This window comes from Candidatus Amarolinea dominans (assembly GCA_016719785.1).
Classification (GTDB): Bacteria; Chloroflexota; Anaerolineae; order SSC4; family Amarolineaceae; genus Amarolinea; species Amarolinea dominans.
Map to the genome: position 1 here is coordinate 57,207 of JADJYJ010000032.1, position 56,559 is coordinate 113,765.

The window sequence follows — 56,559 nt, forward strand, 5'->3', positions numbered from 1 at the left end:
GCGCGGCGCGCCGGGTCACATCAGCCCAATCGTACATGGAATGATCGGTGGCAATCACCACGCAATCGGCTGTCTCCAGCGCCAACGCCAGGTCGGTCACCGATGTCAGGGCATGGCCGTTATGTCGAAACGAGGGGACATGGGGATCGTGGTAGCTCACGGCCGCGCCCTTCAGGCTCAGCAGTTCGACGATGTCCAGCGCCGGTGACTCGCGCACATCGTCAATGTCCTTCTTGTACGCCACGCCCAACACCAAGACCTTGCTGCCACGCACAGGCTTGCCCACATCATTCAGGGCATCCTGCACCTTGTTGACCCAATAGCGCGGCATTTCGCTGTTGATCTCGCCGGCCAATTGAATGAAGCGCGCATTGTAGTTGAGAGTCTTCAATTTCCATGACAAATAGTGCGGGTCAAGCGGGATACAGTGCCCGCCAACGCCCGGGCCAGGCGTGAATTTCATAAAGCCATAGGGCTTGGTGTTGGCGGCATCAATCACCTCCCACACATCAATGCCCAGCTTGTCGCACATGATGGCCGTTTCGTTGACCAGGGCGATGTTGACCGCGCGGAAGGTGTTTTCCAGTAGTTTGACCATCTCCGCGGTCTGTGTCGAAGAGACCGGCACAATCGTCTGGATGGCCTGGCGATACATCGCCACAGCCACTTCCAGGCAGCCAGCGGTCAGGCCGCCCACCACCTTGGGTGTGTTCTCGACCGTGTAGTCCTTGCGTCCGGGGTCAATGCGTTCTGGCGAAAAGGCGAGGAAGAAATCGGCGCCCGCACGCAGTCCGCCGGCCTCCAGCATAGGGCGCAGCAGTTCTTCGGTCGTACCCGGATAGGTGGTTGACTCCAGTGATACCAACATACCGGGATGAACATAGCGGGCCACCGATTCACCGGCCGCGATCAGGTAGCGCACATCCGGGTCGCGCGTCTTGCTCAGCGGCGTCGGCACGCAGATAATGGCCGCGTCGCAGGTGGACAGCGCACTGAAATCGGTTGTGGCTGACAGGGCGCCGCGTGCAACCGCCGCGGCCAGGCGGGTCGTAGCCACATCTTCCACATAGGACTCGCCGCCATTGATGGCCTTGACCTTGTTCTGGTCAACGTCAATGCCGATCACGGTGAAACCGGCCTCAACAAAGGCGACGGCCAACGGCAAACCGACATAGCCGAGGCCGATGATCGCAATGCTGGCGGATCGTGCATTGAATTTGGTCAGCAGGTGGGATTTGATCTCTGACATCATGCCCTTACTCTTTCGGAAATAGGCGCCTGGCGTCCCAGTGTGTCAGCCACGCGCCGGATCGTTTCAGGCAGAGGGATAGCGGGCGCCCAACCAGTCAGGGCGCGCAATTTACTCGTGTCGGGCACGCGGCGGCGCATGTCTTCAAAACCAGGGGCGTAGGCATCCGCGTAGGCGACAAATTGGATGCGCGGATCAGCGTCGGCGGGTGGAGCCTGCGGGAAAAGAACCTGCAGAATGAGGCGAGCCAGGTCGAGGATCGAAATCTCCTCGCTGCCGCCAATGTTGAAGACCTCCCCCGCGGTGTCAGGCCGGGCGGCCAGGGCCAGGGCGGCGCGCACCACGTCAGCCACATCGCAGAAGCAGCGGCTCTGTTGGCCGTCGCCATAGACAGTCAAAGGCTGCCCCGCCAGCGCCTGTGCGACCAGGCGCGGGATGACCATACCGTAGCGGCCAGTTTGCCGGGGGCCGATCGTGTTGAAAAAGCGCATGATCGTGACTGGCAACCCTTGCTCCTGGTAATAGGCCAGCCCCAGGAATTCATCCACCATCTTGCTGGCGGCATAGGCCCAGCGGCTCTTGTTGGTAGGGCCGAGGAGGACATCGTCGGCTTCGTTGAAGGGCACGCGGCTGCCTTTGCCATACACCTCCGAGGTCGAGGCGATCAACACGCGGGCACGATAGCGCGCGGCCGTGCGCAGAACCGCCTCGGTGCCCATGACATTGGTTTCGATGGTATGCACGGGCTGGCGCACAATCAGTTCCACGCCCACGGCCGCAGCCAGGTGAAAGACCAGGTCGCACTCGCTGGTCAGCCGATCGAGCACGATGTCGTTGGTGATCGAGTCAATGGCGAAATGGAAGGCCGGATGGCCGACAAGATGAGCGATATTCTCGAATCGGCCGGTTGACAGGTTATCCATGATCGTGACGCGATGGTCGGCAGCCAGCAGCGCCTCGGCCAGGTGACTGCCAATAAAACCGGCGCCACCGGTAATCAATACACGCACACAGCACCTCGTTTGTTGCAGAAGCCTGGGTTACGGTGCAGCACAGCCGACAGGTTGCGACTAGCCCTGACCAGCCCGGCTCAGCTCTTCATCATGATAGTGAATCTGGCGCCCTTTGCCACGCGTGCCTCGGCGCAGGCGTGTCTCTTCATGTTCGCGCGCGATCTCGATCAGATCGAGCGGGTCAATGTCATCGGGCGCCGCCAACTCCAACTCCTGCACCGGCACCTCAGCCGGCCGCGCCCAGCCCAAGAAGTTCAGCAGAATGTGAACCCGTTTCGCAGGCGTGGTGGGGCCTTCGAAGATGCCCATGAGACCTTGCAGCGCGCCCGAACGGATACGCACGCGATCACCCGGCTGGAAGGGATGCGTGGGCAACCCGCCCTCGGCCCAGATGAGGTCCACCCGCTCACGGATGGCCTCGATCACCTCGTCCCCCACGATAGCTGGACGCCGTTCCACGGTGACAATGCCGCGAATCCCTGGCGTCCAGGCAATGGTGCGGTAGCCGGTGACGTCAAAATCAATACGGGCAAACAAATAGCTCGGAAAATAGGGCTGAGTGGTGCGCCCCGGGCGAGGGTGCAGCGACTTGAGGGTCGGCAGATAGGTCTCGACAGGGTGTCGGGCGAGAATCTCGGCAACCAGGTATTCAGCGTTCGGCTTGACATGCAGCGCGTACCAGTTTAACAAAGGAACGCCCTCACCTAAGATGTGCAATCAAATTGCAGCATTAGTTTAACACAAACGGCCCTGCTTTCAAAAATGAACGTAGGGCCGTTGCTCATTTGGCGCTTTGTTGACCATTCGCTAGAATCAGCGCAGCGGGTCAGGCCAGGTGGCGACGTAGCCAGGCGACCGCGTAACTCAGCAGGGGACGGCTATCCTGGGGCGGGTCCGCCTCCTGTACGACGTCATCGTCAGGCAGAAATGTCCAGGCTAACAAAATAATAACAGCACTCAGAATCAGCCACGGCATGTTGTGTTTCCTCCTGGTATGATCAGTATCTCGTTGTCGCATGCAGAGGTGAAACGAGTATGAATTTCATGCGTCAGTTGCCTGACAGTTCTTTCATCTATGATGCTAAAGTATGAGGCCAAAGTTTTTCATGCTTTGGGCTTTTCGGGGACCGATTGTACTGCAAGCGGGCACGAATTGCGCCTGTTTCCTCAGGCGGAAAAGCGAAGTCTATTCCCGCTTGCAGTATATCACAACGAATAGCCGTGCGGGCTGGTTCCCTGCCTGGCGCCATGAACAGACGTAATTGGATTAAGGTTGAGTGAGTAACCGTTATGGAGATCAACATCAAACTGGGCGAACCCCTGTGGCGGGCTGTCGGTCAGCGCCGCGTGCAGATTGCGTGGTCGGACGATAGCCCGCCGACTATTGCCGACCTCCTGGCCTATCTGCAAGGCAACTATGCCGGTTTTGCACAGGCGCTGGCGACGGTGGATGGCATCACGCATGTCAACCCCTATCAGTTCTTCATTGACTCGCGTATTGTGACTGCGCAGGCTATCGGCTCGCGGCGCTTGCGAGCCGGGGAGACCGTGTATATTTTCCTGCCGGCGGCCGGCGGCTGGGACTGCGCACCGCTGCCGCGCAGCTTTTTGCTCATTCCACCCCTGTCCATTCCGGGATAAGCTTTCCGAACCGGGCTTTTCAAGGTAGGTTTTCTTGGCAAACACGGTACCCTTCGCATATTGAGCCGGAAACGGGTTGAGGTCATACTAGCGCCAGTGTCACTCGCGAGGTCGGCCTGTCTTGGGCAGACACGCCACACATGGGGTACACACGCAGGGCATCGGACGTATGATCATCTTCCTACGTTTACTATTGGGTCATCTGGTTGGCGATTTTGCGCTTCAGACCGGCAAAGTTGCCCGTGGCAAGTTGGGCGGCTGGCGCGGACTTCTGATCCACGCCGGGCTGGTGACGTTTTCCATGCTCTGCTTTGGCGCCGGCGCGTTTGCCGGATGGCTTCCGTGCATACTGGCACTCGGCGTCGCCCATCTTTTGATTGACAGCGTGCGCACGTTCCTCGTTCGCGGCTTGCCCCCGCAGCGAGGGCTGCTCTATCTCGCCGCCGACCAAACAGCGCACATCCTGACCCTGCTGGCTACCACTGTCTGGGGCGCGCAGGTGCCGTGGCACGACTTGTGGCGACCGCCGCAGTTTGCGCTCAATGTTTCGGAAGGTCAACTGCTGGGGCTGTCTTGCCTGATCTTGCTGGTGTGGGTCGAGCCGGTCGTGGAGATGGAAATCCTGCGCGCCATGACGGTCGGCATACCAGCCGTCAGGCCAACCATTCACCCTGTGGATCGCATCCTCGGCGCGCTCGAACGTCTGCTTTTGCTGAATCTGCTGCTGATTGGTTTCGTTGGCCTGGCGCCCCTGGTGCTCGTCCCGCGCCTGGTCATTTATCGAACGCTGGGCAACCTGCGCCAGGAGCCATTGTTCAGTTTAGCCCTCATTCGCGCCAGCACCAGCGCCCTCTTCGTTGTTGCCATGACGTTCTGCCTCTATCTGCTCTAACACGCCAAAGCATCAATCGTCACGCCTGTCGGTTGCGCAGCGCCTTGTCATACAGATTTTCGTAGGCGTGGGCGCTCTTCTCCCAGGAATAGTCCTGCGCCATCGCCTGTTGGATCATCTGGTTGAGGTGATGCTTGCGATCGTAATAGGTGCTGACGGCCCAACCGACCGTGTCGAAAATGGCGCGTGGGGTTGGCTGCCAGAATTTGAAGCCGGTGCCCGTGCCGGTGGCTTCGTTGTACTGCTCGACGGTGTCGTCGAGGCCGCCGGTGGCGCGCACGATGGGCAGCGTGCCATACTTCAGCGAATAGATTTGATTCAGGCCGCACGGCTCGAACAGCGATGGCATGATGAAAAAGTCGGCGCCGGCCTCGATCAAGTGGGCGGCGGGGTTGCTGTAGCCGATGTAGGCGCCGATGCGGCCAGGATGGCGCGCCGCGGCCGAGCGGAAAAAGGCTTCCAGGCCAGGGTCGCCCGAACCGAGAATGGCGAACTGAACTTGCATCGAGGAGACGATGTCCTCGATGGCCTGCGCCAACAAATCAAGCCCCTTCTGCGCCGCCAGACGACTGACGACACCCACAATCGGCACGTACGAGTTGACTTCCAGGCCCATCTGACGCTGCAGCTCAGCCTTGCACGCGGCTTTGCCCGACAGGTCGTGCGGCCAGAAGTGCGCGGGAATCAGCGTGTCCACGGCCGGGTTCCATTCGGTGTAGTCCACGCCGTTGAGGATGCCCACATAGTTGTCGCCGCGGCCGTTGAGGTAGAGCGCCATGCCATGCGAGAGCGCGGGCGTGCGCGTCTCCCGCGCATAGGTGGGGCTGACCGTGTTGACCACGTCTGCGTATTGAATGCCGCCCTTGAGGAAGTTGACGCGGCCATGGTCTTCGAGCTTGTCGGCGGTGAAATTGCCCCGCTGCAAGCCCAGGTAGTCATAACAACTGGCGTCATAGTTGCCCTGGTAGGCGACATTGTGAATCGTCAGGACACTGGCCGCGCCGCTCAAGATGGGATCGTTCCAGTGCCAGATCTTGAGAAAGGCCGGGGCCAGGGCCGTGTGCCAGTCGTGACAATGCACGATGTCCGGCTTGAAGTCGAGTTCAACGCACAACTGCAAAGCGGCCCGCGTGAGGAAGCCAAAACGGAAGGGATTGTCCAGGTAATCGTTGTAGTTAGCATCGTGATAGAGGCCAGGACGATCAAAGTAGCGCGTGAAATCCACAAAAAAGGTCGGTACACCGTCATTACTGGCGGTATAAATGCTGCACCACTCCTGCGTGTTGCCCATCCAGACCCCCATTGGGCTGAGGAAGGGGCGCAGGCCAAATTTTTGCTCGTCAATGCTGCTGTATTTGGGCATCACCACGATGACCTCGTGCCCCAACGCACGTAACGCCTTCGGCAAGGCGCCGGCGACATCCGCCAGGCCGCCCGTCTTGGCGTAGGGAACACATTCAGCGGCGATCATCACAATTTTCAGTTGAGACGGCATGAAAAAAAGTCCTTTCACGAACAGGGTTGTTGGCCGGAGGAAGCCAAAATTGTAGCACGGCCAAGAGAGGCGAGCAATTCGCCCAATCAGGAAATTCCGTAGCGCCGAACGAGTTCGGCGCCGGCAGGTCAGCCGCCGCCGCTCGCGCGCTCACGATTGAGCACCGCCAGCGTGAGCCGCGCAATGCAAACCGGTTGATCCTGCTCATTGCTGATGCGAATATCCCAGATGTGCGTCGTGACCCCGATGTGCAGCGGACGCGCAACCCCAATCACAAAGCCGCTGCGCGTGGGGCGGACGTGGTTGGCGTTGATCTCCAAACCCACGACCATCTTCTGGCGCGGGTCAATGCACAGGGTGCCCGCCACGCTGCCCAGCGTCTCAGCCAGCGTCACGTTAGCGCCGCCGTGCAAGATGCCGGCCGGCTGCACAGTGCGCTCATCCACCGGCATACGTGCCTTGAGATAGTCGTCACCCACTTCCAGGAACTCGATACCGATGTGCTGTGACATCGTGCGCGTGGATAGCGCGTTGAGGGCGTCCGGCGTGGCCGGTGTAAGCCAGATGGGCATCATTGTACTCCTCGGTCGGTCAGGCTGGCGGGCGTTGCTTTCCGTTGTACCTACGCATGCGCCAAGCATACCGCAGATGACGCCGCCGGGCAAATGCTGGCGGAACGCTGGCGCTTGGTGCGCCCGCCAGGTGTCTTGACATTCCACCGGTTCGCCCATACAATTCATGTGTCAACCTGCTGCTCCGCACCACGACCCTCGTGCCTCAAACGACGGGTACCCACGCAGGTTGTCAAGGAGCATCCTATGTCACATCGGTTTCGCACGCACCCTGTTATGCCTGCACCTCGACCGTTGAGTAGCCGGCACACGCACCTGTCATTGATCTGGCTGACACTCTGCCTCCTGATGGCCCTGCTGCTCAGCATGACCCCCACCGCCACACAAGCCGATCAGGCGCCGGCCAACCGTGCGCCCTCACCCGGTGCGCCGCCGCCGGAAATCGCCCTCTCGGTCAAGAATGACACCTCAGCCCCATTGCGTCAACTGGCGTCGGTGTCGCAGACCGAGCACAAGATCGTCGCCCAACCCTTACTCCCCCTCCCCAAGGGCCAGGCTGGCGCCAAGACCCGTGTGTTCACGACCGATGCCGCCCTCCAAATCGCCCCGGTCGGCGCCGAGCGGCTGCCAGGCCCCCTGCGCAGTTTCGAGGGCATTGGCAATGTGGACAGGCTGCTGCCGCCTGACACCAACGGCGATGTCGGCCCCAACCACTACGTGCAGTTCGTCAACATTTCGTTTGCCGTCTTCAGCAAGAACGGCGACCTGCTCTTTGGCCCCGTCAATGAGGCCACCCTCTTCGCGGGCTTTGGCACCGGCTGCGAACAGTACGACAGCGGCGATCCGATTGCCCTCTACGATCATCTGGCCGACCGCTGGCTGCTCAGTTACATGGCTTGGCCCAATGCCCTGCCGGGCGATGTCTACCAGTGTATTGCCATTTCTCAGAGCGGCGATCCCCTGGGCGCCTGGCACCGCTATGCCTTTCTCGTCAAACGTGACAAGTTCAACGACTACCCCAAGCTCGGCGTCTGGCCGGATGCCTACTACATGACGGCCAATCTTTTCACCAACATCAGCTTTGCCGGCGCCGGCGTCTGGGCGTTCGAGCGCCTGCAAATGCTGCAAGGGCTGCCCGCGCGCCTGGTACACTTCGATCTCGCCAGCGTCAACCCCGACTTTGGCGGCATCCTGCCGGCGGACCTGGACGGCCCGCCGCCGCCCGCAGGCGCCCCTGGCTATTTCGCCGAAGTGGACGACGCAGGCTGGATCGGTCCGCAGGATGCCCTGCGCCTGTGGGAGTTTCATGTGGATTGGACCGCACCCAGCAGTTCCACCTTTGGCCAGGCCGGCCAGCCGAATCTGATTCTGCCGACCGCGGCCTGGACGCCCCTGCCGTGCGTCGGCGTCACGCGTAACTGCATTCCGCAGCCAGGCGCGGGGGACGACGCCTACCTGGATGCCATTGGCGACCGCTTGATGCACCGCCTGGTCTACCGCAATTTCGGCGATCATGCCACGCTGCTCGCCAATCATACCGTGGACGCCGGCAATGGCCGCGCCGGCATCCGCTGGTACGAACTGCGCCGCACGGCAAGCGCCTGGGAAATCTATCAACAGGGCACTTATGCTGGCGATTGGTCGGGCAGCACAGCCCACCGCTGGATGGCGAGCATGGCCATGGACGGCCAGGGCAACCTGGCCATCGGCTACACCGCGTCCAGCCCCACGGTCTATCCGTCCGTGCGCTACATTGGTCGCCGCGCCGAAGATCCGCTGAACACGCTGCCGCGCTTGGAAACCTCCTTCATGGAAGGCGGCGGGTCTCAGGCCTCCGAATCCTCACGCTGGGGCGATTACAGCATGATGTCCGTGGACCCGACCGATGATTGCACCCTCTGGTACACCAGTGAATACTACCCGGCAACCACCGGCTATGAGTGGCACACGCGCATCGGCGCCTTCCAGTTTGCCGACTGTCCCAGCGCGCCGCATGGCAGCCTGTCCGGCGTTGTGACCGATGCCGAAACCGCGCAGCCACTCAGCGGCGCCCTGGTCAACCTCAGTGGGTATATCGCTTTCAGTGATGCCGCTGGTCAATATCAGTTTGTCGCCCTGCCGGCTGGCAGCTACACCTTGCAGGCTTCGGCCTACGGCCACGCCAACGGCACAGCACCAGTGACGATTAGCGATGGCGCCACCACCACGCAGGACATTGCCCTCACCCCGCTGCCCGCGACCATCGTCTCCGGCCATGTCACCGATGCGTCCCTGCGCGAGGGTCAGCCGCTCTACGCGCGCCTGCAGTTCTCGACGCCTGGCTACACCCGCACCGTCTACAGCAATCCGCAAACCGGCGCGTACCAGGTCAACCTGCTGCGCGGGGCCGCTTACCAGGTGGTGGTCACCGCCGTCGGCAACGGCTATCAAACGGCCACGCGCACCATCACCCCCACCGTGGCCAGCGTCACGCAGGACTTTGCCTTGCCGGTGGACGCCACGTGCAGCGCATTGGGCTACGGTCGCAGCCTTGTCTATTCCGAGGATTTCGAAGACGACGACGGCGGTTACACCACCCAGGGCGCCACCTCTTGGGCCTGGGGTCAACCCAACAGCGGCCCCGGCCGCGCGCATTCAGGGCTTAAGGTGTGGGCCACCAATCCGAACGGCGCCTATCTCAACGGCGAAGATGGCTACGTCGTCTCGCCAGACATTGACCTGAGCGCATACGCCGGCTCAGCCCTCTTCATTTCCTGGTGGCAATACCTGCAGTCCGAACGCGGCTATGACTTTGCCCGCGTCGCGGTCAGTAACGACGGCGGCATCACGTGGAGCAAGGTGTACGGCGAGGTGTCTGGCAACGTGGATCTGGCCTGGGCCGAACATTTTGTGAGCCTGGGCGCCGACTATGCCGTGCGCAACTTCCGCATCCGTTTCATCTTCCGCACGGATTACTCGGTTGTCGGTCCTGGCTGGTACATGGATGATGTGGGCATCGAAGTTGTCCCACTGCCCCCAACGACCACCGTCTACACCCAGAACTTCGAGACCAATGATGGCGGTTTTATCAAGACCTCCGTGCGTGGCGCCAGCAGTTGGGCCTGGGGTACGCCGACCAACGGCCCAGGTCGGGCGCACTCCGGCAGCAAGGTCTGGGCTACCAGCCTGGCCGGCAACTACACCGATCGCGAGGATGGCTTCATCGTCTCGCCGCCGCTTGATCTCTCCAGCCTGGCCGGTCGTTCCGCGCGGATCACCTGGTGGCAATGGCTGTTGACCGAACCCTCTTCTGACTTCGCAGCCCTGGGCGTCAGCAAGGACAACGGGGTCACCTGGACGCGCGCCTATGGGCCGGTCAGCGGCAGCATTGACGTGATAGAATGGGGCAAGGTCTCGGTGGATCTCGATCCCTCCTTCGACGTGTCCAATTTCCGTTTCCGCTTCCGCCTTTGGACTGATAGTTCCGCTATCCTGCCTGGCTGGTACGTGGACGATGTCTCGATCCAAAATGCCCCGCTCGCGCCGTCGCGGCCGTGTTTGTCCCTGCCCGGCAGCCCCATGACCGGCATCGCGCGTGACGCCAACACCAACGCCGGCATCATCGGCGCCACCGTACGCAATGAAACCACCGGCGTGGCCGTCAGCACACTATCAACACCCGATGATCCTCTGCTGGAGGATGGCTTCTACACCCTGTTTGCTGCGCCCGGACAGACCTGTTTCCTGGCGACAGCCACCGACGCCTATGGCAGCGACCGCGTCTGCCTGGACATCCCCGATGGCGCGGTGCTGGCGCAAGACTTCCACCTGCCTGCGGGCATGCTGCAGGTTGTGCCCCCGGCGGTCAACGTTGGGGTCGCGGCCGGCGCACCGCTTTCGTTCACCCTGACCCTGAGCAACACCGGCGCCCTGAGCCTGACGTTCGAACTGCTGCCCATCAACCTCCCGCCGCCGACGGCGCCTGCAGCCGAGAATGCGCGCCCGACCGTGCGCCCCGCGGCTCCTGTCAACACGCGGCCTAACAACGACCCCACCCGCGCCGCGCTGGCGTCCGGGCCACCGCCAGACGTGCCCATCCTGGCCGGAGGCCGTATCATCAGCAGTTGGCCGACGCAGCTCCCCTACGCGTGGGGTGTTGGCTTCGACACCACAGCCAACGACCTTTGGCTGAGCAACATCGGCAGTGTGGGGGGAGATGATCGCGATTACCGTTTCCTGCCCGCAGGCACTCCCACAACCGACAGCATTGACGTCTCGAGTTGGGTCGGGTCGTTTGCCGCCGACATGGCATTCGACGTGCTGACGAACCGCCTGTGGCAGGTCAATGTGGGCGGCGACAACTGCCTGCACGAGCTTGATCCCGCAACCAAGATCAGCACGGGCCGCCGCATCTGCCCCGCGTTTGCGGCCTCGCAGCGCGGGCTTGCCTACGACCCCATCGCCGACGCCTATTACGTGGGTAGCTGGAACGATCGCAGCCTGTATGTGGTGGCGCCCGATGGTCGGATTCTACGTTCGATCTACACCGAGCTTGACACATCGGGCCTGGCCTTCAATCCACTCACGGGGCACCTCTTTGTCATGACCAACGCCGACAGCGGGCTGGACGTCTATGTGATGGATGTGGCCGCCGACTTCGCCGTGATCGGTGGTTTCAACGTATCCAGCTTCGCTCAGTTCACCCAGGCCGGCCTGGACATGGATTGCAGCGGGCATCTGTGGGCCGTCAACCAGAGTACGCAGCGTGTCTACGAAATCGAATCGGGCGAAACCGATGCCTGCAGTTGGATGCAAATCCCCTGGCTGACCACGTCGGTGCTGAGCGGAACCCTGGCCGCGGCCAGCAGCCAGGCAGTCGTACTGACCTTCGACACCAACCTGGCGCCGGGCACGTACCAGGCTCAACTGCGCGTGCGCACCAACACCCCGTACGACGCCAACACCGTCCCGATCACCCTGACCATTTTGGAAGCGGCCTCACGCGAGTGAGCACTCCCCTCCCCTTGCGCAGGCTGGCTGCCCCCCACAGCGCCGGGCAAGCCGACAACGCCCGCCGCGGCGCAAGCTCCTTACCCGGCGGGCCTGCGCAAGGTTGGGCGATTCTTCGGCCGCCCCGTGAATGAATTCACGGTCTGATACACCGAAACCTGCTAAAGCAGGTTGGTGTTGGGTGCGACGACTCAATTCGTGTAATTCGTGGCAGCAGCCTGGCGCGGATGCCGTGCGCCTCTGAGGTCGTCATCTCGGCGCAGCCCTGCGAGGGGGACGTGGAATCCCCTTGCGCAGGCTGGCTGCCGCTCGAATCGCCGGGCAAGCCGACAACGCCCGCCGCGGCGCAAGCCCCTTACCCGGCGAGCCTGCGCAAGGTTGGGCGATTCTTCGGCCGCCCCGTGAATGAATTCACGGTCTGATACACCGAAACCTGCTCAAGCAGGTTGGTGTTGGGTGCGACGACTCAATTCGTGTAATTCGTGGCAGCAGCCTGGCGCGGATGCCGTGCGCCTCTGAGGTCGTCATCTCGTCGCGGCCCTGCGAGGGGGACGTGGAATCCCCTTGCGCAGGCTGGCTGCCCCCCACAGCGCCGGGCAAGCCGACAACGCCCGCCGCGGCGCAAGCTCCTTACCCGGCGGGCCTGCGCAAGGTTGGGCGATTCTTCGGCAGCCCCGTGAATGAATTCACGGTCTGATACACCGAAACCTGCTAAAGCAGGTTGGTGTTGGGTGCGACGACTCAATTCGTGTAATTCGTGGCAGCAGCCTGTCACAGCGTTGCGTGCCTCTGAGGTCGTCATCTCGTCGCGGTCACGGTCATGTCATGTTCCGTTCCAGATCCACCAGGCGAATGGATTGTGATCGAGACAGACAAAATCCCGGATCAGATGACAATCCATTTCCGATGGTGTATAATAGCTGCATCAAATACCATAGACCATGAATGCCAAATTGAGAGGTGAAGTCTGATGACAATGCGCACCATGGAATTGACTCTGAATGAGGTCTTGTTTCAACGATTGGAACGAGCCGCACGTCCTGCCGGGCTTTCGGTCTCTGAGTTGGTCCTGCAACTATTGAAACGATGGTTCGGCGAAATAACGGTTGCCGAATTGGAGCAACAAGAAATCACAGCATACCAGCGGATGCCGGTGGTCGCCGATGAATTTGATGTCTGGGAAAGTGAACAAAGAAGAAAATCGGTCGGCTCTTGATAACGCTTTCCGAAGAGAAGATGCGAAAAGTTGGCCCTGCGCTCTGCTTTGCTCTCGGTGTTGATCTAGACGCGTTATTTGGCGATTACATTGTTGGGCGATAGCAATTACTCGCAGATCATTGCGTACAGATAAAGTGAAGCCAAGAAAATGGGGGATCAGACCTTTGACAGAGAGATGGGGCTTTTCGGCAAATTGAAAACGCTCATATCGTAAGCAATGCCCAACAAGCCCCCGCTCAAACCTTCGGCACATTATCAACTAAAAGAAATATCGCCAACACGATGACAAAGCCGCCAAAGAGGCGGCGCAGATGCGTTGCGGGCAGGCGGCCGGCCAGGCGTGCGCCGGTGAATGCGCCCACCAATCCCGCCGCAGCGAAGATGGTCGTGAGCGACAGCAGCGCGGTCAAGTCAGAAGCGCCGCCGCTGATGTGTCCCAAGAAGCCGGCCAGGCTGTTCATAGCAATGACGAGCAGCGAGGTGCCGACCGCCTGCGCCATCGGCAGCCCAACCAGGATCACCAATGCGGGCACGATCAAGAAGCCGCCGCCGACGCCCAGGATGCCGGTCAACACGCCCACGCCCGCGCCGCCGGCGATAACCGTCAGCCAGCCGCGCGGCGCCGCGGCGTCTGCCCGTTGTGCCGGCGGCGCCAACATCAACCCGCCGATGATCAGCATCAGCAGGGCAAACGCCACGAGCAGGAGCGCAGGGCTGAAACGTTTCGAGAGGCCCGCGGCCAGGAAGGACGCGGCCATGCCGGCGCCGCCGAAGAGCAGGGCCACGCGCCAGTTGAGCGTGCCCTGCGCGCGATGAAACAGCGCGGCCAGCGCGCTGGTCGCCCCCACAATCGCCAACGATGTGGTGATCGCGACCTGCGGCGTCTGGCCAACCAGGTAAACCAGCGCCGGCACGGTCAAGATAGAGCCGCCGCCGCCCAAAAGTCCGAGCGAAAGGCCGATCACGAAGCCGAGCGCCAGGTCCAACGGCAGGCTATTCACTTGGCCGCGCCCTTCTTCACCGGCAGGCCAGCCTGTTCCCAGGCAATCATGCCGCCGCTCAGGTTGACGGCCTTGAAACCCTGGGCAAGGAGCTGCTGCGTGGCGCTGCGGCTGCGGTTGCCGGAGCGGCAGACGCACAGGATTTCGCGTTCGCGCGGCAGATCCTTGAGGCGCTGGCTCAATTCGCCCAGTGGGATCAGCATGGCGCCGGCAATGTGACCGAGTCTGTACTCCTCGGGCTGGCGCACATCGAGAATGAACGGGGCGGGCTGAGTGCGCAAACGCTGACCCGCCTCGCTCGCGCTAATCGCCGCAATCGAGCCGCCGCCCAAGAGTCGCCTGAAAAAATCCATCGTGTTGTCCCTCATCTATTTACTGGATTGTCGCACACTCCCGTGTTGGATGAAACCACAGGCAAAAGGTTACACAGCAATCTCACACGTCGTAGTACAGCGCAATTTCGGCCGGGTGCGGGCGGTTGCGCACGCCGTAGTATTCGTCATACTTGGCCTTGATCCAGTCGGCGATCAGGCCGGCGTCGAAAACGTCATTTTGCAGCAGAAACTCGTGATCGCGCACCAGCGCGTCGAGCGCCTCGCGCAGTGAGGCCGGCAGCGGCTTGATCGCCTTGCGCTGCTCATCGCTCCAGGTGAAGATGTTCTGGTCAATCGGGCCAAAGCCGAGCGCACGCGGGTCCATCTGCTGGCGGATGCCATCCAGACCGGCCATCAACTGCACGGCCAAAGCCAGGTAGATGTTGCCGGTGGCGTCGGGCGGACGGAACTCGAAGCGCGCGGTGTCCGGTTGATCGGCATACTTGGGCACGCGGATGGCCGCGCTGCGATTGCCCAGGCTGAAGAAGGCGTTGACCGGCGCCTCGAAGCCGGGCACCAGGCGACGATAGGAGTTGGTAGACGGGTTGGTGAAGGCTAGAACGGCCGGGCCATGCTGGAGCAGGCCGCCGATGTACCACAGCGCCGTCTGGCTCAACTTGCCATAGCCATCAGCGTCATAGAACACATTCTGAGCGGCCTTGAAAAGATGTTGATGAAAGTGCATGCCGTTGCCGGCCTCGCCGTAGAGCGGCTTGGGCATGAAGGTGGCCGTCTGCTGGCGCCGGTGCGCCACCATCTTGGTGACATACTTGACCATCTGCGTGGCATCGCCGCTGCGCACCAGGCCCATCATCGGCGTTTCAATTTCGCACTGGCCTGGCCCGCCCACCTCATGATGGTGATACTTGACCTCGATGCCCATCTTCTCCAGTTCCATCACCATTTCGCTGCGCAGATTGAAGAGCTGGTCTTTGGGCGGAATGACGTGATAGCCGCCGTGGCGCGGGATCAAGTGCCCATGTCCGCCGCGGCTGCTCTGCCAATCGGCCTCTTTGCTCTCCACGCGGTAGGAGGCGGCATTGACCTCGTTTTCGAACGCCACGCTGTCGAAGACGTAGAACTCATATTCCGGCCCCCAACGGCTCTCATCGGCGATGCCCCAGGCGCGCATCGTCGCTTCGGCATGAATCGCAATGTTGCGCGGATCACGACCGAAGGGCAGCTTGGTATCGGCCTCGAACGCGCTGCAGATGAAGCTCAGGGTGGGGACATCCCAGAAGGGATCAACGAAGGCCGTGCTCAGATCAGGAATCAACACCATGTCGCCCGACTTGACTGAGCGCAGGCCAACCGACGAGCCGTCGAAACCGACGCCGTCACGCATCAGGTGTTCATTGAACTGGCTCTTCGGCACGGTGACATGGTGCCAACGCCCGGCCAGGTCGGTAAACTTGAGATCAATCATCGCGAACTGCTGTTTGCGCACAAAGGCTTGCGCCTCGGCAAAGGTGGTAAACATCGTCGTTTCCTCCTCGAAAAGTAGTGACTGCTGACGTTTTTGCAGGATGCCCAATCATCGTAGCGTGTTCACGCGCAATCGGCAATGGCATACGTCATAAACCATGACTATCCGGCGGTTGAAACCGCGGCCACGAAAACAAAGAAGCTCAAGAACAACGCCGGCTGGAACGCCGGCCAGTTTGCCGATACCGCCGCACAAGACTTCGCGGCCAGGCTGCGCCTCCGCCCAACAGCAACGCCATTGTCATCCATGCCACGGATCAGAATCATCAGGATATGGGCGTCTTTATCAGCCAGCGCACCGGCGTTGGGATCACGGCCAGCCGGCCGCCGGGGACTCGCGCGCCGGCCCGCATCAACTATGGAGCCGGCCCCTGCCCGGCGCGCTGAGAATGCCCGGCATGTGGGAATGACAACAGCCCCGGGCCGCCGCTGAACGGCGGCCCGGGGCCGCAGCATGAATTTGGCGCCTGCGTCTACTCGTAGCGCAGGGCATCAATCGGGTTCAAGCGGGCGGCCCGGCGCGCGGGGTAGATGCCGAAGAAGAGGCCGACCATCAACGAGAAGCCGAGCGCCAGCAGCACCGCGTCGAGCGTGATCGCCGCGGTCAGCAGCCCTGTCAGGCTGACGAGCAGGGCCAGGCCAACGCCCAGGACCAGGCCGATCAGGCCGCCGGTCAGGCTGATGACCAGCGCCTCGACGATGAACTGCCAGAGGATGTCCTGCTCGCGTGCGCCCACCGCCTTGCGCAGGCCAATCTCCTTGGTGCGCTCGGTCACGCTGACCAGCATGATGTTCATGATGCCGATGCCACCCACGAGCAGCGAGATACCGGCGATGGCGGCCAGGAAGACCGTCAGCAAGGTGGTGATCGTGCTCAACGTGCTCAGGAACGACGCTTGATTCATGATGCTGAAATCATCTGCGCTGCCGTCCGCCTTCGCCTGGTGACGATCCCGCAGCAGGGCGGTCACGCGCTGCTGGATGGCTGGCAGGTCCTCGCTGTTCTGCGCGGCCAGGGTGATGGCGGACACCTGGTAGCTCTTACCGTCCGGCGTGCGCCCGCCAAACAGGCGTTGTTGGGCCACTGAGATCGGCACGAACGCGCGGTCATCCACCGAGCCGAAGGCGCCGCCGCCCTTGGGCGTCAGCACACCGATCACGCGCAACGTTTGGTTCTTGATGCGCACCGTCTGCCCCACCGCCTCGCCGCTGCCAAACAGATCCTGCGCCAGGTTGGAGCCGAGCACCACCACCGGCGCCACGCTGCGCACCTGGTCCTCTGTCAGGAAGCTGCCCTGCGTCAGGGCCAACGCATTGACAGTTTGATAGGCTGGGGTGACGCCGACCACATTGGCGTTCTTGTCGGCCGCGGCGGCCACCACGCTGGCGGGTGCGCCCATCTGCGGGGCCACGCCCGTCACCGGCAAGTTGAGCGCAGCCACGGCATTGGCATCTTCCAGAGTCAGCGTTTGCGCGGCCACGCTCGCCCCTGGCGTCCGATTGCTCAGCGAGCCGGGGATGATCGTCAACACGTTGGTGCCGATGGCCTCCACCTGGCCGGTGATCTCTGCGCTGGCGCCATTTCCCACCGCCATCAGCGCCACCACCGAAGCCACGCCGATGATGACGCCCAGCATGGTCAGGATCGAACGCATCTTGTTGGCCAGCAGGCTGCTGAGGGCCATGCGGGTGATCTCCCACACATTGATCACCCCGGTATCGTCCGGCAGGGGCGCCAGTACGGTCTCCTGGCCGGCGGTCACAATCAGCGCCGGCCGCACGTTGGTCCATGTTGTCATTGGATCACCTCCTGCGATCGTGATTCATCGTGTACCAGGCGGCCATCGCGCATCGTCAGCACGCGGCGCGCATACGCGGCCACATCGGCCTCATGCGTGACCAGCACCACCGTCAGGCCTTGCTGGCGATTGAGGCGCTGCAAGATGCCCATGATCTCGGCGCTGGTTTTGGTATCGAGCGCGCCGGTCGGTTCGTCGGCCAGAATGACGGCCGGGCTGCCCACCAACGCGCGCGCAATGGCGACGCGTTGCTGTTGGCCGCCGCTCAACTCGTTGGGGCGGTGATGCACGCGATCGCTCATGCCCACGATGCCCAACGCAGTCGTCGCGCGCTGATGGCGCTCGGCGCGGCCCACGCCCCGGTAAATCAACGGCATCTCCACGTTGCGCAGGGCCGATTGGCGAGCCAGCAGGTTGTACTGCTGGAAGACAAAGCCCAATTTGCGCGCCCGCACCAGCGACAAATCCGCGCTGCCCAGTTTTTCCACGTCAATCCCATCCAGTTGATAGGCGCCGGCGCTGGGCGTGTCCAGGCAGCCGATCAGGTTCATCAGGGTGCTCTTGCCGCTGCCGCTCGGCCCCATGATGGCGATGAACTCGCCCTGTTGAATCTCGAATGAAACCCCCTGCAGGGCATGTACTTCGACATCGCCCATGCGGTAGGTCTTGTGCAAATCATGCACAGCAATCATCGCTATCATCGTTCGCCTCCTCATAAACCCGTTTTTTCGCAGAACACGGGTTTCTTTCACAAACCCGTTCTCACAGAAAACGGGTTTGTGCCTTACCGACTGAACAAGCCGCCAGAGCGTGTGCTACCCGCGCCGGCCGGCAATGCCACAATCTGCGTGCCTTCTGTCAGGCCGCTGACGATTTCCGTGTAGGCGCCATCGCTCAGGCCGGTCCGCACGTCTATCTCGGTGACGGTCTTGCCATCTGCGCTCGGCGCCTGGACCACACGGCCAGCGCCCTTGGGTAGCAGGGCCGTGGAGGGCACCAGCAGCACGCCTTGCTGGCGCTCGGTGATGATGCTGACGTTGGCGGTCATGCCCACCTTGACCCGCGCGTCGGCGTTGCTGAAGTCGACGCGCACCGCGTAAGTCACGACGCCGTTACTGGACTGGCCGGCCGGGGCGATGTAGGCCACGCGGCCGTCGCCCTGCCAGCCGGCCAACGAGTCAATCGTCACCGCCACGGCCTGGCCCAACTGCACCTCGACGACGTCGTTTTCGCTCAATTTGAGATCCACGTGCTGCTCACTCTGCGCCACCAGGCTCACGACGCCCAGGCCAGTGTTCACAAAACTACCCGGCACGATATGGGCCGCCGTGACCACCGCGTCGAACGGCGCGGCCAGGGTGGCGTTGCCCAGGTTGAGCTGCGCCTGCTTCAGGTTCTGCTCGGCCTGCGTCAGCGCGGCCTGTTGAATCAGCAGGTCTGTGGCAGTGGCCGGCGCGCTCAGTTTGTCCAGGTTCGCTTTGGCCTGATCCAGGCTGGCCTGCGTCGAACGCAGGTCTTCGGGGCGGGCGTACAGCTTGGCGAGGGTAGATTTGGCCTGCGCCAGTTGGTAGGCAGCCGTGGCAATCTGCGACGCCGCATCGCTATCGGTGGTTGCCAGTTGCGCCTCGTAGTTGGCCGTCGCCTGCTCGTAGTCCAGCGTGGCCTTCTGCAGCTCAACCGCTTCTGGTAAACGCCCGACATCGGCCCGCCAGGCCACGACATCGTACTTGGCCTGCGCCTGCTGCAGGACGGCCGCGGCCTTCTCCTGGGCCACGCGTACCGATTCCAGCTTGGTGCTCGCGGCGCTCGCCGACTTGACCGCCGCATTATAGGAAGCCTGTGTACTCTTGATATTGGCCTGCGCCGCGGTTAGTTCGGCGGCGGTGGGGCCGGCCAGCAGCTTGTCATAATTCGCCTGGGCTGATGCCACCTGCGCCTGCGCGGCGCTGATTTCCTGCGGCCGCGCATTACCCTGCCGGGCCTGGGTCAGCCGGGCCTGCGCGCTGATCAGGCCCGCCTCCGCGTTCGTCACCTGGATTTCCAACTGGCGTGTGTCCAGCCGGGCCAACGCCTGGCCGACCGTCACCACATCGCCTTCTGAAACCAGCACCTCGACCACGCTGCCGCCGGTCTGGAAACCGACGTCCAGCGCCTGCTCCGCCTCGATCGTGCCGCTGCCATAAACCGTGGCGCTCACATCCCCGCGCGTGACCGCCACCGTCGCGACCCCGGCCGCCTTCGCCGGCGCGGCGCCCTGGTTCAACCACAGCGCCGCCGCAATCACCAACACCACCATGCCAACCCCCGCCAGCAGCCAGTTTCCTTGCAGCCCCCGGCGCGTTCTTGTGTTCGTTTTCATCGTCATTTGACTCCTTTGTTAGTAGAGAGATTAGGGATCAGAGATCAGAGATCAGAGATCGGAGATCAGGTACGTGGAAGGCGGGCAATTGTTGGTCTCAGGTCTCAGGTCTCAGGTCTCCGCTCTCAGGTCTCCATTCTCGCGCCCCGCCCGCCCGCCGCCGTCCGCACGCCGGGTGATTCACGCTCGTCAGTCTGGGCGACGGGGTGTCACCCGAATGAGTGAGGCAGGCGTAGCGAGATGGGTGATGGGTCGCAGCACGGTGTGTGTTATAATGAGTGACCCATGCCCGGTGGGTACAACCGTGAATGAAAATGCCAGCGGACCGGGCAGCAAATCCAAATGGTCCCGGAATCGAGGCTTCAGCCGGTCTGCCACAGGGTTCTCAAGTGAACCGGCTAAAGCCTCCATTCCAGATGTTTTCAGCGACCACATTTGGAATTCCTGGCCGCCAACGGCTGCGACGGCCGCGGGAAGACGAGGGGGACTGATGCCGAACGAAGACATAAACGAGGATGATTTGCCTCTCCTGCTCGATGAGCGCCAGCGGCGCGGCGCGTTGGTGCTGCGCACGCTCCCCATCCTCTCCATTCCGGTGGTGGCGTCCATCATCACCTGGCTGCTGCTGCGCGTCACCCTGCTGGGCCTGGCGCCGCCCGATAACGTGCCGCGCGTCACGGCCGCGACGCCCCTGACCTTGATCGTCGTCGCTGTCATTTTCCTCAGCTCGCTCATCATCCTGGTGCGCCTGGGACGCCCCACCCTCTCCGCGCTGGCCTTGATCGGCGCGTGGACGCTGGCCGTCACCGTGGCCTCTCTGCGTTTCGGTGTCGTCACCTATTTCCCGGCCCTGTTGATCCTGCCGATCTGCGCGGCTGGCCTGTTGATTGACGCCACGGCCAGTATCAGCCTGGCCGGTCTGGCCACGGTGATGATTATCAGCCTGGCCTGGCTGGAGAACAACGGCTTGGTGGCCCCCACGCCCACACTACCGGCCTTCATGCAGGAGAACCTGCCCGTTTTGGCGGCCGGCTTTTGGGGCGGGCTTTTCTGGGCGGTGGCCGGGCTGACGTCGCTGCTGGCCGGCGGTTTGCAGCGCGCCCTGCGTCAGGCGCGCACGCAGACTGAGGCCCTCAGCCAATTGAGCAATGAGCTTGAGTCGCGCGTGCAGGCGCAGACGGCCGCGCTGCTGGAACAGTCCCGCGAAGCCGCTACGTTGGAGGAGCGCACCCGGCTGGCGCGCGATATTCATGACACGTTGGCGCAAGGGTTGACCGGCATCGTGGTGCAATTGGGCGCTGCGCAGAGGGCGCAGGCGATCGCCGATCCGCAGGCGGCCGAGCATCTCGATCTGGCGCAGCGCATGGCCCGTGAAGCCCTGGCCGAGGCGCGGCGCTCGGTCTGGAACCTGCGCGCGGCGGCCCTGGAGCGCGGCGATTTGAGCGACGCGCTGGCTGGCCTGGTGACGCGTGCGCACTCGCCTACCATCGCCATGCGCTTCGAACAGCATGGTGAGCCGTGGCCGCTGCTGCCGGCCGTCGAATCGGCGCTGTTGCGCGTGTGCCAGGAGGCGCTGGCCAACGTCAGCCGTCATGCTGACGCCAGCGCCGCGCTGGTCACGCTTGACTTTCAGCCGGAGGCAATTCAACTGTCCATCGAGGACAACGGCGCCGGGTTTGGCGATGACGTGCTCGGCGCGCCGCCGGCGCCTGGTCCCTGGGGCGGCTTTGGCCTGCTCGGCATGCGTGAGCGCATCGGCCAGTTGGGCGGCAAGCTCATCCTGCGCAATCGGGACGGCGCGCAGGTTATCGCCCGCGTGCCGCGTGACCGCAGCAGCGTGGAACTGCGAGGAAGAGAAACGATGAGGGAAAAACCATGATTCGTGTACTGGTGGTGGACGATCATCCGGTGGTCAGGCACGGCCTGGTGTCCATTCTCAAGTTCGAAAAGGACATGGAACTGGTCGGCGATGCGGCCGACGGGCCGGAGGCGGTGCGCCTGATTCTGGAGCGACGGCCCGATGTGGTACTGCTCGATCTGCGCCTGCCGACGTTTAGCGGCATCGAAGTGATGCGCCAGGTGCGCGGCCGGATGCCGGCGGTGCGCTTCCTGGTGTTGACCACCTATGACACCGATGAATACATCGGCCCGGCGCTGGCGGCCGGTGCGCAGGGGTATCTGCTGAAGGATGCCATGCCTGACGATCTGGCGCGGGGCGTGCGTGCGGTCATGCAGGGCGGCGCCGCGCTGGAGCCGCAGGTCGCCGCACGCCTGCTGGAGCGGATGAGCGGTGCGGAAAGCGATGAGGAGTTGTCGGCGCGCGAACTGGACGTGCTGCGCTTGCTGGTGTCTGGCGCCAGCAACAAGGCCATCGCCGCGCAGCTCAACCTTTCTGAAAACACGATCAAGACCCACCTCAGCCACATCTTTGGCAAGTTGGGTGTGCAGAGCCGGGCCGAAGCGGTGGCGACCGCCCTGCGCCGGCGCCTGGTGCCGCTCAACGACGAGCGCCAGGCGCGCGGGAGCGCGGTGTAACAGGCGCGGTGCAGGCGTCCCATGTGGCCCTTCGACTCCTTTGGCTGACCGCCCCCGCATCCAGACAGCGCTAGGCGCGCACGGCCCGTGCAAAGGCTTCGGCCGCCCACTGATTGATGCTTTTGCCCGCTTTGCCAGCAGCCTTTGCGATGGTATAATGGGCCGCGACAGGATTCCTGTCACAGATACGGGACGGAGATGATTTGTCTTGCGCTGGCGCCCACAGCTCGTCCCAACCATGGCGAGTTTTGGCATGAAACGGATTGTCGGTACGATCATTGCCCCACGCCTGCGCGGGCGCGGCGGCTGGAGTATTCTCTGGTTGGTCATCCTGCTCGGCGCGGGTGGGTGGAGCATCGCGCGCGCGACGCCAGGCGGGGTGGGCAACGCGCTGACGGTGACCGTCCTCAGCCCCAACGGCGGCGAGGCCTGGGCCGGCGGCCAGGTTCAGCAGATCACTTGGACCACAACCGGCGTTGTCACGGCCACCAACCCCATCACCCTGCTCGTTTCCTGGAACGGCGGTAACAGCTACACGCCCATCGCAACGAATCTGGCCGACGTAGGGGTCTATCCGTGGACTGTCCCTGCGCAGAATGCCGCGGACGCCCGTATCAAGGTTGTGGTGGTGGAGCAGGATGGCGCCAGCGCCAGCGACGAGAGCGATGGCCCCTTCATCGTGGATAGCCAGATTCAGGTGCCAGGCGGGCTGAGCGCCTCTCCTTACCAGACCTGGACTCGCACTAACGTCTTCACCCTGACCTGGACGAACCCGCCCGATCTTTCAGGAATCGTGGGCGCTTACTATAAATGGAACACGGAACCGCAGGGACCGACCGACGGCGTCTACGTCGCCACCACCCTGCCGATCATTACGGGGTTGGTTGCCCCAGGCGACGGCAAACACAGCATCTACCTGTGGCTCAAGGACCGCGCCGGCAACCTGAACGCGGCGCAGCGCAACGCCCTCTTCAGCGCCTTCTGGTATGACGGCAGCGCACCGACCAGCAGCGTGGAGTTGAGCGGTATCGCCGGCAACAACGGCTGGTATCGCAGCGGCGTTGATGCCAGCCTGAGCGCACTCGACCCGGATCCTGGCTCTGGCGTGCAGGCCATTTATCATCAGTTGAACAATCAGCCGGTGCAAACCAGCACCAGCTTTAGCATTGCCGCCTCCGGCATCTACGAGTTGCGTTATGCGGCCCTTGACCGCGCGGGCAATCGTGAAGTGACCCGCACACTCAACATTCGCATTGACAATCTGGCGCCGACCAGTCATGCCACGATCAACGGCACGCCTGGGGATGGCGGCTGGTATTTGCAGCCGATCACGGTCCAACTGACAGCCGCCGATGACTTGAGCGGCGTGACCGGCATCCGTTATCGCATTGACAGCGGCGCCTGGTTCACCGGCACCGAGATCATGCTTGACAGCGATGGCGACCATCGCCTGGAATTTCAGGCTGTGGACGAGGCCGGCAATGTGGAGGCCATCCAAACGTTGCGCCTGCCGCTCGATCAAACCGCACCGTCCACCGCGTATCAGCCGGACCCCAGCAGCATCGTTGGCGACAACGGCTGGTACCGCTCCTTCATCACCATCACCCTGATCCCTCTTGATCTCGGCTCCGGTATCGCCAACACCTACTACCGCATTGATGGCGGCGCCTGGCAAGCCGGCACGCACCTGGTGCTCAACCAGGAGGGCGAACACACGATCGAGTTCTACTCCGTGGATGTGGCCGGCAATGTGGAGATACCTTTTCCGGTTGCGCTGAAGATTGACACGCAGGCGCCCCCCACACCGGCGCCCCCACAGACTGCGCCCTTGTCCTGGACCAACCTGAATAGCTTCGATTTCATCTGGAGCAGGCCCAACGATCGCTCCGGCATCGCCGGCGCCTATTACCGGCTGGGCACACCGCCGACCTTCAACCAGGATGGCACTTTCACCGACATCCAGGTGGTAGACAACATTGCCCTGCCGGCCGAAGGCAGTTACGACTTGTACCTTTGGCTGCGTGACGGCGCCGGTAACGTTGATTATCGCCGGGCAGTGTACGTGGCCAATGCCTTTCGCTATGACACCACCCCGCCCACCACGCAGGCCGAGTTGACCGGCGCCCTGGGCGAGAACAACTGGTACGTCGGCCCGGTCACCGTGTCATTGACAGCCGCTGATGCCCTGGCCGGCGTGGGTAGTACGCTCTTTCGTGTGGACACCCGCGCCTGGCAGACCGGCACCATCGCGCTGATTAGCGGGGCAGATAAGCACACCCTGACCTATTTCTCCACCGATTTGGCCAACAACGTGGAACCCCCGCATGTTCAGACCGTGCGCATTGATCCTGACGCGCCAGGTCCGCCGCAGCAAGTGTCCGTTAGCCCGAGCGGCTGGAGCCATGTCAATAGTTTCGCCGTGGCCTGGACCAGCCCGCTCGACCTATCGGGCGTGGCCGGTATCCACTACAAGTTCGACCAGGCGCCCGTCGGGCCGTACGATGGCGCGTATCTGCCTGGGGTCAGCTTTGCCAGCGGTCTGCAGGTAGAAGGCGAAGGCCAACACACGTTGTATCTCTGGCTGCAGGACTTCGCCGGCAATGTGGATCACAACCAACATATCCGCCTGCTCAACGCCGCGCGCTACGACGCCACCGCTCCGCTGACGACCTTTCGCGCCAGCGGCACTGCCGGCAGCAACGGATGGTACAGCAGTCCGGTGGAAGTGACGCTGACGCCATCCGACGCGGGGTCTGGTGTCGCGTCGACGCGCTATCGCATCAACAGCGGCGCCTGGATCACCGGCACCCAGTTCACCCTGGGCTATGACGGTCAGCACCTCATCGAGTATCACTCGTCCGATGTGGCAGGCAACAACGAGACAGTGCAACTGCGCACCATGAACATAGATGCGACCGCGCCCAGCGCGCGCATCGAAGGCCTGGCGCCCTTCCAGGTGACACCGGTCTTTACCCTGCGTTGGAGCGGCCGCGACCAGCCTGGCTCTGGCGTGACCGGCTATGATGTGCAGACCCGGGCCGGGCGCAGCGGAACCTGGCGAACGATTGCCACCAACGCCCAATTCACCTCCATTCAAGTAACCGGTCAGATCGGGCAAACCACCTATGTGCGCGTGCGGGCGCGCGATGCGGCCGGCAACGTGGGCGCGTACAGCGGCGGTAACGGCGATAGCGCCACCTACATCAACGGTGTCACCAATGGCGAGTTCGAGACCGGCAGTTTCAGTGGCTGGTCCAGCGGCGGCGCCATGCCCACCAGCCTGGCGCCACCGCCAGCACCACCGCCCACCGGCGCCGGCGCGTACAGCGCCTTGCTGGGGAGTCCCGCCTATGGCCATGGCTATCCCAACCCGGTGGTGCCTGTTGGCAGCGCCGCGGTGAGCCAAACGGTCACTGTCCCGCTGATATCCGAATGGCCGCTCATGCGTCTTTCATTTTGGTACCGGGTTTTCACCTATGACGTGGTGTATCACCCGGGTCGCCAGAAACACTACGATTCGTTCGAGGTCTACGTCCTGAGCAGCACCGGCGTAACCATAACCAGACTGCTACAGGACGGCAACACCGACCTGAGTCTGGTGGGGCCGGACAAACCGGTGATAGACCTGGGGTGGAAATTGGTCAGTTTTGACCTAAGCCTCTACGCCGGGCAGACGATCAGGCTGTGGTTTGGCAACTTCAACCGGCAAGATGGCTATTACAACACCTACACCTACCTGGACAGCGTCAGAATTACGACCCCCGTGCGGCGCACCCTGTACCTGCCGCAGGTAAGGTGAGGACAGAACTCCCGCCTTCCACACACCTGATCTCTGGTCTCTGATCCCTGATCTCTCTTTGGAGAATGGTGATGGCCGTATCATCGGCAGACCTTGAACAACTGCACGCCCAGGGTATGGAACATTACCAGCGCCGCGAATGGCGGCTGGCGCTGGAGTATTTCACGCGCCTGAAAAAAACGCAGCCGACACGTCAGGGCCTGGATGAGCTGTTGGACGAAGTGCGCTGGTTTCTCCAGCTTGAATCCATGGAATCGGGTGCAACCACCAGCAGTGCCGCCGAAGCAGTTCCCGCCAGTAAACCACCTAGCGCTGCGCTGGCCGCGCAGCGGCGCTGGCTTCTGATCGCACTCGCCGCGGCGGCCCTGGTTCTATTGGTTGCCTTTTTCATTCCCGGCGGCTTACGTGAACGCTGGTTCAACGGCGAGCAGCAGCAGATGGCTGAGCTGTACAATCGAGGCATCGCACTGCTCAGCGCGGGCGACTACGATGGCGCGATCCGTGATTTCGAGGCCATTTTGCAGATGGAGCCGGGCAACCTGGAGGCGCAGGCCGAACACGATCGCGCGACGCGCCTGCGCACCCTGGCGCAACTGGCCGCGCAGGCCAAAACCGCGATTGCAGACGAACAATGGGATGCCGCGGCGGGTTTCCTCGAGCAATTGCTGGCCCTCGATCCCACCTATTCAGCCGACGCACAGAGCCTGATGACCCAGGTCGAACGCCAGCAAACTCTCCTGGGCTTCTACAACGCCGGGCAGCGCTTCTACGACCAGGGCCAATGCCCGGAGGCCCTCGCGCAGTTCGAGCAAGTGCGCGCGCTCGATGACACGTTCCGCGCCGAAGGCGTGCAGGAATACCTCTTCAACTGCTACCTGAACGAAGGGCGCACGCGCATCGGCGTCGCGGGTACCTCCGAAGATAACATCAAGACCGCCATCGAGAGCTTTGGGCGCGCACTCAGCCTGCGCCCCAAGAATGTGCAGGCCACCGAAGAGCGTCAACTAGCCAGTTATTACCTGGATGGCGTCCGTTCCTACAACGTGGGCGATTGGAATCAGGCCGAAGGGCGCCTGCGCACAGTCTACGACACCCGCAACACCTACGCCGGCGGGCAAACGGCCCAGTTGCTCTACCTGATCTATCTGCGGCGAGCCGATCAGTCCATGGCCCTCACTCAGTATGTCGCGGCCCTGGAAGATTACCGCCGCGCCCTGTCCCTGGAAATCAAAGACAAGACCACGGCCCAGGCCGGAGAAAATGCGGCCCTGCAGGCGCTCGCCACCGCCACCCCCACCGTCACCCCAACCCGCACCCCAACCCGCACGCCGACGGCCACACGCACCAGTACGCTCACGCCGATTCCGCCCACCAGGACGCCGCTGCCCACCGTGCCGGCCACCAATACACCGGCGCCTCCTCCCACCGAGACGCCAGCGCCCCCCACGGCGACCCCCATCCCCCCCACCGATACCCCCATCCCTCCCACGCCCACCCCCATTCGGTGAACATCTGATCGAACATGCTGACACACCGTGGCGCACACTGGCGCTCGGTACACTCATTTTTTTCTTGCCCCTGCTGTGGATCCTCAACCCGCAGGCGCCGGCGACCGCTTGGCAACCGGCCGGCCTGCTTGGGCGCAACGTGGAGCATGTGGCCACCGGCTTTGCCGATGGGATTTTCTTCTACTACGCCTGGACTCCCACCGATGGGTTGATGCAGGCGAGCGCCAGTTCACCCAGCAGTGACAGCGGGCGCAGCGTCTGGCGTCCCATTGACGATAACTTGCCCGGGCACGGCATCTGGGGAGCGCCCGTCGTCCGCCGCCTCGCAGTGGATACCCGCAACGGCCGCCATCTTCTCGTCACCCTTGCGGCCGGCAGTCAATCTGGCCTGTACGGCTCGAACGATGGCGGCGCCACCTGGCAACTGACGCGCAGCTTTGCCGGCAGCGAACAGGACCCGGCCCTGGCCGTCGGTCCGGCAGGAATCGTCTATCTGGCCGACAATCAGCGCCTGCTCTGGAACCTGGATACCGGCCGCATCTGGCAGCAGACAGCGGCCTGGCGTGCAGAGGTCGGAACGGCTGCCACCATCCTGGTCAGCGCGGACCGGGCCGGCGACGTTTCCGACCGTCTCCTGCTGTCCCAGGTGTTCGTGGGCACCAGCGACGGCTACGTTTTGCGCCTGGCGTCGCCGCTGGCCGAGCGATGGGAGGAAAGTCGCCTGCTGGCGCACGGCGCTGTGACCCTGCTGGCGCAGGCGCCTTCGCAGCCGGCGCGGCTGTATGCCTGGAGCGAGGGCGCCCTGTTCGTCAGCACAGACGCCGGCGCCACCTGGACAACCCTTCCCCAAACGATGGCGACTGCACAGGCCCACGCGTTGGTCGTCGCGGCCGCGGATCCAGCCACGCTTTACCTGGCACAAACGGACGCAGGCGTTTGCGTCAGCCATGATGGCGGCCTCACCTGGCAAGCGCTGGATAACGACCGCCACCCGACCCGTGTGCATAGCCTGACCCTGGACCGACGCCAGGGCAGTCAACTGCTGGCTGCCACCGATCAAGGCATCTGGCGCTATCCAACGACCCGCTGAGTTGATTTTGCGGCAAACCATGGCGACAAAAACGATCGTTCGTTCATCTCAATCTTCAGGACTGGCCGGAGCCTACCGCCAGGAACGGCTCATCAGCGTACCGGTGCGCTGGTTGCTGCTGATCGTGGGCACGCTGATCGTCCTGACCGCCAATGTGACGCCCTTTGGCGGCGGCCTGTCGCTGGCCTGGCTCCTCTACGCGCTGGTCGTGCTGCTGTCAACCATCCTCACCTGGCTGATCGAGGTGCGCCCTCTCGGCTGGCTCCTCTGGCTGGGCTTCGGGGCCGATGTCGCCTTCGTCAGCCACCTGATCACCATCAGCGGCGGCGTGAGCAGCCCACTCTATTTGATCTACGGTTTACTGGCGCTCAAGGCGGTGTTACTGGCGCCCACGCTGCGCCAGCAAATTGCCTGGCTGCCCTTTCTGCTCGGTCCCCTCTACATCCTCATCCTGTGGTATCACCACGGCAGCCTGGGCTTCCTGCGCGAGCGCGACTTCCTGCTGCGCTATGCCCTGCTGGGAGGCTGGATCGCCGTCGGCGCCCTGGCCACCTGGACATTGGCACGTTGGCAACAAACGGCGCGCAGCCTTGACGCGGCCCTGGCCCGCCAAGAGAGCGACCTGGCGCAGAAAACCAACGTCCTGCAACGCACTGCTACCGACCTGGGCAAACGCGTGCTGGAACTGCGCACCCTGCAAGAGGTCATGAAATCGCTGACCTCCACCCTGCGCCTGGAAGAAGTGCTGCAGGTGATCGTGGGGCGCCTGGCCAATTTGCTCGGCGCCAGTCATTGCGCCGTGGCCGTGCTCGACCCGGAGGGCCGGCGCCTGCTCGGCAGCATCGCCACCGAGGGCGGTCAAGCCACGGCCGAGCCGTTCGTCATCCTGCTGGCTGATGAGCCGGCCACCGCCGCGGCGTTGTCCGACGAACAGCCAGTCATGCTCAGCGATACCGCCGACAGCCGGTCGGCCGGTCAGCAGCAGTTATTCCAGCGCTGGGGCATGCGCTCCTGCCTGGTGATTCCGCTGCTGGCACGCCAACGCGCCATCGGTGCGCTCTACCTGGGCGATACGCGCCCCCACATCACCTTTGGCGAGCCGGAGCGTCAGCTTGGCCTCTCCTTTGCCTACTTCGCCGCCACCGCCATCGAAAACGCACAGCTCTACCAGGAAGCCTGGGAAAAAAGCAGCGAACTGGAGGCGGTCGTGGTCGGCATCGGCGACGGGGTGCTCGTGACCGATCCGCACCTCTGCCTGCTCCTGATGAACCCGGTCGCCATGCACATCTTTGGCCTGCCGCAGGTAGCCACCGGCATGCCGCTGTCAGACCTGCTGCCGGGCAGCCCGCTGTTGGCTCTCATCGAAGAAACTCTGAGCAGCACAGAGGAGCCGATCGTACGTGAGCTGGAGCTGATGACCGCACGTGATGGCCGTACCCACACCTATCAGGCCCTTGCGTCTCCCATGTCCAGCGTGGAAGGCGCCCGCCGCGGCGTCGTAACTGTGTTGCGCGACATCACCGCACGCGTGGAGCTGGAGCGCATGAAGACCAACTTCCTCAGCGTGGTCTCGCATGAGCTGAAAACGCCGCTGCATTCGATCAAGGGCTTCGTCGAGATCATCCTGCTGGGCAAGACCGGCCCGGTCAACGAACTGCAGCGCGACTTCCTGGGCACCGTCAAGGAGCAGACCAACCAACTGCAGCGCCTGATCAGCGACCTGCTGGAGTTCAGCCGCATGGAGGCAGGACAGATCAAGCTGCGCATGGAGCCGCTGGCGATCGGTGAACTGGTGGCTGACGTAGCCGCCAAACTGGCGCCGCAGGCCGCCAACGGCCAGGTGAGCATCGTCAATCAGGTCGCGGAGAGCTTCGCCATCATCGAGGCGGACCCGATGCGCATCGAGCAGGTGGTGACCAACCTGGTGGATAACGCCATCAAGTTCACGCCGCCCGGCGGGGCCATCAGTATGCATGGCTATGCGGATGACGACCTGGTAGAACTGCGCGTCAGCGATACCGGCATCGGTATCCCGCCGGAGGAGCAGCAGCGCATTTTCGACCGCTTCTACCAGGTGGATGGTGGCTCCAGCCGCCTGTACAAAGGCACCGGACTGGGCCTTTCGATCTGCAAACATATCGTGGAGCATCACGGTGGGCGCATCTGGGTGGAAAGCCCCGGGGCCGACGGCCAGGGCGCCACCTTCTGTTTCCGCCTGCCGCGCCGCCATGCCGGCCGTGAAGCCATGCTCGATTTCACCCATTTGCCTCGCACCGAGGCCGTTGTGGGCGATGCGTAGGGGCACGAGGGCCGTGCCCTCACGCCCCTACGCGGCATTGGCGCTGGCGTTGGCCGCGCTGGCGCTGCGCCTGCCCGGTCTCTTCAGCCAACCGGTCGTGCTGACCGAAGGCACGACCACCATCACCATTGCCCGCAATCTGCTGGCCGGCCGCGGCTTTGTTGGCATCCTGGGCACGGTGGAACCGTTCGTGCCGCCGCTCTACCCTCTGCTGATCGCCTCGCTAACGCCTCTCAGCGGTGATGCCATCCTCAGCGCCCGCCTGATCTCCCTCCTGGCCGGCGTGGCCCTGGTTCCGGCCACCTACCTGCTGGCCTCCACGCTCTTCGACCGGCGGACCGGCTTTGCGGCCGGCCTGCTCGTCGCCGGCGCGCCGCTGCTGATCGAATACAGCAGCCTGGAATGGAGTGAGACCCTCTACGCCCTGCTCCTGGTCCTGGGCCTGGCCTGGGGTTGGCGAGTTGTCCAGGTCGGCGGGCGGCGCTCGGCGCTCGGCGCAGGGCTTTGCCTGGGCCTGGCCTACCTGACCCGCGTCGAAGGCGCGCTCGCGCTGGCGCTCGTCGTCGCGTGGTCGTTGGGGCACGCGAGCTGCGCCCTCGCGCCCGTTCGCTGGCGTAGGTCCCTGGCCTCTGATCTCTGGTCTCGGCGCTGCGCCCTCGCGCCCCTACTGGCCGCGTTCGCGCTGGTGGCCGCGCCCTACGTGCTGTGGCTCAGCCTGACGCTCGACCGGGTGACGCTCGAAACCAAAAGCACCTTGAACTTCGTCATCGCCGGGCGCATGGCCCAGGGCGAGAGTTACGTGGATGCCGCGTATGGCCTGGACGCGGGCGGGCGGCCGCACGGTGTCTTTTTGCAGCGCACCGCGGCGTTGAGCCAGCAACAGGCGTCGGACCTGCCGCCGCCCTGGTCAGGCAGCCGCCTGCGCCAGTTGTGGGACGGTCTGCGGGGCGTGCGCCAGGAGATGCAGCTCTACCTGGTTTCATGGCTTTTCCTGGCGGCGATCGCGGCCGGCATCCTGCGCACGCTGATGACACGCGCGTCACGGCCAGCCACCCTCTACCTCGGCTCGTTCATCGGCCTGGCCCTGCTGACCGTCGCGCTCGTGCCGCAGGTCTACACCCGGTACCTGTTCCCGCTGTTCCCGTTGTTGTGCGTCTGGGCCGGCGTTGGCGTAGGCGTAGGGGCACGAGGGCTGCGCCCTCATGCCCCTACAGTAACGGTGATCATCGTCTGTGTGTTGCTCCTGTCGCTGCCGCGCGGCAGCACGGTGAGCAGCCGCCGCGCGGTGGATGTGGACCAGCAGCGGGCCGGGGTCTGGCTGGCGCAGCAGGCGCCGCAGGGCGGCTTGCGCATCCTGTCGGTTCACAGCCAGGTTCCGTTCTATGCCGGCGGGATTCATGTGCCCATGCCCAACGGCTCACCGGCGCAGGTGCTGACCTATGCGGACGCAGTGCAGGCCGATGTCCTCATTACCTCGCCGCGCAAACTGGCAAGCCGGCCGGCCCTGCAAGCCTGGCGCGAGGGCGCGACCCTGCCCGCGCCCTGGCAGGCGGTTTATCGAGACGCTGAAGCAGCGGACGGCGAGTTGATCGTGTGGATGAAAACATCGAAATGAAAACCTTAAATCCTGAATCAGAAATCCAAAATCCAAAATCGAACCCACCGAGTGGGATGGGGCGGCGCGTCTTTCTCAAGCGTGCCACGCTGATGGGCGGAGCGGTTGGCCTGGCGGCCGCGGGCATCGGCGGCAAAGTCGCGCTGGACAGCCAGGGGCGCAGGGCGCTGCTGGCCGAACGTGAGCGCCAGCGCCCCACCGGCGGCATTGCCTGGGCGACCCAGGCTGAATATGTCCTGCTCGGCGCGCTGGCCTCGCACCTGCTGCCGTCAGACAACACGGGGCCAGGCGCGCCCGAAGCGCAGGCGGTTGACGTGATGGATCGCCTGATTGCCACGTCGGCCCACCGGCGTGCGCTGTACGCGCCCGGGCTGTTGGCCTTCGATGAGCTGGCCCGGCGCATGCACGGCGTTGTGTTCGTCGAGATGGCGCGGCCCGAACAACTGGCGCTGTTGGAGACGGTAGATCAGACGCAGCAGAACATCAATCGCGCCACGATTTCCCTGCCCGACCGGGTTGAACGCAAGGCGCAAGACCTCTATCACGACTGGGAAGGCCTCGGCCCCGCGCTCGATCTCTTCCCTCAACTGGTCAGTGACGTGATGCAGGCGTTCTACAGCAGCCAGGTCGCCTGGGACTGGCTGGGCTACGATGGCCCGCCGCAGCCGCGCGGCTACGTGGGGCGTCTGGGGAGCTGTGAGTCATGAGCGAAACGACCGATGTCGTCGTGATCGGCTGCGGGGCCGGGGGCGGCGTGATCGCCAGGGAGCTGGGCGAAGCCGGCCTGCAGGTCGTCGTGCTGGAGGCGGGCAAGCGCTTCAACCCCTACGTGGACTATCGCACCACGGAACGCGACTTCGAGACCAGCTCGACCCGCGTGTTCGATCCTGAAGACCCGCGCCGCGATCTGTACACCTCGGGCGGCGCCGAATGGTTCAACTACAGCCGGGCCAAAGGCGTGGGCGGCTCCACCCTGGTCTACGTCGGCGTGTCGCCGCGCTTTCATGAGTCGGACTTCCGCGTGCGCAGCGCGGACGGGGTTGCGGACAACTGGCCGATTACCTACGCGGACATCGAGCCGTACTACGACCGCGTGGAATACGAGATCGGCATCTCCGGGCCGACGGGCGCGGAGGCCAATCCCTTCGATGCCCCGCGCAGCCGGCCCTTCCCGCTGCCGCCTTTCCCGTACAACTGCGCCAGCCAGGCCATTAAGCGCGGGGCCGACCGCCTGGGGCTGCACATGGTCCATTCACCGACGGCGCTGCCCAGCCAGCCCTGGAATGGGCGCCCGGCCTCCATTCAATGCGGGACGTGTCGCCTGGGCTGTAAAATTGCGGCCAAAGGCAGCATTGATGTGACCTATGTGCGCAAGGCGGAGGCGACCGGCCGCGTGGACATTCGGCCGCAGTGCATGGCGCGGGAGATCACCGTGAACGCGGCGGGCAAGGCGCGCAGCGTCATCTACTTCGACGCCAATCGGCAGGAGCAGGAGATCGCGGCGCGCGCCATCGTCGTGGCCGGCAACGCGGTGGAAACCCCGCGACTGCTGCTGCTGAGCAAATCAGCGCGCTTTCCCGACGGCCTGGCCAACTCCAGCGGCCTGGTGGGCAGCTACTTCACCGAGCACCTGGCCGTTTTCACCTACGCCCGGTTCGCGGAACGGCTGGACGCCTGGCGCGGCATCCCGGCCGGCGGCATGATTCAGGACTTCTACGAAACCGATCCGGCCAACAGCTTTGCGCGCGGCTTCACGGTGGAGATCAACAACGGCTGGCAGTGGCCGCTCAGCGTGGCGCAGCGCGCGCCCGGTTGGGGCGCAGGCCACAAGCAGCGCGTCAAGGAGTTGTTCAGCCACATGGTCGGCCTGGCCTCGGTGGGCGATCAACTGCCCGATCTGCGCAACACGGTCAGCCTCGATCCCGAGGTCAAGGACTTGTACGGCCTGCCTGTGCCGCGCATCGTCAACGAACCGCGGCCCAACGACCAGGCGATGCTGGGGGCCATCCGTCAGCGTTTCGACGAGATTTTGCAGGCGGCCGGCGCGACTGAGATCTGGGAGCCTGAGTATCGCCCGGGCGGGTCATCGCACTACCTGGGCACCTGCCGTATGGGCAACGATCCGCGCACGTCGGTGGTGGATGCCTGGTGCCGCGCCCACGATGTGCCCAACCTGTTCATCGGCGACAGCAGCCCCTTCGTCACCGGCGCGGGCGTCAACCCCGCGCTGACCATCTCCGCGCTGGCGACGCGCACCGCCGAAGGCATCATCGCCGCGTTCAAGCGCGGGGAACTGTGAACATGCGGACCGCCGCACTCGTTCGTCGTCTCCAGTCCCGGACAGCCGAACTGGTTTGGCGCCTCCTCTCCCTCATCCGGATCGCACGTTTCTCGCTCCTGACGGGCGGCATCCTCCTGCTCGCCCTGCTCTTGCGCCTGGTCGGTCTGACGTGGGGCTTTCCGCACAGCTTCAACGTAGATGAGTCGCATGTGGTCTACCTGGCCAGCCAGTTAGCGCAGCGCTTTGCGCAGACCGGCTCCCTAGATCCGCAGGCCTCCTCCTACGGCGCGCTGCCCCTGTATCTGCTGGCGCTCAGCACCGCGCTGGCCGATGGGGCGCTGACCTGGCTCAAGACCCTGGTTGCCCTGCCGTTCGATTCCGCGCCCATGCTCTACGTGGGTCGCCTGCTGGCAGTCGCGGCCGGCACGGCGACGGTGGGTCTGACGATGGCGTTGGCGTCGGCGTTGGGGCACGAGGGCACTGCCCTCATGCCCCGACAACAACGCGCCGCGCTGTGGAGCGGCTTACTGCTGGCGATCAGCCTGCTGCCGGTGCGCGAGGCGCATTTCGGCACGGTGGATTCGCTGCTGGTGCTGCTGATGATGCTGGCCTTGCTAGCGGCCGCACGCGTGGCGCGCACCGGCGCCTGGCGCGACTATGTGCTGACCGGCGCCGCGGTCGCGCTCGCCATGTCGGTCAAAATTGGCGCGGGGCTGCTGGTGGTCCCTGTGCTGGTCGCGCACCTGGCGCACATCCGCGGTAGTAGGGGCACGAGGGCCGTGCCCTCATGCCCCTACATGATGTACATGATGCTGTGCGGCCTGGTGGTCGTTGTCCTATGGCTGGCGCTGAACCCTTACGCGCTGCTCGATCCGACCGCCTATTTCGACCTGGACCGCAACGACAGCGTGCGCACGCAGAGCCTGGTGGTGGCCGGCAGCCTGCGCGTGCTCTACACGGCGCAGTTCGAGGGAACTACGCCCTACCTCTACGCAGTGACGAACTGGCTGCGCTACGGCCTGGGCCTGCCGCTCACCGGCTTGAGCCTGGCCGGGGTGGGTTACAGCTTCTGGCGGCTGTGGCAGGCGCGACGTGAGATCTTCAGCGCCGGGGCCGCGTCGGAGTCTGCTGCTCTGAGTTCAGGCGGCAGTCAAGTGCCCCCTGACCCCCAAGTATGGGGGAACTGGTTTGCCGACGCCTTTCTGCTGTCCTGGCTGCTGGCCTATTTCGTCGTGGCCGGCGGCGCGTACGCCAAATTCATCCGCTACGCGCTGCCGCTGATCCCGCCGCTGTGCATCCTGGCCGGCCGCCTGCTGGCCGACTTGTGGGATGGCCCGCGGCGCTGGCGGCTGGGGCTGCGTTTGGTCGTGCTGCTGATCGTGGCCGCGGGGCTGCTGCACACCCTGGTCTTCGTGCAGATCTATCGCCAGCCCGATGTGCGCTTGCAGGCCGCGGACTGGATTCGCAAGCAGATACCGGCCGGCGCGTCTATTCTGGTGGAAAAGGATGAGGGACTGCTGCTGCACAGGGCCGCCGCTGAGTACGGCCTGGAGGGTTACGAGTGGCGCATCTGGAATCCCTACGAGGTGGCCGGGGTGAGCAGCGTGCGCTATCAGGCGCCGGAAGTCTCGGCCGAACAAACCGAGACCTATTTACAGAATCTGTTGACCACCGATTATGTCATCGTGGGCAGTAGTTGGGCCGAACGCTTCACGGCCGCGGCCGCGCAGTTCCCGGCCCAGGCCGATTTCTACCGCCGACTCTCCGCCGGCCAGGCCGGCTATCGCGTGCTGAAGACCTTCGAGGTCACGCCCCGGCTCGGCCCCTTCGCCTGGGACGACCGTGGCGCCGAACTGACCTTCCGCCTCTTCGATCATCCAGCAATCACCATCTTCGTCGCCGCGGCGGAGATGCCGGCCGAAAAGTAGATGGCGCAATCTGTGCAGGCGTCTGTCTCGAACATTCTCGTCGCTGCACCCGCGATACAAATAGTTACAAATCGCCGATGATGGGTCACTTCATGCCTGGATCAGGTGGCAGAGTCGTTCCCCGGCGGGCGTGTCTGTTCCAACATTCGATCGGCAAGCGCCAGCATGAAACGCTGCAGATCGAAGAGTGCCAGAGGCGGCGTAGTGACCGGCAGACGTCGGAAGTTGAGCACCTGTCGGAGCGACCCGGCCAGGTAGAATGGGTGCGTCCCGGTATCTTTGGTCTGCGCCTTCGCCAGCAAGTCGTCGAAGTCGTACCCGGCCCGAAGGATAAACCACAGGTCCACGAAATCTTTCGGCTCGGTGCGACCCAAGATGGCTGTGATCTTGTTGGCGCCGATGTTTTCGATACTGTCTACAATGACTCGATCAATTCTGATGTGCTCGCCGTACTGAGGTCCAAAGTCTTGCACCAAATCTATCTTCAATGGGGCATCGGTATCTGGTTCGAGGAAGATTTCTCGATAATGTTCTGTGCGGCGCATCGCTCCGAGACGACAACCCAGACCGGCCGCCAGTTGAGGAATCAATACGTCGGTCTCGCGCAAGGCCAGATCGTCCAGGGTGAACAGATCGAGGTCTACGCTGACGCGGTGATGCAAATGGAACGCAGCCAGGGCCGTACCCCCCGTCAGGAAGAAACGTTCACCCGCCTCGGTAGCGAAGAAACGTTCGAGCACGCTCGCCTGGAGCGGTGTGAGCCAGGGAGAGACGAGATCGGAACGGTGTGCGTTATACATGGTTCGTCCACTTCTCCAGCGCGTAGGTCCATAACTCCTGATCCTGCGCCCGCCGAAAGCGTAGGTTCTCGAAGTTTGCGCGGATGTCAGCCACTGTCAGATAGCGCCAGATATCGTCCCAACCGGCGTGTCCCAGGATGCGGCTGATGATCCAGGCTTTTTCGAACGGCGTGCCACCACGAAGAAGGGCACGGACTTCTTCGTCCGTGATCTCGTAGTCCCAAAAGAAATACGGTCGCTGGCCGGCGTTGACAGTTGTACACATAGGAACCTCAATCGGTATTCTAAGCGCCCGCGGTGAAATTGGCAAGTTGTCGGCGTAGGCCCTTGATTTGACACCCATGGATGTATCCAATATAATCTCACTCAACTGACCGACCGGTCGGTAAGGCGCGAGGGTGTGACCCTTGTGCCGCAACAACATTTAGGAGTGACCCTCTATGTACAGCGTTCTCTTGACGCTTCATTCGATTGTTCGCTGGCTCATCGTGCTGGCGGCGTTAGCCTCTGTAGGCCGCGCCCTGGGCGGGTTGCGAGGCGGCCAGGCTTGGACCGCGCTCGACAAGCGCCTGGGCATCATCTTCACCAGCGCGATGGACACGCAGCTCCTCATTGGCCTGCTGCTCTACTTCTTCTACAGCCCCGTCACCACCAATGCGCTGCGTGACCTGGGCGGCGCCATGTCGCAGTCCGGTAGTCGCTTCTTTGCCGTTGACCACCTGTTCGCCATGCTGATTGCCGTCGTTCTGGCGCACATCGGTTGGGCTCGGGCCAAGAAGGCCAGCAGCGACAGCGCCAAATTCCGCCAGATTGCGATCTTTTTTGGCCTGGCGATCGTGCTGGTGCTGCTGTCCATCCCGTGGCCCTTCTCCTCTGTGGCGAGGCCGTGGCTGCGGCTCGGTTAACGTTGTTGCACGAGGTCTCCGACCTCATGCAACAACGCATTCTGAGAGAGGCGACCCATCTGTTCGTCACGCAGGGCTACCACCGTATCTCCATGCGTGAAATTGCCGAAGCGGTGGGGGGGTCCAAGGCTGGTCTGTACTATCATTTCAAAGATAAGGAAGACCTGCTGCTGGCGATCCTCACCGCGTACCTGGACACTATCGAACGCGTGCTGCTGGAGATTCAGCAGGCCGACGGGTCTACGCGCAGCCAGGTGCGCAGCCTGATGCTTGCCATCTTTGCGCAGCCGCCGGAGCAGCGCGCGCTGATTCGCCTGGCCAGCCAGGAGATGCCGCAGTTGAGCCAGGAGGCGCGCGCCCGTTTCGGCCTGGTTTATTACACCAAATTTATCGCCCAGGTGGAGGCCATTCTGCGCAACGGCATCGCCAGCGGGGAATTGCACGCCCTGGACATTCATGTGACCACCTGGCTCTTGCTCGGGATGATGTACCCGTTCTTCTACCCGGCGCACGAGCACGAACTGGGCACGCCCGCTGCTGCCATTGATCTGATGATTGATGTCTTCTTCGATGGCGCCGCGCGCCGCGACTAACAACTTTGGGTTAGAAATTCATAACAACAAAGGTTCATTCATGAGCACCACTACTGCTGCGGCCGTCTCCACGGACGCCGCTGACAAACTGGACTTCAAGAGAGTCCTTCCCATCTTCATCATCGTCTTGATTGACCTGCTCGGTCTGACGATCATCATTCCCTTGCTGCCTCTATACGCCACCTCGTTTGGCGCCAGCGCCGCGCTGATCGGCGTGCTGGGCGCGGCCTATCCGCTGATGCAGTTCATCGGCGCGCCCATCCTGGGACGCCTGTCCGACCGTTTTGGCCGTAAGCCCATTCTGCTCATCAGCCAGGTGGGCACGTTGGTTGGTTTTCTGGTGCTGGGCGCGGCCAACTCGCTCTGGCTGCTGTTTGCCTCCCGCATCATTGACGGCCTCTCCGGCGCCAACATCGCCACCGCGCAGGCGGTCATCAGCGATGTGACCAACGAAAAGACGCGCACGCAGGGCCTGGGGCTGCTGGGCGCGGCCTTTGGTCTCGGTTTTGTCATTGGACCGATCATCGCCTTCGTCTCGCTGTCCCTCAGCGCCAACAACTACCATGTGCCGGCCTTCATCGCCGCCATCTTCTCCGCCATCTCGATCCTGCTCACCTGGTTTTTGCTGGAAGAAACGCATGGCCCGGACAAGCGCAACACCGATAAGTCCAAACCCATGCTCGGCTTCGCGGCCATGTTCGAGGCGCTGCGCCATCCCCAGGTTGGCATGCTGCTGGTGCTCATCTTTGCGCAACAAATCGCTTTTGGTGGCTTCGAGCAGATGCTGGCGCTCTTCACCCTGAACCGCCTGGGTCTCAACGCGTCGGGCAATGCCATCATCTTCGTGTTCGTGGGCATCATCGTCGTGGCTGTGCAGGGCGGTCTGATCGGCCGCTGGAGCCGGAGATGGGGCGACCGCCGCTTGATCTACCTGGGCCTGGCAACCCTCACCCTGGGCCTGGCCCTCACCGCGCTGACGCCGCGCCAGCCGCCGCCCTGGTACAACACCGCCGCTCTCACGCAAGAGCTGACCGCGACTGACGCCGGTACGCGACGCCTGCCGGGCGAGACGCCGCCCACCTACAACCTGCCCATCGCTCTGCCCTCCGATGCCAGCAAGGGCTGGCTGGGGCTTGGCTGGCTGCTCCTGGCGATGATTCCGGCCTCCATCGGCGGCGGCGTCCTGCAGCCTGCAATCAACAGCCTGATCACCAAACGGGTGGCCGACAATGAGCGCGGCGGCATCCTGGGCATCAGCGCGGCGTTTCTCAGCGGCGCCAATGCGCTGGCGCCCTTGCTCGGCGGTGTGGTCTTTCAATGGGGAGGCGCCAGTGCGCCCTTCTGGCTGTGGGCGGCGATCATGGGGCTGCTGCTCATCGCCAGCCTGCGGACCATCAAGGACACGCGGGCTGCGCCCTGATGCCCTAACGGCTCTGGCTCAACTCGGCGACGAGCATGGTGAGCGCCAGGCGGTCTTCCATTTGGCCGGTCTTGATGGCGATGTCGGTTTCGAGCAGGCGTTCCATCGCCCATTCCAACGTCGCCAGGCTGAAGCGTTGGGCCTGGGGCCAGGCCTTCTTCATGGTGAATGGCTTCTGGCCCAACGCTGCGCCGGCCGCATCCTGGCTTTGGCCCTGGCTCATCAGTTCTTTGACCTGCAAGAGCAGGCGGAACTGCCAGGCGATCATGCCCAGGATGCCCAACGGCTGCTCACCGGCGGCCAACAGGCTTTGCAGCAGCGCCACCGCCTGCTTGCCATTGCCGCCAGCCAGGGCCTCCACCATCTCGAACACGCTGCGTTCGCGCACGCCGCTCACCAGCAGCTTGACATCGGTCACGCTGATGGCGCGGGCGTTGGCGCTGTAGGCCAGCAATTTGCTCAGCTCCTGATCCAGCAGGCGCAAGTCGTGCCCCACCAGTTCGGTCAAGGCCCGCGTCGCCGCCGGTTCGATCTTGATCTTGCGTTGGCGCGCGCGCTGCGTCAGCCAGTTCAACAGCCATTCGTCCTGTTTCCACCATTCCCCGTCATATTGACACAGCAGGATGCGCACGCGCGGCGCCAACGCCGCACTCTCCAGCGCCTTCGACACCGGGTCGGTCTTGCGCACCAGCGCCGGCTCCAGCAGCACCAGGTCGGTGCTTTCCGGCACATGCGCCAGGTAGGCGATCAGGGCGCCGCGCAGTTCCTTGGCCGCGGCCGGCAGCGCCTCGCCGCCCTCGCCGGCCGATGGGCCAGCATCTTCGGCGGAGCGCACACCGGCGGCGTCAGCCTGACCGCGGCCCTTGCCCTGGCCGCGCTGCGCCTTGCGCGCGAACGCGGTCAGCGCGCCGTTGAGGATGACCAGGCGGCGCGGCGCCAGAAATGGCATGGCGTCGCACGCGTGGTGCAAGTCCGCCCGCGAAAAGCGCGCGCCATCCAACTCGGCGGTGTTGAGCTGCGCAAATTCCGGCGGCCCCAACGCCGTCTTGATCTCGGCCAGGGCCTCCGCGCGCAAGAATTCCTCGTCTCCATGAATCAAATAAATCATACGTGCCCACTTACGCCAGACCCGCGAAATCTCCCAGGGTTCAGAAGTCTCAGGGGTGGATCAGCTCTACCAAATGCACCGGCACGCCGCCCAGGTCGGCGCGGCGCGTCACCTGGCCCAGGCGCACGCCTTGCACCTGGGCTGAGGTGGTGACAAATTCCTGCAAGGTGTGTCCCAATGGCTGCGCCACGAAGAGCGCCAGGGTGGCGGCTGTGAACGCGGTGGGCAGCGCTTCCCAGGCGGAGCGTTTGCGCTCGCCCTGCGTGCTGAGCACCGTGACGGCCCACGCGGCCAGGCCCGCCAACATGCCGGAGGTGACAAAGTTGGTGCCGCAGTTAGGATGGACCGCCATGTGGGCGTCGCCGGCCTGCAGGCGTCGCAGCGCCTCTTTGGCCGCCAGCTCCAACTCCTGCGTCTCGATCTCACCAAAGATGATGAAACCACGGGTGTCGCTGCGCGCCACGATACGCCGGTCGGCCCGGCGCGCCGTCAGCAGAGAGACCGTGGCATGTTCGATGCCGTGATTGCGGCGAACGATAGACACAATGGGGACGTTTTCCAATGGGTTGGCTGTCATGGCTCTTGTGTTGCCTCTTGATTTTCCAGAATCTCGCGAATCGCGTAGATCGGTTTGTTTTGCGCCTCGTAATAGGTGCGCATGGTCATCTCCCCCAACAGGCCGATGCTCAGCATCTGCACGCCCAGCACGACCAGCAGAACGGCCAGGAGCAGCAGCGGACGGCTGCCGATGCTCTGTCCCAGGATCAGCTTGAGATAGGTCAGGTACATGCCGATCAACGTGCCCACAGCGCCCAGGGTGAGACCGATGCCGCCAAAGACGTGCAGCGGCCGCGTGGCGTAGCCGAGCAGAAACCGCACCGTGATGAGGTCCAAGATCACCCGAAAAGTGCGGCTCAGGTTGTACTTGGAGCGTCCGAACTGCCGCGGCCGGTGAGAGACGGGAATTTCCGCCACGGCCGTGCCCATCCAACTGGCGATGGCGGGGATGAAGCGGTGCAGTTCACCGTACAGGCGCACGTTCTGCAGCACCTCGCGGCGATAGGCTTTGAGCGAGCAGCCGTAATCGTGCAGGGTCACGCCGGTGACGCGGGAGATGAGCGCGTTGGCGATGACCGAGGGCAGCCGCCGGCTCAGCGCGGCGTCCTGACGCTGCACGCGCCAGCCGCTGACGACATCGTAGCCAGCCGCGATTTTGTCCAGCAGCAGGCCGATGTCGGCCGGGTCGTTTTGCAGGTCGGCATCCAGGGTGACGATGATCTCCCCGCGGGCGCGCTCGAAGCCGGCGGCGAAGGCGGCCGTTTGACCGAAGTTGCGGCGGAAGCGCACCACGCGCACATGCGCGGGGTCCTGCAATTGCCAGCGGCGCAGCAGGGCAAAGGAGTCATCGCGACTGCCATCGTCCACCACGATGATCTCGAAGGGGCGGCCCAGGCCGGTCAGCGCGGCGGTGAGCTGCGCCTGCAGGCCCGCGATGCTCTCTTCCTCGTTGTACAACGGCACCACGACCGAGACATGGGGCGCCGCCGAGGCTGTGGGATGGGTCATGGCTGTTCCACCCCCAGGCTGCGGCTGTCAGGCGCCGGTTCCCACCAGGCGGCCGGGGTGAGGTAGAGGATGCCGCCAACCAGCGCGCCGCCCATCGTGACTGCGTAGAAGAGCAGACCCATCGCGGCCGCGGCCGCCGGTGTGACGCCTACCTGGGTGAACAGGGCCATGTAGCTGAATTCGCGCACGCCCAGGCCCCCGAAGGAGGGGAGCACGAGGGAGACAGAAATGAGCGGCACGAAGATCAGGTAGTAGCGCCAGGGAATGGCGGCGCCTACGGCCAGGCCCAGGCAGATGTTGAGGCCAATGAGCAGGGCGTTGAAGATGAGCGAGACGCCAAACGACGCCAGGAGAGGACGCAGGCCATAGGTGGGGATGGCGTCGAGCAGGATTTGGCCGGCCTTGACCCGCGCCACGGCCGGGAAGCGGCGCTGCAAGGCCAACGCCCAATCGCGCCGCGCCATCAGCAGGACGATCAGCGCACAGGCGCCGAACAGCAGACCGAGGAGCCAGCCAACGGCCGGGCTGGCCGCGCCGGGCGCCAGCAGCAGCGCCATGATGCCGATGGGCATCTGCATGGCCATGCCGCTGAAGCGATCGAGCAGGACCGAGCCGAGCACCACGCCGGGCCGGCCGGCGTAACGGCCCAGGGCCACGGTCTTGACCGCGTCGCCGCCGAAGCCGGTGGGCAGGACGGTGTTGAACAGACTGCCGATGAAGTACCAGCGCACCAGCAGCGCCAGGGGCGCGGGGACGCCGCCGGCGCAGCAGGATCTGCCAGCGGGCCGCGCGCACCAGCACGCCGAGTTGAAAGAGCAGCAGGGCCAGGGCAAACCAACCGGCGTGGATGTGGGTGAGGACGGCGAAAATCTCACGCCAATGGACCGCGCGCAGCAGCAGGGCCATCAGCGCCAGGCTGATCGCCAGTTTGAGCGGGCCGTCGAGGCGTTTGCGCAGCGCAGTTGCGCGGTGGAAGCAGTCATTGCGTCGGTTTCTGGGCGATACAGAGGAGCGATTGGCCGAGCGGCACATCCCCACCGGCGCAGGAGGCGCTCGGCGCCGATGAAGAGCGGGGCCAGCAGGTTGAACAGCTTGAGTTGGCCGTGAGGCAGGATGTCGCGCTTGAGGACGCGGCTGTTGAGCCACCAACCGGGAATGCCGGCGATGTTCAGGTAGCTCAGCCGCAGAATCGTGAGGCCGGTCGCGCTCACCAGGCTGCGCAGTTGGCCGCGGTCATAGCGGCGGAAATGCCCCAGCGCGCTGTCCAGGGTGCCGTGCATGTACGCGCCGGCCGGGACGAAGAGCAGCAGCCGGCCGCCCGGCGTCAGCAGTTCGGCCATGTGGCGCAGCGCGGTCTGGTGATCTTCGATGTGCTCCAGGACGTTGAGGCACATCACGGTGTCAAGGCGATGGCCGGCCAGTTGGGCCACGGTGTCACGCGTGGTGATGTCGCCCTCGCAGATATGGACATTGGGGCGGTCGGCAAATGCGGCGCGCACGTAGCGTACCGAACTGGGCAGGCGATCCAGACCAACCACCTCGTCCAGGCCCAGGAAATAGCTGGTCATGTTGCCGATGCCGCAGCCCACCTCGAGCAGGCGGCGACCCGCGTACGGCGCAATTTCGTCAGGATCCAACGGTTGTAGCGATCTACGCTCGCCATGCGGCGCAAGGTCTCGCGGCCAATCGGATCGTCTAGTTCGGCATTGTGTTCCAGGGGATCTCCACAGCAACCTCTTGTTGGGGCTTGTTGCTCGTTGTAGGGGCATGAGGGCTACCGCCCTCGTGCCCCTACTCGACGAAACGATATTTGATCAAAGCCCACAGGGCCGGCAAACCATCGCGCCAAGCGCTGATTTTCTTTCCCTCGTCGGCGTCACGGCCGTTGTAGGAGATGGGCACTTCGAAGACGCGATAACCACGTTTGAGAATCTTGGCGGTGATCTCCGGCTCGAAATCAAAGCGATTGGCGCGAATCTTGATGTCCTTGAACACTGCCGACCGAAATACCTTGTAGCAGGTTTCCATGTCGGTCAGGATGGTGTTGTAGAGCAGATTGGTGATCAGGGTCAGGAATTTGTTGCCCAACATGTGCAGGAAGTTGAAGACCCGGTGCGAGCCGAGGAAGCGGGAACCGTAGACCACGTCGGCCTTCCCCTCCAGAATGGGCTGAATGAGCACCCCGTACTCGCGCGGGTCGTACTCCAGGTCTGCATCCTGGATGACGACCAGGTCACCGCTGATGTGGTGCAGCCCGGTGCGAATGGCCGCGCCCTTGCCCTGGTTGAACTCATGAAAGACGATGTGCATCGCGGCCGCCTGCTTGGCCTGCATCTGGCGCAGGATGTCGCGCGTACCGTCTGTGGAGCCATCATCCACCAGGATGACTTTTTCAACGCCGTCGAGCGGCGGACAGGGACGCGGCGCACGATCTCCTCGATCGTCCCCGCTCATTGTACACCGGGATGATGACCGACAGCCTGTGGGGTGTTGTGCTCACGGTGATGATCTGTCTCTCCTGTCTGTCTGATGCCCCATCATAGCACACGGGTACCGCGGCGTCAAAGCCAGGTGAACGGCGCCCTATGGTTCGAGGACCAGTGATGCCGAGGCCGAACACGCCGTTGTCATGATCGCCCTGGAACGAGCCGATGAGCAGAGTGTACTCGCCGTCTGGCGCGGCGATGGTGGTGGTCAGCACAGGCACCATCTCGTTTTTCTGCGCCACCACGCCGTAGCCACCGCTGAACGGCTTGAACGCCTGGCGCCACCAATGCCCGTCACTGCCCTCCAGACCCGCGTAGGTATCACCGGTGGTGAACATCGCATCTTCGGCTTCGATGCGAATCTCCTGACCCTCATCGTTGAGCAGGCGCACGTAATCGAACACACCGTCATGACCCGGCAGCGGGCCGATGTGCAGCACCAGTTGGCCTCGGTCACGGTGACGCATGGCATTGATCTGCCACACCGAGCCGGTCTCGTCGCCCAGGAAGGTCTGCGCCGGCGTGAAGGATGAACCATCCGGGTAAAAGGCGTGATAGCCGGCAACGGCAGGCGGCGCGCCAATCTCTGGTGTGACCACCGGCGGCACCTGCATTCCCCGCGTTGGTTCGCCGTTCAGCACCAGGTAGCTGCTGAAGAGCAGGCCGCCGCCGGGGGATGCGGTGTTCTTCGAGCACGCCGTTGGGCCAGCGGCTGGTGATCGCGAGAGCCGCGTGGGTTGGTGGGGGTAGACGATCCAGACGAAGGGCGGGCCTGGGCAGCTCTCGATCAAGCCGTTGGGCGCCTCGGTGGGCAGGTCAATCAAGGGCCGCGGCCAGGCCAGGAATGCGGTCTCGCGCACCTGCAGGGCGTATTCATCGGCAAAGTCGCAGGCCGCGATGTCGGTGGGCAGGTCGCGCAGGTAGCGGCCGATGAGGGTTTGCGGCCGCGCGGCGATTTTGACCGTTTCGCGGTAGAGATTCCAGTCCTGCCAGCCGACGAGGGTCAATATCACCAGTAGGGGCACGAGGGCGTAGCCCTCACGCCCCAACAGGCGGCGCCAGCGTAAGGGCACGAGGGCGCACCCTCATGCCCCAACCGGTCAAGGCGAGGGCGGCGAACCAGGCGCCGGCGAACGTCATGCCGACCAGGCGCGGCCAGAAGGGCGCGTCGCCGGTGAGGATGCTGCCGATGAAGAGGTTGAGCACCCAGAAGATGAGCGCCAGGGCGGCGCCGGGTGTGCGCCAGCGGCGCAGCGCGTAGCCAAAGCCCAGGGCGATGAGCGGCGAGATAGCGGAACTGAACATGGGGTGCCGGTAGCCGAACTGCGTGTGGAGTCCGCGCTGACATGGAACATCAACAGCGAGAGCCGCGCCTGCTCCAGGAAGACGGCCCAGGGCGTGGATACGCCGTACTTGCCCATGAGGTGGTTCATGACGGCCGGGTAGAAGAGGAAGACCGAACGACTGCGTTCGACCAGCGCATCCTGGTTGCGGGCAAAGTAGATGAGGCTGGGGCCCAGGCCGATCAGCAGGCCCAACGCCATGAGGGTCAGGCCGATCAGGTTGCCCTTGATCCAGTCGCGGCGGAAGAGCAGGGCGAAGAGCAGAAAGCCGGCGATGATGAAGAGGACGACACGGCCCGAGTAGTACATTTGCAGGCCAAAGCTGAGGAGAACCCCGGCCAGAGCCAGGGAAAAGTTGCGGCGCGCGTAAGCCATCCACCAGCAGGAAGAGGGCGAACAGATTGAACGGCCAGGGGTCCATGTGCGGCCAGGCGCGAAATGGATATGGGGGACGTTGATCGCCACCAGCGCAGTAGCCAGGAGGGCCAGGCGCGGGCTATCGAACAGGCGCCAGATGAACAGGTAGAAGGCCAGCAGGCTGAGCATACCAGCGATGACCGCGCTCATGTTGAGGCCAAAGAGGTTGTTGCCGAAGAGGGCCATGGCGGCCGCGGTGGGCAGGTAGCCGATCATGGGGATGTTGGCCCAACCCTCCTGGAACAGGCGCCATTGGTTGCCCATGATGATCTCGCGGCCTTGAATGCCGTAGGAGGCCATGTCGCCGTGAAAATCGTAGGGGATGATTTCCAGGCGATTGACGCGCAGCCAGAAGGCCGCGCTCAGAATGACGACCAGGATGAGCAAATTGAACAGGGTGGCACGCGCCGGCCAGATGCGCCGCGTCGCGCCGCCGGCCCGTCGCAGAAGCTGCCAGGGCGCTTGCGAGGCCAGGAAGAGCAGGATGCTGAGCAGCCAGATCGCCTGGACGCTGCCGTCTTCGCCCTGCCAGGCAAAGCGCTGCAGGCCGAACGCCGCGCTGCCCAGGGCCGCGAGCAAGAGCAGGCTACGCCCAACCCGGTTGACCAAGCTGCCCGCGCGCGCTTGACGACGGACGCGCTGATCCGGCCGTGTCCAGATGGCGGGCGTCAGCCAGGCAAAAGGCCCAGGGCCAGCAGGTAGAGCGCCGTGCCGATGCGCAAGCGGTTCGGCTCGAACCAGGCCAATGAGATGGCGTTGCCCAGGGTGCTGGCCAGGAGTTGGCGCAGACCGGCGCCGTCATAAAAGGCCTGCGCCAGGTAGGCGAGTGCCAGTGCCAGCAGGATGCCGGCCAGTCTGCGCCAGGTGACGCGCGGCAGAGGCGGCGGCGCAGGCTCGGTTCAGCAGCAACCGCAAGCGCTGCATCCTGTTCTGATTCCGCCACCGCCAGGTCGTGCCGGGTCAGACTTAGTTCATAGCGCCCAACGCGGCGGTGCAGCAGCCGTTTGGCGATCATGGCGAAGCGGGTGGTGTATCCCCGGCCGGCGGGGCGGCAAATCAGTGTGTCAGGCAAGGCAGGGACGGGCGTTGAGTCTTCAACCGCCGGCGCCAGGATCACAGCTTCGCTATCGGTCAGCACCACAACCGGGGCGCGCCCACAGTTGTAACCGGGGTCATGGCAAAGGCACGGCCGCGGCGGGGTGTGTCCGCGGCCGGCGGCACGATGGGCGCGCGGCGGCGCCAGGCCCGCAGCGCCAGCAGAGAAAAAGCGCGACCAGGCCGCCGATCGCCAGAGGCCCGGCCAAGGGATTGTCGCCGCCCAGGCCCGCAGGTGGGACCGTTGGCGTGTAGCCGGGCGGCGTGACCTGGAGGGCGCTGAACAGTCGCCAGTTGTTTTGGCTGATTTCCTGTGTGGACACAGCGCCGCCGCTGTCACGTTCATACGCGACCTGCAAGACCGGCAGCAGATCGCGCTGTTCCGGCGGCACGATGAACGCGAGTGGAGCAGCATCTTCTTGCACGGAGCGCGGGCGGCAAGATTCCCTGGCGAATCTCTTCAGAAGGTGATGTTGCGGCCGTTGACGTTGTGGTTCATGAACTGAAAGACGCTGTCATCCCAGGAGAAAGGCTCTTGCACCAGCAGAACCTGGGTGTCGCCGGGAGGCGGCTGATGAAGCGACCATGCTGGTGCGCGGCTGGACACTGGTCACGGACCAGGTTGCGTAGGTCCGCCAGTTGTTGACGCCGACCGCGGCCAGCGCAATGACCAGCAGCGCGGCCAGCGCAAGGCGGCCATACTGATCGAGCGGCCGCGCCAGGAGGCTCCACAGGTAAACGCCGGCCTGCGCGGCCAGGATGACGACCGCGGGCAGGACGATGCCCAGGTGAACCCAGTTGGGCGGGTCATTGGTGAGAACGCCGCCCAGGACCAGGCTGGCCGCTTAAACCAAGTCACGAGCAGGAAGGGCGCGCATCACGCAGACGCGAGCGCCAGGCCCAGGCCCAGCGTCAGCAGCGCGGCGGTCAGCCAGTCGAGCATGGGGCCGGGAAAGGCAAACTGCGGGCTGGTGTCGCTGTAGAGGTGAAAGGTGAGAAGCGTGCGTTCGATCTGGCGCACGAGCAGGGCCGGCAGGGTGGAGACGCCGTATTTGTTGAGCAGATGTTCGTAGACGATGGGGTTGGTGAGGGTGACGGTCCCGGTGCGGCCCATGACCACGTCGAACTGACGTAGGGCATAGCCCAGCAGGGGGCCAAAGGCCAGCAGGGCGCCAAAGACAAGGGCCAGTCAGGTGCGCCACTGGCCGCTGAGCTGGCGGCGCTGCCAGATCAGCACCACAGAAACAGCAGCGGCAGAATGACGAAAGTGACGCGCGCGCCGTAATAGACCAGCGGGCTGAGGCCGAACAGGATGCCGGCCAGTGCAAACCAGACGCCGCGGCCTGTACGCAAGCCGCGCCAGAGGCAGGCGCAGAACAGCGTGACGATGAGCAGGGGCGCTGGGGATGACGATCGGCTCAGGTGGTTGTGGGTGTAGCTGATGGTCAGCAGGGCGGCCGCCAACAGCCCGACGCGGCGATCGGCCAGCTCACGCCCCAGCCAGAAGACGGCAGGAATGGTGGCGGCGCCGATGAGCACGGAGCCGAGGAATAGCCCGTAGAGGTCCTGTCCGAACAGGCGCATGGAGAGGGCGGAAGCATGTAGAAGAACTGGGGAACTGGAAGTAGGTGTTGATGCCGATCCAGGCGGGCTGGCCGATCAAGGCGAGGGCTTCACGCCCGACGACGGTGATGTCGCCGTCAATGTTGCCGGGGATGGCGGTCAGGTAGCGGGCACGCAGGGCAAAGGCCGCGGCCGTCATGAGGGCCAGCAAGGCCCATTCCCACCAGGTGTCAGACGGCAGGGTGGCGGCGCGGTCCGGGCGTTAACGCATGGGCAGATAGGAGGCGAGGAACAGGAGCGGACCGCCAGCCACAAGGCGCGCACGGCAAAGGCTCTCGCCGGCGCTGAGATAGAGCGCCAGGCAAGCCAGGTAGCCCAGCAGGGCCAGGGCCAGGCTCAACGCCAGAGTGAAGGCCAGGGCCGAAAGCGGCTGCGGGCGCGGCGGTTCCGGCTAGAGCAGGCGCGCGCGGTTCAGGCGCGGCCGCCAGGGCAAGCAGGGAGCATGGCGGCGCCCAGCAGGCCAAGCCAGGAGATGGGCCGTCTCGGCGCGCAAGGCGTCAACCAGGGGAGGGCGAAAGGCGTCTGAGTGAGCAGGGATTGGGCCAGTAAGGCCAGCGCCAGGGCGCCCAACGCCCCCGGCGCAGTGATTCCAATGCAAGGGTTTTGTCATCCTAGAGGTGCGCCGGTACCTCATTGCCTGCCCTCACGGATGGCCTGGGCCACGTTGACCCGGGTGAGGAGGAGCATGCCTAGCCACAAAGAAGACGATCAGGCGACAGAATGGCAATGCGGTAGCTGCCGGTAAGTTGCAGGCTGAGGCCAAACAGGAGTGGGCCGAGCCAACTGGTGTGCGTTCGCTGACCTCGTAGAGGCTGAAGTATTCGGCCTCCTGGCGGATGGGATCTGTGGGGAGAAGAGCGAGCGGCTGAGAGCCTGGCTGCCGCCAAGAACCCTGCGATGACGGCGCCGATCGCGAAAAAAGCCGGCGGCATCTTCGGCCTTGAGCACGCCGTAGGTGTAGATGACGACGCCTGTCCAGATGACGAGGCTGCCAAAGATAGCGCGCTTGGTGCCCACATAGCGGGAAATGCGGCCGAAGATGGCCGCGCCAAAAGGCGATGAACTGCACCATCAGAATGACCGCGGTCAGGGTATCAATGGACAGTTTCAATTCTTCCTGCCCGAACTGGGATGAGAGGGCGATGACGGTCTGGATACCGTCGTTGTAGAGCAGATAAGCGATCAGGAAGGCATGGTTTGCGGATAAGCTGGGGAGCCTGGTCAGGGGTGGCGCGCAGTTGCTTGAAACCGGCGGTCGTGTAACGTTCGCCGGCGGGTAAAGCGCCAGCGGCTCACGCCTTCAGCATGCGGATGGGAATCAGGGTAAAGAGCGCCCACCATGCGCCGGCCGAAGAAGGGCTGATGCGCACCGCCATCGCGGTATCCAGACCGAAGTCTGCGGCCTTTGAAAACAGGACCAGATTGAGGGCCAGGAGCAGACCGCCGCCGAGGTAGCCGGTGGCAAGCCCATGGCCGAGACATTGTCGCGGCGGTCGGCGCTGGCAATTTCCGGCAAGTAGGCGTTAAAGAAAACGATGGAAGCGCCAAAGCTCAGGTTACCGATCAGAAAGAGCAGGCCGCCCAGGAGGTAGTTGCTGCCTTGCAGAAAATACATGCACATCGTGGCGATGGCGCCGATGTAGGCAAAGAGGGTGAGCATCTGCTTTTTCAGATGCGAGTAGTCGGCGATGGCGCCAAGAATGGGCAGAAAAACGACCTGTAATAGGACGGAAAGAGAAACCATGTAGGGAAGAAGGCTGCGCCCACTTGGATGCCGAGAGGGTAGACAAAGCCATTGGCGTCTGCGGCCGCCCTGGTGATGGAGGTCAAATACGGGCCTAAGAAGACGGTGACAACGGTGGTGGAAAAGGCCGAATTGGCCCAATCGTAAAAATACCGAAAGCGAATCTCACGCTTGTCGTTCATGGGCAGCTCCTTCTGTCTCACGGACCTTCTGACGGAATCTGTTCAGGCGTGGTGGATGCCCGGCGTCGCGCATCCAGGGCGATCCTGGCGATGCCAGGCTCATCAAAACCGATGCAGTATGGGCAACGAATCATGGGCAACGGGTGCGTATTGTACCACGGTGACAGGCAATGGGTCAATTGTGTGGGGGTAGCCATCCTGTTTCACACAATGGGACGCTTTGTGATACAATGACAGCCACTCGCTACAGCCAATGGCCGCCTGGGCCGCCATCATGAGGAAGATAGCATGAGCGATTCATCAACCATAGTGCGCTTGCAAGGATTGCAGAACCTCTACGCCAGAGTTTTCAGAGCGCCTTTATTGACCGTGCAATCCAGCAGGTGATTGCCACCGAAGCGGACAACACCGAGGCCGAGTTGCGGCGTCTACGACAAAAACTGGAACACTACGAGCAGCGCTACCACATGACCTCGGCCGATTTCTACAGCCGCTTTCGCACCAGTGAATTGGCGCGGACATTGATGTGGTCGAATGGAGTATCTTCTACGACCTCTACCAGGGCGTGCAAAAACGCCTGCACGAACTGCACACCCTATTGTAAGACCCCTCAGCGGCAGGCGACAGGCGCCTGATCGGGCGGCGTGTTGGCGGCCAGGCAAGACTGCCATGCCGTCACCAGTGTGGCCAGGTCCGTCACGTCCAGGAAACCATCGCAGTTCGCGTCGTACAGATATGCCGAACGTCCGATGAGGATGCGCAACCAGCATGATGTCCACAATATCCACGCTGCCGGAGCGGTCAACATCCGGGTAAGCGCCGGGGCAGAAGGGATCCGATAGCTCGCTGGTATTGCCATTGCGGTCGGTTGCCGTCGCCACCATGGGCCGCAAAGATTCGCTGCCTGCACCGGCTCCAAGAGCACACTGGTGATGTTTTGCGCGACATTGAACGTGTAGCTGGTGGCGCCCAGGTAGGACAGCGCCTGCCCGGAAGTCATGCTATCGGCCCGGTAGAACTCGACCGTGATCGGGTAGGAGGCGGCGACCGCCGAATCTACCCGGTAGCTGATCAATATCGGCTCATACTGCGCCAGTACGCCGGGATCAGGGTCAGTGAACAGCACCGTCGCGATGGATGGGTAATTCTGCCGCCGATTTGGCCCCAGGTCGGGATCGCCCTCATCATTGGGCGTGAGACCATCGCCGTCAGGTCAGTAAAGCGACCAGGCCTGACCACCGATGTTCCACGACAACCGGTTGCCGAGCGTCTCCTCGCCGGTCACGACGATGCCTTCCTGGCTGTTGAAGCGCACAACGTTGCCCGGCCAGATGATCAGACTGCCCGCGGTGTCGCCAACCTGGTTGTCATTCGCGCCCTCTTCGATGACGATCCCATGCTGCTGTTGACTGCCGGTGAGCGGCGTCGTGCCGCTTCTGGCCGGCCCAATCAGGTTAGCCAAAATGAGATTGTGGCTGGCTGCTCGCGCCCGTGATGCGCACCGGCCTGATCGTTACCGCTGACCTGGTTAGCCTGGCCCAAACGCCCCACCTGGTTATCGCTCGCCCCTTCGATCACGATCCCATCGGCCTGCGCTACCAAAGATGATACTCTGACCGCTGGCCGCCGGCCCAATCGTGTTGTTCATCACCTGGAGTCGGCTCGACCCCGGTCCGGATAGATGCCGGCCTGCCGATTACCGCTGATCAGGTTGCTGCTGCCTGTCAGTTGTGGCGCAGCATCAGGCTGGCAGTCACGCCAATGCGATTCTCCTGCGCGCCGTCGCCAATCCACACGCCAATCTGCTGCTCCTGACCATCGGGCAGGATGCCACCGCTGCGCTGGGGCCAATGCTGTTGCCGATGATGATGTTGCGGTCGCTGCCGGCGCCGGTGATGATGATACCGGCGCTGGGGTTGCTGCTGATCAAGTTGCGGTCGGCCGGCATCGTCCCGCCGATCTGGTTGTCAGGCGCCCGTTCTAGCAATAACGATGCCGCTTGCTACTGCGCGGCGCCGCTGATACCGTTAGCCGCCACGCCGATGAAGTTGCCGGTCAACAGATTGGCGCTGCCCTGGATAACGACGCCCTGGTTGGTGAACTGCGTGAGGACAAGCCCGTTGATGCGATTGGTGTCCACTGGCCGGGGATCAGTCCGTCAGGCGGTTGGTCGTTTTCCGCTCAGCGTGATCGTGAGCAACGTCGATGGGGCTGGAGAAAGCGAAGAAATGTTGACACGGGCGCCCGGCAATCGTGCCGTCAATCCACAGGCCCGCAGGGTCGGTCAAGGCCGGCAGGGAGGTGGGGACGATGACGCCCGCGACCAGGAAACCAATGGCATGGTCACGGGCAGGCGTTAGCCTCCTCAGCGCAGCGCGCAGGGTGCCAACAAGCGTCCGTCGTGGCGACAGACAATCGCCCACGTTGGCATCGGCGCTGTCGCCCAGGTTGGTGACCGCAAATGCGTTCTGACTGAGGCGCAGTAGCCTGACTGAACACTGGTGTTGCCAGAGGCATCGGTCACCGTCGCCACGGTGAGGGTCCGGTGTCATTAGGAATGGCGGCCAAAGGAAGCCGCTGCGTGATCGTGGTCTGGGTACTCTCATAAAGCAGGCTACCCACCATGACTGACCCGCGGCCACCTGGCCCAACACGCTAGCCTCGGCCCGGTAAATCAATCATCAGCGGATATTGCATTAATGCTCTGGGCTGTCCGAAGATCTCAAAACGTATCTGGTTGATGAAGCGCGCTGATCGTGCCGATGAGCGGCCAAGTTCTGCAGAGCTAATGGGGCCGCTATCGCCATGTACCGGGGTCATCGCTGGGCGTGATGCCATGCCTTAAATCAAGCCCCAGGCTTGGCCGGCGGCGGCAGCAGAAAGGCCCATTATCCGCCAGATTATTGCGCCGCACCCGGTTGCCAAGGGCTATTGCCCTCGTGGTACGCAGTCCCGGGAGGTGTGGTGGTGACCTGGAGTGAAGGAGCGCCGCTGCATCTGCCGCTGCCAATCTCATTGCTGATGCGCCATCGCTCAGACGCACGCCCACCGCCTGGACGCTGCGGAGCAGGGGACACTCCGGCCGCGGCAAACCCGATCGTGTTGGCCCACCCGGTTCCAGAAGGCGCCGCTGCCGGTGATACGCACGCCGTTGAAGCGGTTACCGCTGATCAGATTGGCTGCACCAGGTTATTACTGGCGCTGGTGCTGATCCACCTGCGTCGCTCTGGACACTGCCGACCAGGAGCGCCTCTCCGCCGACGGCTGGCCCGATGATGTTGCCTCGCACCAGGTTGCCGCCCGCGCTGTCCAAAAGCACCACGCCCGCCACGCTGTTGCCGGAGATGACGTTGTCAAGCACCAGGTTGTCATAGGCGATATTGGTGAAATTAGACTCGTACAGTTGCTGGCTGTCAGGCCAGCACCGCCGCGCCATCCAACGCCGGGCCGATCAGGTTGCCCTGTACGGTGTTCGTCAGCGCCAGGTTGCCCTCGATGCGCACGCCCCGACAGAAACGGTTGCCGCTGATGACATTGCGGTCCGCAGACGGCATGCCGCCAATCACATTTTTTTGTTGAGCGCGCACGTTGACGCCGCGCGTTTGAAAACTGGAGAACATGACTGCCATCGGGCTGCCAGGCTTTTGAAATTGCAAGCGATCGGGTTTTACCGCGACCACCGGCGGGAAGCCAATGCCGTTGTAGTAGGAAAACGCCCACGTTGGCATCGAAGCCGTAGATCCCCATATTGCACCACGTTGTGGTGGCTGGTGACAGTCAGGCCGTCGAAGGCAAGATCGCGACCATCCAGCGCCACCGTCACGCTGGCGTTGAAGGCGTGCCAGGTCAACGGGGCCGTGTTGGGGCTGGCGCCGAGCGCGCTGTAGCCATCAATCGTGACGCCGCCGCTGCTGTCGTAAGCTTGACGGGAGTAATAGAACAATCGTGCCGCTGATGGCAAACTGGATCAGGTCAGCGCCAGGGCAAACGGCCGAAGGTTTGCAGCGGCTTGCGGCGACCGGGAATTATCGTCGGTAGCGCACAGACAGTCGTTCGCGTTCGTATCGGCCCCGTCATCCAGCGTGTTGACCCTGATAGAACTGTTGGCGGGAGGTTGCTGCAGGTTGAGGCGCCG

The 56,559-nt window shown here is 63.6% G+C and carries 51 protein-coding genes and 2 pseudogenes (1 of these 53 cut by a window edge); 18 read left to right on the forward strand and 35 right to left on the reverse strand.

The genetic code is table 11. The annotated features are described in order from the left end of the window. The 4 genes from IPM84_25685 to IPM84_25700 all read right to left on the reverse strand — a co-directional run. Window positions 1–1,249, reverse strand: partial view of a nucleotide sugar dehydrogenase gene (locus IPM84_25685; GenBank protein ID MBK9096087.1) — the 5' portion only. 32 nt of this gene lie to the left of the window's left edge; the window shows 1,249 of its 1,281 coding nt (coding positions 1–1,249); the start codon lies at window positions 1,247–1,249; the stop codon falls past the left edge of the window. Beyond that, window positions 1,249–2,259, reverse strand: coding sequence for a GDP-mannose 4,6-dehydratase (locus IPM84_25690; protein ID MBK9096088.1), 1,011 nt, complete (start codon window positions 2,257–2,259; stop codon window positions 1,249–1,251). Before IPM84_25690 ends, IPM84_25685 begins: the two co-directional genes overlap by 1 nt. A 60-nt stretch (window positions 2,260–2,319) precedes the next feature. Beyond that, window positions 2,320–2,952 carry a hypothetical protein gene (locus IPM84_25695; GenBank protein MBK9096089.1) on the reverse strand — a complete coding sequence of 211 codons (633 nt, stop codon included), beginning with the start codon at window positions 2,950–2,952 and terminating at the stop codon, window positions 2,320–2,322. A 136-nt stretch (window positions 2,953–3,088) separates the two neighbouring features. Then, window positions 3,089–3,238 (reverse strand): hypothetical protein, encoded by a 150-nt coding sequence (locus IPM84_25700; protein ID MBK9096090.1) that lies wholly within the window; start codon window positions 3,236–3,238, stop codon window positions 3,089–3,091. 314 nt (window positions 3,239–3,552) lie between these two features. Between IPM84_25700 and IPM84_25705 the strand changes: the two genes are divergently transcribed. Beyond that, window positions 3,553–3,903, forward strand: coding sequence for a MoaD/ThiS family protein (locus tag IPM84_25705; protein MBK9096091.1), 351 nt, complete (start codon window positions 3,553–3,555; stop codon window positions 3,901–3,903). A 169-nt stretch (window positions 3,904–4,072) separates the two neighbouring features. Further along, window positions 4,073–4,795, forward strand: a complete 723-nt coding sequence (locus tag IPM84_25710; protein ID MBK9096092.1) for a DUF3307 domain-containing protein — start codon at window positions 4,073–4,075, stop codon at window positions 4,793–4,795. Between the two features lie 19 nt (window positions 4,796–4,814). On the opposite strand, the gene glgA is transcribed toward IPM84_25710, so the two are convergent. Beyond that, complete coding sequence (gene glgA / locus IPM84_25715) at window positions 4,815–6,290, reverse strand: glycogen synthase GlgA (GenBank protein ID MBK9096093.1); 1,476 nt, start codon at window positions 6,288–6,290, stop codon at window positions 4,815–4,817. A gap of 128 nt (window positions 6,291–6,418) precedes the next feature. Further along, complete coding sequence (locus tag IPM84_25720) at window positions 6,419–6,862, reverse strand: hotdog fold thioesterase (protein MBK9096094.1); 444 nt, start codon at window positions 6,860–6,862, stop codon at window positions 6,419–6,421. Window positions 6,863–7,108: 246 nt separating this feature from the next. On the opposite strand from IPM84_25720, the gene IPM84_25725 reads away from it, so the two are divergent. From IPM84_25725 to IPM84_25735, 3 genes are all read left to right on the forward strand, one after another. Then, complete coding sequence (locus tag IPM84_25725; protein ID MBK9096095.1) at window positions 7,109–11,851, forward strand: carboxypeptidase regulatory-like domain-containing protein; 4,743 nt, start codon at window positions 7,109–7,111, stop codon at window positions 11,849–11,851. 227 nt (window positions 11,852–12,078) lie between these two features. Next, window positions 12,079–12,273, forward strand: coding sequence for a hypothetical protein (locus tag IPM84_25730; protein ID MBK9096096.1), 195 nt, complete (start codon window positions 12,079–12,081; stop codon window positions 12,271–12,273). Window positions 12,274–12,821: 548 nt separating this feature from the next. Further along, the gene (locus IPM84_25735; protein ID MBK9096097.1) at window positions 12,822–13,067 is read left to right on the forward strand and encodes a hypothetical protein; all 246 of its coding nucleotides are present in this window, start codon (window positions 12,822–12,824) and stop codon (window positions 13,065–13,067) included. Between the two features lie 238 nt (window positions 13,068–13,305). On the opposite strand, the gene IPM84_25740 is transcribed toward IPM84_25735, so the two are convergent. From IPM84_25740 to IPM84_25765, 6 genes are all read right to left on the reverse strand, one after another. Then, window positions 13,306–14,055, reverse strand: coding sequence for a sulfite exporter TauE/SafE family protein (locus IPM84_25740; protein MBK9096098.1), 750 nt, complete (start codon window positions 14,053–14,055; stop codon window positions 13,306–13,308). Window positions 14,056–14,066: 11 nt separating this feature from the next. Continuing rightward, window positions 14,067–14,423, reverse strand: coding sequence for a rhodanese-like domain-containing protein (locus tag IPM84_25745; protein MBK9096099.1), 357 nt, complete (start codon window positions 14,421–14,423; stop codon window positions 14,067–14,069). A gap of 82 nt (window positions 14,424–14,505) precedes the next feature. Further along, window positions 14,506–15,924: a type I glutamate--ammonia ligase gene (gene glnA / locus IPM84_25750; protein MBK9096100.1), complete on the reverse strand. Its 1,419-nt coding sequence runs from the start codon at window positions 15,922–15,924 to the stop codon at window positions 14,506–14,508. Window positions 15,925–16,402: 478 nt separating this feature from the next. Further along, the gene (locus tag IPM84_25755; GenBank protein ID MBK9096101.1) at window positions 16,403–17,728 is read right to left on the reverse strand and encodes an ABC transporter permease; all 1,326 of its coding nucleotides are present in this window, start codon (window positions 17,726–17,728) and stop codon (window positions 16,403–16,405) included. After that, on the reverse strand, window positions 17,725–18,420 hold the full coding sequence (locus tag IPM84_25760) for an ABC transporter ATP-binding protein (protein ID MBK9096102.1): 696 nt from the start codon (window positions 18,418–18,420) through the stop codon (window positions 17,725–17,727). Before IPM84_25760 ends, IPM84_25755 begins: the two co-directional genes overlap by 4 nt. Window positions 18,421–18,512: 92 nt before the next feature. Next, window positions 18,513–20,087, reverse strand: a complete 1,575-nt coding sequence (locus IPM84_25765) for an efflux RND transporter periplasmic adaptor subunit (protein ID MBK9096103.1) — start codon at window positions 20,085–20,087, stop codon at window positions 18,513–18,515. 490 nt (window positions 20,088–20,577) lie between these two features. On the opposite strand from IPM84_25765, the gene IPM84_25770 reads away from it, so the two are divergent. The 10 genes from IPM84_25770 to IPM84_25815 all read left to right on the forward strand — a co-directional run bounded on the left by IPM84_25770 (window position 20,578) and on the right by IPM84_25815 (window position 37,142). Further along, window positions 20,578–21,966, forward strand: a complete 1,389-nt coding sequence (locus tag IPM84_25770) for a sensor histidine kinase (GenBank protein MBK9096104.1) — start codon at window positions 20,578–20,580, stop codon at window positions 21,964–21,966. Then, window positions 21,963–22,622 (forward strand): response regulator transcription factor, encoded by a 660-nt coding sequence (locus IPM84_25775; protein ID MBK9096105.1) that lies wholly within the window; start codon window positions 21,963–21,965, stop codon window positions 22,620–22,622. Before IPM84_25770 ends, IPM84_25775 begins: the two co-directional genes overlap by 4 nt. Before the next feature lie 253 nt (window positions 22,623–22,875). Continuing rightward, a complete protein-coding gene (locus IPM84_25780) occupies window positions 22,876–26,421 on the forward strand; it encodes a fibronectin type III domain-containing protein (protein MBK9096106.1) in 3,546 nt (1,181 codons plus the stop codon). Window positions 26,422–26,492: 71 nt separating this feature from the next. After that, the gene (locus IPM84_25785; protein ID MBK9096107.1) at window positions 26,493–27,929 is read left to right on the forward strand and encodes a tetratricopeptide repeat protein; all 1,437 of its coding nucleotides are present in this window, start codon (window positions 26,493–26,495) and stop codon (window positions 27,927–27,929) included. A gap of 64 nt (window positions 27,930–27,993) precedes the next feature. Continuing rightward, window positions 27,994–29,019 (forward strand): hypothetical protein, encoded by a 1,026-nt coding sequence (locus tag IPM84_25790; protein MBK9096108.1) that lies wholly within the window; start codon window positions 27,994–27,996, stop codon window positions 29,017–29,019. 19 nt (window positions 29,020–29,038) lie between these two features. Continuing rightward, the gene (locus IPM84_25795) at window positions 29,039–31,318 is read left to right on the forward strand and encodes a GAF domain-containing protein (protein MBK9096109.1); all 2,280 of its coding nucleotides are present in this window, start codon (window positions 29,039–29,041) and stop codon (window positions 31,316–31,318) included. A 13-nt stretch (window positions 31,319–31,331) separates the two neighbouring features. Continuing rightward, window positions 31,332–32,933: a glycosyltransferase family 39 protein gene (locus tag IPM84_25800; GenBank protein ID MBK9096110.1), complete on the forward strand. Its 1,602-nt coding sequence runs from the start codon at window positions 31,332–31,334 to the stop codon at window positions 32,931–32,933. Further along, window positions 32,930–33,640 (forward strand): gluconate 2-dehydrogenase subunit 3 family protein, encoded by a 711-nt coding sequence (locus IPM84_25805; protein MBK9096111.1) that lies wholly within the window; start codon window positions 32,930–32,932, stop codon window positions 33,638–33,640. The genes IPM84_25800 and IPM84_25805 overlap by 4 nt, the downstream gene beginning before the upstream one ends. Then, window positions 33,637–35,232, forward strand: a complete 1,596-nt coding sequence (locus IPM84_25810) for a GMC family oxidoreductase (protein MBK9096112.1) — start codon at window positions 33,637–33,639, stop codon at window positions 35,230–35,232. The genes IPM84_25805 and IPM84_25810 overlap by 4 nt, the downstream gene beginning before the upstream one ends. A 2-nt stretch (window positions 35,233–35,234) precedes the next feature. After that, window positions 35,235–37,142 carry a glycosyltransferase family 39 protein gene (locus tag IPM84_25815; protein ID MBK9096113.1) on the forward strand — a complete coding sequence of 636 codons (1,908 nt, stop codon included), beginning with the start codon at window positions 35,235–35,237 and terminating at the stop codon, window positions 37,140–37,142. A gap of 101 nt (window positions 37,143–37,243) precedes the next feature. Here the strand turns inward: IPM84_25815 and IPM84_25820 are convergent, their stop codons facing one another. Both IPM84_25820 and IPM84_25825 read right to left on the reverse strand, forming a co-directional pair. Continuing rightward, on the reverse strand, window positions 37,244–37,942 hold the full coding sequence (locus IPM84_25820) for a nucleotidyl transferase AbiEii/AbiGii toxin family protein (GenBank protein ID MBK9096114.1): 699 nt from the start codon (window positions 37,940–37,942) through the stop codon (window positions 37,244–37,246). After that, window positions 37,935–38,207 (reverse strand): hypothetical protein, encoded by a 273-nt coding sequence (locus tag IPM84_25825; GenBank protein ID MBK9096115.1) that lies wholly within the window; start codon window positions 38,205–38,207, stop codon window positions 37,935–37,937. Before IPM84_25825 ends, IPM84_25820 begins: the two co-directional genes overlap by 8 nt. 175 nt (window positions 38,208–38,382) lie before the next feature. Here IPM84_25825 and IPM84_25830 point away from each other — a divergent pair, with 175 nt between their 5' ends. From IPM84_25830 to IPM84_25840, 3 genes are read left to right on the forward strand one after another with little or no spacing between them, the layout of a single operon-like run. Beyond that, on the forward strand, window positions 38,383–38,847 hold the full coding sequence (locus tag IPM84_25830) for a hypothetical protein (GenBank protein MBK9096116.1): 465 nt from the start codon (window positions 38,383–38,385) through the stop codon (window positions 38,845–38,847). Between the two features lie 26 nt (window positions 38,848–38,873). Then, window positions 38,874–39,440, forward strand: coding sequence for a TetR/AcrR family transcriptional regulator (locus IPM84_25835; protein MBK9096117.1), 567 nt, complete (start codon window positions 38,874–38,876; stop codon window positions 39,438–39,440). Window positions 39,441–39,480: 40 nt separating this feature from the next. Continuing rightward, on the forward strand, window positions 39,481–40,860 hold the full coding sequence (locus IPM84_25840) for an MFS transporter (protein MBK9096118.1): 1,380 nt from the start codon (window positions 39,481–39,483) through the stop codon (window positions 40,858–40,860). Window positions 40,861–40,864: 4 nt separating this feature from the next. On the opposite strand, the gene holA is transcribed toward IPM84_25840, so the two are convergent. The 21 genes and pseudogenes from holA to IPM84_25945 all read right to left on the reverse strand — a co-directional run bounded on the left by holA (window position 40,865) and on the right by IPM84_25945 (window position 56,367). Continuing rightward, on the reverse strand, window positions 40,865–41,968 hold the full coding sequence (gene holA / locus IPM84_25845) for a DNA polymerase III subunit delta (GenBank protein ID MBK9096119.1): 1,104 nt from the start codon (window positions 41,966–41,968) through the stop codon (window positions 40,865–40,867). Window positions 41,969–42,017: 49 nt separating this feature from the next. Beyond that, window positions 42,018–42,545: a hypothetical protein gene (locus IPM84_25850; GenBank protein MBK9096120.1), complete on the reverse strand. Its 528-nt coding sequence runs from the start codon at window positions 42,543–42,545 to the stop codon at window positions 42,018–42,020. Then, a complete protein-coding gene (locus tag IPM84_25855; protein ID MBK9096121.1) occupies window positions 42,542–43,534 on the reverse strand; it encodes a glycosyltransferase family 2 protein in 993 nt (330 codons plus the stop codon). Before IPM84_25855 ends, IPM84_25850 begins: the two co-directional genes overlap by 4 nt. After that, on the reverse strand, window positions 43,531–44,409 hold the full coding sequence (locus tag IPM84_25860; protein ID MBK9096122.1) for a flippase-like domain-containing protein: 879 nt from the start codon (window positions 44,407–44,409) through the stop codon (window positions 43,531–43,533). Before IPM84_25860 ends, IPM84_25855 begins: the two co-directional genes overlap by 4 nt. Window positions 44,410–44,439: 30 nt before the next feature. Continuing rightward, window positions 44,440–45,171: a class I SAM-dependent methyltransferase gene (locus IPM84_25865; protein MBK9096123.1), complete on the reverse strand. Its 732-nt coding sequence runs from the start codon at window positions 45,169–45,171 to the stop codon at window positions 44,440–44,442. Window positions 45,172–45,325: 154 nt separating this feature from the next. Continuing rightward, window positions 45,326–46,244 (reverse strand): annotated as a pseudogene (locus tag IPM84_25870) (glycosyltransferase family 2 protein). Window positions 46,245–47,156: 912 nt separating this feature from the next. Beyond that, complete coding sequence (locus IPM84_25875) at window positions 47,157–48,389, reverse strand: glycosyltransferase family 39 protein (GenBank protein ID MBK9096124.1); 1,233 nt, start codon at window positions 48,387–48,389, stop codon at window positions 47,157–47,159. Between the two features lie 563 nt (window positions 48,390–48,952). Then, entirely contained in the window at window positions 48,953–49,300 is a 348-nt protein-coding gene (locus IPM84_25880) for a hypothetical protein (protein ID MBK9096125.1), read from the reverse strand. A 35-nt stretch (window positions 49,301–49,335) separates the two neighbouring features. Further along, window positions 49,336–49,482, reverse strand: coding sequence for a hypothetical protein (locus IPM84_25885; GenBank protein ID MBK9096126.1), 147 nt, complete (start codon window positions 49,480–49,482; stop codon window positions 49,336–49,338). A gap of 270 nt (window positions 49,483–49,752) precedes the next feature. After that, complete coding sequence (locus IPM84_25890; GenBank protein ID MBK9096127.1) at window positions 49,753–49,989, reverse strand: hypothetical protein; 237 nt, start codon at window positions 49,987–49,989, stop codon at window positions 49,753–49,755. A gap of 116 nt (window positions 49,990–50,105) precedes the next feature. After that, window positions 50,106–50,459 carry a glycosyltransferase family 39 protein gene (locus tag IPM84_25895; protein MBK9096128.1) on the reverse strand — a complete coding sequence of 118 codons (354 nt, stop codon included), beginning with the start codon at window positions 50,457–50,459 and terminating at the stop codon, window positions 50,106–50,108. 241 nt (window positions 50,460–50,700) lie between these two features. Continuing rightward, window positions 50,701–50,838, reverse strand: a complete 138-nt coding sequence (locus IPM84_25900) for a hypothetical protein (protein MBK9096129.1) — start codon at window positions 50,836–50,838, stop codon at window positions 50,701–50,703. A 271-nt stretch (window positions 50,839–51,109) separates the two neighbouring features. Continuing rightward, window positions 51,110–52,424, reverse strand: a pseudogene (locus tag IPM84_25905) (MFS transporter). Between the two features lie 610 nt (window positions 52,425–53,034). Further along, window positions 53,035–53,550 (reverse strand): hypothetical protein, encoded by a 516-nt coding sequence (locus tag IPM84_25910; GenBank protein ID MBK9096130.1) that lies wholly within the window; start codon window positions 53,548–53,550, stop codon window positions 53,035–53,037. Window positions 53,551–53,637: 87 nt separating this feature from the next. Next, window positions 53,638–53,886: a hypothetical protein gene (locus tag IPM84_25915; protein ID MBK9096131.1), complete on the reverse strand. Its 249-nt coding sequence runs from the start codon at window positions 53,884–53,886 to the stop codon at window positions 53,638–53,640. 291 nt (window positions 53,887–54,177) lie between these two features. Then, the gene (locus IPM84_25920) at window positions 54,178–54,411 is read right to left on the reverse strand and encodes a hypothetical protein (GenBank protein MBK9096132.1); all 234 of its coding nucleotides are present in this window, start codon (window positions 54,409–54,411) and stop codon (window positions 54,178–54,180) included. 15 nt (window positions 54,412–54,426) lie between these two features. Then, complete coding sequence (locus IPM84_25925; GenBank protein ID MBK9096133.1) at window positions 54,427–54,564, reverse strand: hypothetical protein; 138 nt, start codon at window positions 54,562–54,564, stop codon at window positions 54,427–54,429. Window positions 54,565–54,574: 10 nt separating this feature from the next. Next, window positions 54,575–54,976 carry a hypothetical protein gene (locus tag IPM84_25930; protein ID MBK9096134.1) on the reverse strand — a complete coding sequence of 134 codons (402 nt, stop codon included), beginning with the start codon at window positions 54,974–54,976 and terminating at the stop codon, window positions 54,575–54,577. Window positions 54,977–55,584: 608 nt separating this feature from the next. Next, window positions 55,585–55,860, reverse strand: coding sequence for a hypothetical protein (locus IPM84_25935; GenBank protein MBK9096135.1), 276 nt, complete (start codon window positions 55,858–55,860; stop codon window positions 55,585–55,587). Beyond that, a complete protein-coding gene (locus IPM84_25940) occupies window positions 55,838–56,044 on the reverse strand; it encodes a hypothetical protein (GenBank protein ID MBK9096136.1) in 207 nt (68 codons plus the stop codon). Before IPM84_25940 ends, IPM84_25935 begins: the two co-directional genes overlap by 23 nt. Before the next feature lie 47 nt (window positions 56,045–56,091). Continuing rightward, window positions 56,092–56,367, reverse strand: a complete 276-nt coding sequence (locus tag IPM84_25945; protein MBK9096137.1) for a hypothetical protein — start codon at window positions 56,365–56,367, stop codon at window positions 56,092–56,094. Window positions 56,368–56,559: the final 192 nt, after the last annotated feature.

What these genes read in the sequence shown, in the direction of transcription:
- IPM84_25700 (MBK9096090.1), bottom strand. Translation starts at nt 3,238, where the DNA reads ATGCCGTGGCTGATTCTGAGTGCTGTTATTATTTTGTTAGCCTGGACA.
- IPM84_25705 (MBK9096091.1), top strand. Translation starts at nt 3,553, where the DNA reads ATGGAGATCAACATCAAACTGGGCGAACCCCTGTGGCGGGCTGTCGGT.
- IPM84_25710 (MBK9096092.1), top strand. Translation starts at nt 4,073, where the DNA reads ATGATCATCTTCCTACGTTTACTATTGGGTCATCTGGTTGGCGATTTT.
- glgA (MBK9096093.1), bottom strand. Translation starts at nt 6,290, where the DNA reads ATGCCGTCTCAACTGAAAATTGTGATGATCGCCGCTGAATGTGTTCCC.
- IPM84_25720 (MBK9096094.1), bottom strand. Translation starts at nt 6,862, where the DNA reads ATGCCCATCTGGCTTACACCGGCCACGCCGGACGCCCTCAACGCGCTA.
- IPM84_25725 (MBK9096095.1), top strand. Translation starts at nt 7,109, where the DNA reads ATGTCACATCGGTTTCGCACGCACCCTGTTATGCCTGCACCTCGACCG.
- IPM84_25730 (MBK9096096.1), top strand. Translation starts at nt 12,079, where the DNA reads ATGCCGTGCGCCTCTGAGGTCGTCATCTCGGCGCAGCCCTGCGAGGGG.
- IPM84_25735 (MBK9096097.1), top strand. Translation starts at nt 12,822, where the DNA reads ATGACAATGCGCACCATGGAATTGACTCTGAATGAGGTCTTGTTTCAA.
- IPM84_25745 (MBK9096099.1), bottom strand. Translation starts at nt 14,423, where the DNA reads ATGGATTTTTTCAGGCGACTCTTGGGCGGCGGCTCGATTGCGGCGATT.
- glnA (MBK9096100.1), bottom strand. Translation starts at nt 15,924, where the DNA reads ATGTTTACCACCTTTGCCGAGGCGCAAGCCTTTGTGCGCAAACAGCAG.
- IPM84_25755 (MBK9096101.1), bottom strand. Translation starts at nt 17,728, where the DNA reads ATGACAACATGGACCAACGTGCGGCCGGCGCTGATTGTGACCGCCGGC.
- IPM84_25760 (MBK9096102.1), bottom strand. Translation starts at nt 18,420, where the DNA reads ATGATTGCTGTGCATGATTTGCACAAGACCTACCGCATGGGCGATGTC.
- IPM84_25765 (MBK9096103.1), bottom strand. Translation starts at nt 20,087, where the DNA reads ATGAAAACGAACACAAGAACGCGCCGGGGGCTGCAAGGAAACTGGCTG.
- IPM84_25770 (MBK9096104.1), top strand. Translation starts at nt 20,578, where the DNA reads ATGCCGAACGAAGACATAAACGAGGATGATTTGCCTCTCCTGCTCGAT.
- IPM84_25775 (MBK9096105.1), top strand. Translation starts at nt 21,963, where the DNA reads ATGATTCGTGTACTGGTGGTGGACGATCATCCGGTGGTCAGGCACGGC.
- IPM84_25780 (MBK9096106.1), top strand. Translation starts at nt 22,876, where the DNA reads ATGAAACGGATTGTCGGTACGATCATTGCCCCACGCCTGCGCGGGCGC.
- IPM84_25785 (MBK9096107.1), top strand. Translation starts at nt 26,493, where the DNA reads ATGGCCGTATCATCGGCAGACCTTGAACAACTGCACGCCCAGGGTATG.
- IPM84_25795 (MBK9096109.1), top strand. Translation starts at nt 29,039, where the DNA reads ATGGCGACAAAAACGATCGTTCGTTCATCTCAATCTTCAGGACTGGCC.
- IPM84_25805 (MBK9096111.1), top strand. Translation starts at nt 32,930, where the DNA reads ATGAAAACCTTAAATCCTGAATCAGAAATCCAAAATCCAAAATCGAAC.
- IPM84_25810 (MBK9096112.1), top strand. Translation starts at nt 33,637, where the DNA reads ATGAGCGAAACGACCGATGTCGTCGTGATCGGCTGCGGGGCCGGGGGC.
- IPM84_25815 (MBK9096113.1), top strand. Translation starts at nt 35,235, where the DNA reads ATGCGGACCGCCGCACTCGTTCGTCGTCTCCAGTCCCGGACAGCCGAA.
- IPM84_25820 (MBK9096114.1), bottom strand. Translation starts at nt 37,942, where the DNA reads ATGTATAACGCACACCGTTCCGATCTCGTCTCTCCCTGGCTCACACCG.
- IPM84_25825 (MBK9096115.1), bottom strand. Translation starts at nt 38,207, where the DNA reads ATGTGTACAACTGTCAACGCCGGCCAGCGACCGTATTTCTTTTGGGAC.
- IPM84_25830 (MBK9096116.1), top strand. Translation starts at nt 38,383, where the DNA reads ATGTACAGCGTTCTCTTGACGCTTCATTCGATTGTTCGCTGGCTCATC.
- IPM84_25835 (MBK9096117.1), top strand. Translation starts at nt 38,874, where the DNA reads ATGCAACAACGCATTCTGAGAGAGGCGACCCATCTGTTCGTCACGCAG.
- IPM84_25840 (MBK9096118.1), top strand. Translation starts at nt 39,481, where the DNA reads ATGAGCACCACTACTGCTGCGGCCGTCTCCACGGACGCCGCTGACAAA.
- holA (MBK9096119.1), bottom strand. Translation starts at nt 41,968, where the DNA reads ATGATTTATTTGATTCATGGAGACGAGGAATTCTTGCGCGCGGAGGCC.
- IPM84_25850 (MBK9096120.1), bottom strand. Translation starts at nt 42,545, where the DNA reads ATGACAGCCAACCCATTGGAAAACGTCCCCATTGTGTCTATCGTTCGC.
- IPM84_25855 (MBK9096121.1), bottom strand. Translation starts at nt 43,534, where the DNA reads ATGACCCATCCCACAGCCTCGGCGGCGCCCCATGTCTCGGTCGTGGTG.
- IPM84_25890 (MBK9096127.1), bottom strand. Translation starts at nt 49,989, where the DNA reads ATGGGCCGCACCGGGACCGTCACCCTCACCAACCCCATCGTCTACGAA.
- IPM84_25895 (MBK9096128.1), bottom strand. Translation starts at nt 50,459, where the DNA reads ATGCGCCTGTTCGGACAGGACCTCTACGGGCTATTCCTCGGCTCCGTG.
- IPM84_25930 (MBK9096134.1), bottom strand. Translation starts at nt 54,976, where the DNA reads ATGACACCGGACCCTCACCGTGGCGACGGTGACCGATGCCTCTGGCAA.
- IPM84_25935 (MBK9096135.1), bottom strand. Translation starts at nt 55,860, where the DNA reads ATGGCGCGGCGGTGCTGGCCTGACAGCCAGCAACTGTACGAGTCTAAT.
- IPM84_25940 (MBK9096136.1), bottom strand. Translation starts at nt 56,044, where the DNA reads ATGTTCTCCAGTTTTCAAACGCGCGGCGTCAACGTGCGCGCTCAACAA.